At 62.7% G+C, this 57671-nt stretch carries 49 protein-coding genes and 1 pseudogene (2 of these 50 only partly in view); 18 read left to right on the forward strand and 32 right to left on the reverse strand.

Going from position 1 to position 57671, the window contains the following annotated elements; translation table 11 throughout:
• The 4 genes from KJQ96_RS02125 to KJQ96_RS02140 all read right to left on the reverse strand — a co-directional run.
• Positions 1–676 carry the beginning of a TRAP transporter large permease gene (locus KJQ96_RS02125; RefSeq protein ID WP_213285034.1) on the reverse strand. 731 nt of this gene lie to the left of the window's left edge, so the window shows 676 of its 1407 coding nt (coding positions 1–676); its start codon is at positions 674–676; the stop codon falls past the left edge of the window.
• Between the two features lie 4 nt (positions 677–680).
• A complete protein-coding gene (locus KJQ96_RS02130) occupies positions 681–1259 on the reverse strand; it encodes a TRAP transporter small permease (RefSeq protein WP_065748849.1) in 579 nt (192 codons plus the stop codon).
• A gap of 85 nt (positions 1260–1344) precedes the next feature.
• On the reverse strand, positions 1345–2322 hold the full coding sequence (locus KJQ96_RS02135) for a sialic acid TRAP transporter substrate-binding protein SiaP (RefSeq protein WP_309142350.1): 978 nt from the start codon (positions 2320–2322) through the stop codon (positions 1345–1347).
• Between the two features lie 80 nt (positions 2323–2402).
• On the reverse strand, positions 2403–3140 hold the full coding sequence (locus KJQ96_RS02140; protein WP_213285035.1) for a FadR/GntR family transcriptional regulator: 738 nt from the start codon (positions 3138–3140) through the stop codon (positions 2403–2405).
• A 120-nt stretch (positions 3141–3260) separates the two neighbouring features.
• Here KJQ96_RS02140 and KJQ96_RS02145 point away from each other — a divergent pair, with 120 nt between their 5' ends.
• The gene (locus KJQ96_RS02145; RefSeq protein ID WP_213285036.1) at positions 3261–4781 is read left to right on the forward strand and encodes a mannitol dehydrogenase family protein; all 1521 of its coding nucleotides are present in this window, start codon (positions 3261–3263) and stop codon (positions 4779–4781) included.
• A 66-nt stretch (positions 4782–4847) separates the two neighbouring features.
• Here the strand turns inward: KJQ96_RS02145 and KJQ96_RS02150 are convergent, their stop codons facing one another.
• Positions 4848–5678, reverse strand: coding sequence for an alpha/beta hydrolase (locus tag KJQ96_RS02150; RefSeq protein WP_213285037.1), 831 nt, complete (start codon positions 5676–5678; stop codon positions 4848–4850).
• Positions 5679–5841: 163 nt separating this feature from the next.
• On the opposite strand from KJQ96_RS02150, the gene kynU reads away from it, so the two are divergent.
• Positions 5842–7035: a kynureninase gene (gene kynU / locus KJQ96_RS02155; RefSeq protein WP_213285038.1), complete on the forward strand. Its 1194-nt coding sequence runs from the start codon at positions 5842–5844 to the stop codon at positions 7033–7035.
• Positions 7032–7871 carry a tryptophan 2,3-dioxygenase gene (gene kynA, locus KJQ96_RS02160; protein ID WP_213285039.1) on the forward strand — a complete coding sequence of 280 codons (840 nt, stop codon included), beginning with the start codon at positions 7032–7034 and terminating at the stop codon, positions 7869–7871. Before kynU ends, kynA begins: the two co-directional genes overlap by 4 nt.
• Before the next feature lie 22 nt (positions 7872–7893).
• Here the strand turns inward: kynA and KJQ96_RS02165 are convergent, their stop codons facing one another.
• The 4 genes and pseudogenes from KJQ96_RS02165 to KJQ96_RS02180 form a co-directional block, all read right to left on the reverse strand.
• Positions 7894–8352, reverse strand: a complete 459-nt coding sequence (locus KJQ96_RS02165; RefSeq protein ID WP_213285040.1) for a RidA family protein — start codon at positions 8350–8352, stop codon at positions 7894–7896.
• Positions 8353–8377: 25 nt separating this feature from the next.
• Positions 8378–10075, reverse strand: a complete 1698-nt coding sequence (locus tag KJQ96_RS02170) for a benzoate-CoA ligase family protein (RefSeq protein WP_213285041.1) — start codon at positions 10073–10075, stop codon at positions 8378–8380.
• A gap of 187 nt (positions 10076–10262) precedes the next feature.
• A pseudogene (locus KJQ96_RS02175) lies at positions 10263–11755 on the reverse strand (flavin-containing monooxygenase).
• Positions 11756–11788: 33 nt separating this feature from the next.
• Positions 11789–12238 carry a cupin domain-containing protein gene (locus KJQ96_RS02180; protein WP_213285042.1) on the reverse strand — a complete coding sequence of 150 codons (450 nt, stop codon included), beginning with the start codon at positions 12236–12238 and terminating at the stop codon, positions 11789–11791.
• Positions 12239–12492: 254 nt separating this feature from the next.
• On the opposite strand from KJQ96_RS02180, the gene KJQ96_RS02185 reads away from it, so the two are divergent.
• Positions 12493–13512, forward strand: a complete 1020-nt coding sequence (locus KJQ96_RS02185) for an AraC family transcriptional regulator (RefSeq protein ID WP_213285043.1) — start codon at positions 12493–12495, stop codon at positions 13510–13512.
• Between the two features lie 42 nt (positions 13513–13554).
• On the opposite strand, the gene KJQ96_RS02190 is transcribed toward KJQ96_RS02185, so the two are convergent.
• On the reverse strand, positions 13555–14049 hold the full coding sequence (locus tag KJQ96_RS02190; protein ID WP_213285044.1) for a MarR family winged helix-turn-helix transcriptional regulator: 495 nt from the start codon (positions 14047–14049) through the stop codon (positions 13555–13557).
• Positions 14050–14260: 211 nt separating this feature from the next.
• Here KJQ96_RS02190 and KJQ96_RS02195 point away from each other — a divergent pair, with 211 nt between their 5' ends.
• Both KJQ96_RS02195 and KJQ96_RS02200 read left to right on the forward strand, forming a co-directional pair.
• Positions 14261–15436 carry an ABC transporter substrate-binding protein gene (locus KJQ96_RS02195; RefSeq protein WP_213285045.1) on the forward strand — a complete coding sequence of 392 codons (1176 nt, stop codon included), beginning with the start codon at positions 14261–14263 and terminating at the stop codon, positions 15434–15436.
• Positions 15437–15457: 21 nt separating this feature from the next.
• Positions 15458–15913 (forward strand): cupin domain-containing protein, encoded by a 456-nt coding sequence (locus KJQ96_RS02200; protein WP_213285046.1) that lies wholly within the window; start codon positions 15458–15460, stop codon positions 15911–15913.
• Between the two features lies 1 nt (position 15914).
• Here KJQ96_RS02200 and KJQ96_RS02205 read toward each other — a convergent pair whose 3' ends face one another.
• From KJQ96_RS02205 to KJQ96_RS02225, 5 genes are all read right to left on the reverse strand, one after another.
• Positions 15915–17168 carry a flavin-dependent oxidoreductase gene (locus tag KJQ96_RS02205; protein ID WP_213285047.1) on the reverse strand — a complete coding sequence of 418 codons (1254 nt, stop codon included), beginning with the start codon at positions 17166–17168 and terminating at the stop codon, positions 15915–15917.
• Between the two features lie 187 nt (positions 17169–17355).
• Positions 17356–19704, reverse strand: a complete 2349-nt coding sequence (locus KJQ96_RS02210; protein WP_213285048.1) for a bifunctional salicylyl-CoA 5-hydroxylase/oxidoreductase — start codon at positions 19702–19704, stop codon at positions 17356–17358.
• A gap of 256 nt (positions 19705–19960) precedes the next feature.
• Positions 19961–20797: an enoyl-CoA hydratase family protein gene (locus KJQ96_RS02215; protein ID WP_213285049.1), complete on the reverse strand. Its 837-nt coding sequence runs from the start codon at positions 20795–20797 to the stop codon at positions 19961–19963.
• Between the two features lie 34 nt (positions 20798–20831).
• Entirely contained in the window at positions 20832–21593 is a 762-nt protein-coding gene (locus tag KJQ96_RS02220; protein WP_213285050.1) for an SDR family NAD(P)-dependent oxidoreductase, read from the reverse strand.
• A 352-nt stretch (positions 21594–21945) separates the two neighbouring features.
• Positions 21946–23130 carry a CaiB/BaiF CoA-transferase family protein gene (locus KJQ96_RS02225; RefSeq protein ID WP_213285051.1) on the reverse strand — a complete coding sequence of 395 codons (1185 nt, stop codon included), beginning with the start codon at positions 23128–23130 and terminating at the stop codon, positions 21946–21948.
• Between the two features lie 110 nt (positions 23131–23240).
• Between KJQ96_RS02225 and KJQ96_RS02230 the strand changes: the two genes are divergently transcribed.
• From KJQ96_RS02230 to KJQ96_RS02240, 3 genes are all read left to right on the forward strand, one after another.
• Positions 23241–24170, forward strand: coding sequence for a dihydrodipicolinate synthase family protein (locus KJQ96_RS02230; RefSeq protein WP_213285052.1), 930 nt, complete (start codon positions 23241–23243; stop codon positions 24168–24170).
• Positions 24171–24292: 122 nt separating this feature from the next.
• Positions 24293–25318, forward strand: a complete 1026-nt coding sequence (locus KJQ96_RS02235; protein WP_213285053.1) for a YihY/virulence factor BrkB family protein — start codon at positions 24293–24295, stop codon at positions 25316–25318.
• A 230-nt stretch (positions 25319–25548) separates the two neighbouring features.
• The gene (locus tag KJQ96_RS02240) at positions 25549–26256 is read left to right on the forward strand and encodes a DUF3750 domain-containing protein (RefSeq protein WP_213285128.1); all 708 of its coding nucleotides are present in this window, start codon (positions 25549–25551) and stop codon (positions 26254–26256) included.
• Positions 26257–26264: 8 nt separating this feature from the next.
• On the opposite strand, the gene KJQ96_RS02245 is transcribed toward KJQ96_RS02240, so the two are convergent.
• Positions 26265–27869 carry an alpha-amylase family glycosyl hydrolase gene (locus tag KJQ96_RS02245; protein WP_213285054.1) on the reverse strand — a complete coding sequence of 535 codons (1605 nt, stop codon included), beginning with the start codon at positions 27867–27869 and terminating at the stop codon, positions 26265–26267.
• Positions 27870–27964: 95 nt separating this feature from the next.
• On the reverse strand, positions 27965–29554 hold the full coding sequence (locus KJQ96_RS02250; protein WP_213285055.1) for an alpha-amylase family glycosyl hydrolase: 1590 nt from the start codon (positions 29552–29554) through the stop codon (positions 27965–27967).
• Positions 29555–29757: 203 nt separating this feature from the next.
• Between KJQ96_RS02250 and KJQ96_RS02255 the strand changes: the two genes are divergently transcribed.
• Entirely contained in the window at positions 29758–29949 is a 192-nt protein-coding gene (locus tag KJQ96_RS02255) for a hypothetical protein (RefSeq protein ID WP_213285056.1), read from the forward strand.
• Between the two features lie 24 nt (positions 29950–29973).
• Here KJQ96_RS02255 and KJQ96_RS02260 read toward each other — a convergent pair whose 3' ends face one another.
• Genes KJQ96_RS02260 through KJQ96_RS02270 form a run of 3 tightly spaced genes read right to left on the reverse strand, consistent with a single transcriptional unit; the run spans position 29974 to position 33131 of the window.
• Positions 29974–30654, reverse strand: a complete 681-nt coding sequence (locus KJQ96_RS02260) for an endonuclease/exonuclease/phosphatase family protein (RefSeq protein WP_213285057.1) — start codon at positions 30652–30654, stop codon at positions 29974–29976.
• The gene (locus tag KJQ96_RS02265) at positions 30654–32870 is read right to left on the reverse strand and encodes a VTT domain-containing protein (RefSeq protein WP_309142351.1); all 2217 of its coding nucleotides are present in this window, start codon (positions 32868–32870) and stop codon (positions 30654–30656) included. The genes KJQ96_RS02260 and KJQ96_RS02265 overlap by 1 nt, the downstream gene beginning before the upstream one ends.
• Before the next feature lie 45 nt (positions 32871–32915).
• The gene (locus KJQ96_RS02270) at positions 32916–33131 is read right to left on the reverse strand and encodes a hypothetical protein (protein WP_213285058.1); all 216 of its coding nucleotides are present in this window, start codon (positions 33129–33131) and stop codon (positions 32916–32918) included.
• A 717-nt stretch (positions 33132–33848) separates the two neighbouring features.
• Here KJQ96_RS02270 and KJQ96_RS02275 point away from each other — a divergent pair.
• From KJQ96_RS02275 to KJQ96_RS02285, 3 genes are all read left to right on the forward strand, one after another.
• Positions 33849–34724, forward strand: a complete 876-nt coding sequence (locus tag KJQ96_RS02275; protein WP_249733608.1) for a response regulator transcription factor — start codon at positions 33849–33851, stop codon at positions 34722–34724.
• 175 nt (positions 34725–34899) lie between these two features.
• Positions 34900–36096 (forward strand): acetyl-CoA C-acyltransferase, encoded by a 1197-nt coding sequence (locus KJQ96_RS02280; protein ID WP_213285059.1) that lies wholly within the window; start codon positions 34900–34902, stop codon positions 36094–36096.
• 76 nt (positions 36097–36172) lie between these two features.
• The gene (locus tag KJQ96_RS02285; RefSeq protein WP_309142352.1) at positions 36173–37471 is read left to right on the forward strand and encodes an Nramp family divalent metal transporter; all 1299 of its coding nucleotides are present in this window, start codon (positions 36173–36175) and stop codon (positions 37469–37471) included.
• A gap of 60 nt (positions 37472–37531) precedes the next feature.
• Here KJQ96_RS02285 and KJQ96_RS02290 read toward each other — a convergent pair whose 3' ends face one another.
• Positions 37532–38437, reverse strand: a complete 906-nt coding sequence (locus KJQ96_RS02290; RefSeq protein WP_213285060.1) for an RNA polymerase factor sigma-32 — start codon at positions 38435–38437, stop codon at positions 37532–37534.
• Between the two features lie 431 nt (positions 38438–38868).
• Between KJQ96_RS02290 and KJQ96_RS02295 the strand changes: the two genes are divergently transcribed.
• The gene (locus tag KJQ96_RS02295; RefSeq protein WP_213285061.1) at positions 38869–39162 is read left to right on the forward strand and encodes a hypothetical protein; all 294 of its coding nucleotides are present in this window, start codon (positions 38869–38871) and stop codon (positions 39160–39162) included.
• 17 nt (positions 39163–39179) lie between these two features.
• Here KJQ96_RS02295 and KJQ96_RS02300 read toward each other — a convergent pair whose 3' ends face one another.
• Both KJQ96_RS02300 and KJQ96_RS02305 read right to left on the reverse strand, forming a co-directional pair.
• The gene (locus KJQ96_RS02300) at positions 39180–40544 is read right to left on the reverse strand and encodes a HAMP domain-containing sensor histidine kinase (protein ID WP_249733609.1); all 1365 of its coding nucleotides are present in this window, start codon (positions 40542–40544) and stop codon (positions 39180–39182) included.
• 74 nt (positions 40545–40618) lie between these two features.
• Positions 40619–41296 carry a response regulator transcription factor gene (locus KJQ96_RS02305; protein WP_213285062.1) on the reverse strand — a complete coding sequence of 226 codons (678 nt, stop codon included), beginning with the start codon at positions 41294–41296 and terminating at the stop codon, positions 40619–40621.
• 428 nt (positions 41297–41724) lie between these two features.
• Between KJQ96_RS02305 and KJQ96_RS02310 the strand changes: the two genes are divergently transcribed.
• Positions 41725–41952, forward strand: coding sequence for a hypothetical protein (locus KJQ96_RS02310; RefSeq protein ID WP_213285063.1), 228 nt, complete (start codon positions 41725–41727; stop codon positions 41950–41952).
• Positions 41953–42227: 275 nt separating this feature from the next.
• Positions 42228–42656, forward strand: a complete 429-nt coding sequence (locus KJQ96_RS02315) for a hypothetical protein (RefSeq protein WP_213285064.1) — start codon at positions 42228–42230, stop codon at positions 42654–42656.
• 226 nt (positions 42657–42882) lie between these two features.
• Here the strand turns inward: KJQ96_RS02315 and KJQ96_RS02320 are convergent, their stop codons facing one another.
• Positions 42883–43566: a hypothetical protein gene (locus KJQ96_RS02320; RefSeq protein WP_213285065.1), complete on the reverse strand. Its 684-nt coding sequence runs from the start codon at positions 43564–43566 to the stop codon at positions 42883–42885.
• Between the two features lie 40 nt (positions 43567–43606).
• On the opposite strand from KJQ96_RS02320, the gene KJQ96_RS02325 reads away from it, so the two are divergent.
• Together KJQ96_RS02325 and KJQ96_RS02330 are read left to right on the forward strand one after the other, a co-directional pair.
• Entirely contained in the window at positions 43607–44785 is a 1179-nt protein-coding gene (locus tag KJQ96_RS02325; protein ID WP_213285066.1) for an efflux RND transporter periplasmic adaptor subunit, read from the forward strand.
• Complete coding sequence (locus KJQ96_RS02330; RefSeq protein WP_213285067.1) at positions 44782–47892, forward strand: efflux RND transporter permease subunit; 3111 nt, start codon at positions 44782–44784, stop codon at positions 47890–47892. The genes KJQ96_RS02325 and KJQ96_RS02330 overlap by 4 nt, the downstream gene beginning before the upstream one ends.
• A gap of 47 nt (positions 47893–47939) precedes the next feature.
• Here KJQ96_RS02330 and KJQ96_RS02335 read toward each other — a convergent pair whose 3' ends face one another.
• The 8 genes from KJQ96_RS02335 to KJQ96_RS02370 all read right to left on the reverse strand — a co-directional run.
• On the reverse strand, positions 47940–50240 hold the full coding sequence (locus KJQ96_RS02335) for an MHYT domain-containing protein (RefSeq protein ID WP_213285068.1): 2301 nt from the start codon (positions 50238–50240) through the stop codon (positions 47940–47942).
• 362 nt (positions 50241–50602) lie between these two features.
• A complete protein-coding gene (locus KJQ96_RS02340; RefSeq protein WP_213285069.1) occupies positions 50603–51802 on the reverse strand; it encodes an adenylate/guanylate cyclase domain-containing protein in 1200 nt (399 codons plus the stop codon).
• A 223-nt stretch (positions 51803–52025) separates the two neighbouring features.
• Positions 52026–52853, reverse strand: a complete 828-nt coding sequence (locus KJQ96_RS02345) for an enoyl-CoA hydratase-related protein (protein WP_213285070.1) — start codon at positions 52851–52853, stop codon at positions 52026–52028.
• A gap of 22 nt (positions 52854–52875) precedes the next feature.
• On the reverse strand, positions 52876–53880 hold the full coding sequence (locus KJQ96_RS02350; RefSeq protein WP_213285071.1) for a nitronate monooxygenase family protein: 1005 nt from the start codon (positions 53878–53880) through the stop codon (positions 52876–52878).
• Positions 53881–53928: 48 nt separating this feature from the next.
• On the reverse strand, positions 53929–55116 hold the full coding sequence (locus KJQ96_RS02355) for an acetyl-CoA C-acyltransferase (protein WP_213285072.1): 1188 nt from the start codon (positions 55114–55116) through the stop codon (positions 53929–53931).
• 53 nt (positions 55117–55169) lie between these two features.
• Complete coding sequence (locus tag KJQ96_RS02360; protein ID WP_213285073.1) at positions 55170–56300, reverse strand: acyl-CoA dehydrogenase family protein; 1131 nt, start codon at positions 56298–56300, stop codon at positions 55170–55172.
• Between the two features lie 21 nt (positions 56301–56321).
• On the reverse strand, positions 56322–57503 hold the full coding sequence (locus tag KJQ96_RS02365) for an acyl-CoA dehydrogenase family protein (RefSeq protein WP_213285074.1): 1182 nt from the start codon (positions 57501–57503) through the stop codon (positions 56322–56324).
• Between the two features lie 15 nt (positions 57504–57518).
• Positions 57519–57671, reverse strand: partial view of an SDR family oxidoreductase gene (locus tag KJQ96_RS02370; RefSeq protein WP_213285075.1) — the end only. 585 nt of this gene lie beyond the right edge of the window; the window shows 153 of its 738 coding nt (coding positions 586–738); its start codon lies beyond the right edge, outside the window — the gene reads right to left on this strand; the stop codon is at positions 57519–57521.

Consider the following 57671-nt stretch of genomic DNA (forward strand, 5'->3'; position numbering starts at 1 on the left):
GCCAAACAACCAGCGGGAACGCCAGCACGATCAAGATTTCGATCGCGGCCGAGCCGAGTTGCGGCCAGGAGAACGGCGTATCGCTGCCCCAGCCGTTCTTGTGGGCGAAGTAGGCCACGGTCGCCATCATGGCCAACGTCATGAACACGCCCGGAATCACGCCGCCCAGAAACAGCGCGCCGATCGAGACGTTCGCCATCATGCCGTAGATCACGAACGGCAGCGACGGCGGAATGATCGGGCCGAGCGTGGCGGACGCCGCGGTCACGCCGACGGCGAACTCGGTCGAGTAGCCGTGATCCTTCATCGCCTTGATCTCGATGGTGCCGAGCCCTGCGGCGTCCGCAATCGCGGTGCCGGACATCCCGGAAAAGATCACGGAGCCGACGATATTGACGTGGCCGAGGCCGCCGCGCATCCAGCCCACCAGCGCGACCGCGAATTTGTAGATCCGGCCGGTCACGCCCGCGATGTTCATGAGATTGCCGGCCAGGATGAAGAACGGCACGGCGAGCAGCGGGAAGCTTTCGACGCCGGCAATCATGCGCTGCGCCAGCGTGACATCCGGCGTGATGCCGGTGACGAGAATGTACACCAGCGACGACACTGCCATCGAAAGCGCGACCGGCAGGCCGACCAGCATCAGCAGCAGAAATCCCCCAAGCAGCAACAGCATGGCGTCAGCCTTCCGTCCCGTCGAATGCGCCGGGTCGCTCCAGGATGGAGTAACCGCGCCGCCAGTTCTCGACCGCGATCTGGATCGAGCGCGCGAACATCAGCACGAAGCCGAGCAGCACGGCGTAATAGACAAATCCTTTCTGAAATTTGATCGTGGTCATCCGCTCGTCGCCGATGATCTGGATGAACTGCCAGACCAACTTGATCGCATAGCCGAAGAACGCGATCCGTATCAGGTCGATGACCGTCGAGAGCGCGCGCGCCGGCAGATGGGGCAGATAGCGAAACAGCAGATCGACCTGGATGTGCCGCGACAGCCGCACGCACATCGCCGAGCCGATAAAGACCACGCCGATCAGGCAATAGGTCGCGATCTCCTCGGTCCAGGCGTAACTGTCGTTGAGAACGTAACGGGTGAAGAACTGCAGGAAGACGGACAGCGCCATGATCCAGAAGATCGCGAGCGCCAGCCAATCCTCGGCGGCGTATTGTCCGAGATCGGCGCCCTTGGGGACCTCGTCCTCAAACGTATGGGCGATCTCGTCCGCCGTGATCTGCTTGTGCACTTCAACCGTCGACATGCGCCCTCCCCGAGCTGGCGTATTCGAGGCTTCCGCCGTGCCTGCCGCCGAATATCGCGGCAAGCACGGACGAAGGCCTAGCCGTTTACTTCACCGCTTGGATGCGATCCCAGTCGGACTTACGGTAGTCGAAGGTCTCGAACTTCGTGGTCTTGATCACGGTGTCGCGGAACTCGTCCTTGTTGACCTCGGTGACCGTCAGCCCCTTCTGCTTGAAGAAGTCGACCAGCTTGGCCTCGTTGGCCTTGATCTCGGCCGTAGCCTTTGCTGCCGCTTCCTGGGCGACGTCAGTGAAGATCTTGCGGTCTTCTTCCGAGAGCTTCTTCCAGAGCGCGCCGGCGACGACGGTGTTGAGGTGATCGACAATGTGACCGGTCAGCACGATGTGCTTCTGCACCTCGTAGAACTTCTTGGCCTCGATCGTGGTGAGCGGATTTTCCTGGGCTTCCACGGTGCCGTTCTGCAGCGCGAGATAAACCTCGGCAAAGGCGATCGGCGCGGTGTTGGCGCCGCAGGCGCGCGGCATCGCGAGGTAGGCCGGCACGTCAGGCACGCGCATCTTAAGGCCCTTCATGTCGGCGCAGGCCTTGATCTGCTTGTTCGAAGAGGTGTGGCGCACGCCGTAATAGGTCACCGCCACGATGTGATGGCCACTCTTGTCCTCGTAGCCCTTGGCGAGCTCCTTGAAGACGTCGCTCTTGGTGTAGGCCAGGAGATGATCGGCATCGCGGAAGGTGTAGGGATAGTAGGTCACGCCGATCGGCGGAAAGCTCTTGGCCGCAAAGCTCGAGCCGGAAATGATGATGTCGACGGAGCCCAGCGAAAGCCCCTGGTTGATGTCGGTTTCCTTGCCGAGCTGCGAAGCCGGATAGACATCGATCTGGTAGCGCCCGTTGGTACGCTTGTTGATCTCGCCCGCAGCCCAGACGGACGCAGTGTGGAACGGCTCCGAGGTTTCGTAAACGTGGGCCCATTTCAGTTTGGTCTGCGCCATGCCCGATGTGGTCGCGGCTAGCAGCGCCGCAGCAGACGCCGCGAATGCAATCGTCAATTTTTTCAACACGTGAATTTCCTCCGTCGTTACAATTTGCTTTTGTTACCCAACCGGCCCGGCGTTTCGCCGAACCGTTCGAATTCTCGTCGTCAGCCGCTGCCTGCGCGGATGCGCGAGGCGGACGAAGCTTCCGCTCCGAAATTTTGCGCAAAGCGGGCCTGCGAACGAGCCAAGTGCTCGCGCATCGCCACGCGGGCGGCATCGGAATCGTGCGCGGCGATGGCATCGCGGATCGCGCGGTGCTCAGCCAGCGCCGCATTCCAGGATTCCGGATTTTCGAAATAATGCGCGAGCTTGGCGAAATACGGATTGAGCCGCTGGTCGAACAGCTCGCCGACCACGCGGACCAGCACGGCGTTGTCGAGGCATCCGGCCACCGCGATGTGAAACGCGCGGTCATGGATCATCGAGGCTTCGCCCGGATGCTGCACGGTGGCCATCGCCTCCAGCGAAGCATCGATGCGCGCGATATCTTCGGCTGTCGCCACCCGCGCCGCCTGTTCGGCGATGGCGCCTTCGAGGAATTCGCGGGCACGCAGGAGTTCGAACGGGCCTTCGATCTCGGCCGCCAATGGCAAAGGCGGTGCGAGCGCCGCCGGCTCACTGACATAAATCCCGGAGCCGACGCGAATCCGAACCCTGCCCTCGACTTCCAGAGCAATCAGCGCTTCGCGTACCGTCGGCCGCGACACCTTCAACTGTTCGGCAAGATCGCGTTCGGTCGGAAGCCGGCTGCCCACGCGGTATTCGCCGCTGTCGATCAACGCGCGAAGCTGATCGGCAACCTGGCGATAAAGGCGTCGCGCTTCCACGGCTTCGAGCGGCACGCTCGGCTCCCCTGACGATCCCCGAAGTGAATCGGATTTTTCTTGCTTGGTCGGGATAAGGCCAATAAATCGGGACATTGGCCTTACCAATTGACCAAAGATTGATAGATCGAGCCTTCCATGTCAAGCGACACGGCGAAAATCCCGTTTTTCAACCCGAAAGACGGCAATTTCCGTCTTTCGAACGCCAACCTTCCTCGGCTTCCCGGCCGCATCCGGCAACCGGCATATGACCGCTCGCTGATCTCACCAGGCATCGTTCACCTCGGAATTGGCGCGTTCCACCGGGCCCACCAGGCGGTGGTGATCGACGATCTCCTGGCAGGCGGCGCTATGGATTGGGGAATCATCGGAGCCAGCTTGCGCAGCCCGGCGACACGCGATGCCCTCGTCCCGCAGGACGGCCTTTACACGCTGGCCGTTCGCTCCGGCGCGGGCACCGATCACCGCATTATCGGCTCGGTTCTCGCTGTCGACGTCGCCGCCGAAAAACCCGGCCACTTGATTGCGCGCCTGGCCAACCCGGCCACGCGTATCGTCTCGCTGACGATCACCGAAAAGGGCTATTGCCATACGCCGCAGACCGGCGATCTGGACGAGCGTCATCCCGATATCGTTCACGATCTGCAGAATCCGGGCACGCCGCGTTCGGCCATCGGATACCTGGTGGCCGCGCTCGCGCGCAGGCGGATCGCAAGCACGGCTCCCTTCACCGTTCTTTCCTGTGACAATCTCTCCGCCAATGGCCAAACAGTCGAACGGATCGTGACGCAGTTCGCCGGCTTGCGATCGCGCAATCTCGCCAAATGGATTGAAGCCGAGGTGACCTTCCCTTCGACCATGGTGGACCGGATCGTGCCCGAAACCACGGACCTCGACCGGGCGGAGATTTCTTCAGCGCTCGGCATGATCGATGCATGGCCCATTATCACAGAACCGTTCACGCAATGGATCGTTGAAGACCGCTTTCCGGCCGGACGGCCTGACTTTGCGGCTGCGGGCGTGCAACTGGTTTCGGATGTAACGCCGTTCGAACATATGAAGCTGCGGCTGCTCAACGCCAGCCACTCGGCGCTCGCCTATCTCGGATATCTCGCAGGCTTTGAGACCATCGCTGCAACCATGACCGACCATCGCTTTGTGGCGTTTGCCCGACAGGTGATGCAAGACGCCGCGCCGACGCTGGCGATGCCTGAAGGCACTGACCTGGCAGCCTATAGCGCATCACTGCTGCAGCGCTTCTCCAATTCGGCCCTGCACCATCGCACCTGGCAGATTGCGATGGACGGATCGCAGAAGCTGCCGCAACGGCTGCTCGCGACCATGCAGGACCGGCTGCGGCTGGGGCTGCCGATCGATACCCACGCGCTCGCGGTGGCCGGCTGGATGCGTTACGTCACGGGAACCGACGAGCGAGGCCGCGCCATCGACGTGCGTGATCCCCTTGCGCGAGAGTTGGCTGATATCGCCGAGCGTGCCGGCCCGGTCGCAGAGCGGCTTGCTCCCGCGCTGCTGGCGGTCAGCTCCATCTTCGGCACGCTCGGTAACGATCCTCGCATGCGCAGCGCCGTCATCGAGGCGCTCGCAAAACTCTACGCACTGGGCGCGCGTCAGGCTGTACAGACATTTCAGGCGGCATGATGGTAGGTCAGAACCACCTGGTGAAGGCCACACCGCAACCGCCGTTCATCTCGGAAATTCGGCAGGCTACGGAGACAACAAGGTCCTGGTGAGTTGGTGATCGGGATCGGAGAGCCCGTCGATGACATCGAAATGATGCCGGCCGGGTTCTTCGATCACGCAGGTTTTCGCGCCGAGGCCGGTCCAGATGTTGGCGAGGAGCGCGTTCTGGCGGACGAATTCCGGGCGCTCGGCGCTACCTACCCAGCATGTTACGCGCGCATTCGGCATCGGCTCCAGCAATACAGGGCTTTCCACGAGCGCCTCGGCCTCATCGATCCGAAGGTCCGTGTTCATGGCGGCCTTCATCAGCGGACGAAGGTCATGAACGCCGGAAATGGAGACGGTGTGGTTGATGCGCGCCCGGACATCGTCCGGGAGCGGCGACGTCGCCGAGATCATGCGCGTCACCAGATGCCCGCCGGCGGAATGGCCCGCCAGAAAAAGCGGACCTTCGACCATCGCGGCGGCGCGCTCGACGGCCGCGGCAATCTCGCGCGTGATCTCGGTGATGCGCACAGTCGGGCATAGCGTGTAAGACGGCATCGCCACCGCATAGCCGCTTTCAACCGATCCACGGGCCAGGTGCGACCAGAAGCTCTTGTCGAGCGCCTTCCAGAATCCGCCGTGGACGAAGACGACCAGCCCCTTTGGCCGGCCTTCCGGTCCAAAGAGATCGAAGCGGTTTCGCGGGCGCCCGCCATAGCCGACGTCGAGCGTCGCGCGGCCGCTGCCTTGAAGTGCGTCGCGATACGCCTGCGCGGGCTGCACCCACGCCGCCGGCCAGCGTTCGCCACCCGGAATGTTCGGAGCATTCGCATAGGCGTCGTTCCAGTCGGAAATCTGATGAAAAATCACTTGGGTTCGGTTTCCATTCCATCTTGTGGGCCGGGCGGATGTTCGATCGGTGCCCGCAGGCAACCAGTCTATACCGGGAAGCGCATCTTCCGCCCATAAATTTCAAGCTTGAAATAATTGATATCAGCGCGAATAATTCAGGGGGCGCGGACCAGGGAATGACATGACCGATTTCACGCGAACGAAATCCCTGTTCGCCATCCCGGATGGCCTGATCTATCTCGACGGCAATTCGCTCGGTCCCCTGCCCGTTGCAGCCGCCGATCGCGTCGGCCGCATGATATCGGAGGAATGGGGCAAGCACCTCATCAAGGGCTGGAACGTCGCCGGGTGGATGACGCAGCCGCGGCGTATCGGCGACCGCATCGGTCAGTTGATCGGTGCTGCCGACGGAACGGTGGTGGTGGGCGATACGCTGTCCATCAAAGTCTACCAGGCGCTGGCCTCGGCCCTCGAGCTCAATCCGTCGCGGCGCGTGATCTTGTCGGATAGCGGCAACTTTCCTTCCGATCTCTACATCGCCAGCGGTCTGCTTGAATCGCTCAACCGTGGCTACGAGTTGAAGGTCGTGGACCCCGAAGACGTCGAAGCCGCCATCGACGAGACGATCGCGGTGCTGATGCTGACCGAGGTCGACTATCGCACCGGCCGGCTGCACGACATGAGCGCATTGACGCGCAGGGCGCATGCCGCCGGCGCCTTGACGATCTGGGATCTGGCGCATTCCGCGGGCGCGATTCCGGTCGACCTGGAAGGAGCCGAAGCCGATTTCGCCGTCGGCTGCACCTACAAATATCTCAATGCCGGTCCTGGCGCGCCAGCCTTCATCTATGTTGCGCCGAAGCACGCCGATACGGCGCGGCCCGCGCTTTCCGGTTGGATGGGTCATCATGCACCCTTTGCCTTTGACCTCGACTATCGGGCCGGGCCGGGCATTGAGCGAATGCGGGTGGGTACGCCTCCGATCATTGCGATGGCCGCGCTCGACGCCGCCCTCGACGTCTGGGACGACGTCAGCATGACCGACGTGCGTCGTGCATCGGTCGTGCTCGCCGACCTGTTCATCCGCGAAGTCGAACGACGCTGTCCCGAACTGACGCTGGCTTCGCCGCGGGACGGAAAGCGGCGCGGCAGCCAGGTTTCATTTCGTCATCCAGATGGCTACGCGATCATGCAGGCGCTGATCGCGCGCGACGTGATAGGCGACTTCCGCGCGCCGGACATGATGCGCTTCGGCTTTACGCCGCTCTACATCGGAGAAGCCGAGGTTCGCGCGGCAGTCGAAATCATCGCCGACGTCGTAACCAATCGCCGCTGGGATACCGCGGATTACCGCAAAAAGGGGCTCGTAACATGACCGGCAAGCCCGACGACTCCTCGCGTGAGGCAGCCCAGATGTCGTTCGACGGGCGCATGTCCTACAGCGATTATCTGCATCTGGAACGCGTTCTGGACGCGCAAGAGCCGCTCTCGGACGCGCATGACGAACTGCTGTTCATCATCCAGCACCAGACTTCCGAACTCTGGATGAAGCTGGCCATCCACGAGATCCGTTCCGCCATCAAGGCAATCCGCCACGACCAGTTGCATCCCGCATTCAAGATGCTGTCGCGCATCGCCCGGATCTTCGAGCAGCTCAATACCGCCTGGGACGTGTTGCGGACGATGACACCCAGCGAATACTCCGAGTTTCGCGATCAGCTCGGGCAATCCTCGGGTTTTCAGTCCTACCAGTACCGCGCGATTGAGTTTCTCGCCGGCAATCGCAATTTGGCGCTGCTTGGCCCGCATGCCCACCGCGCCGACATCATGGCAAAGCTCGAGGAAATTCTCGCTGAGCCGGGCCTCTATGACGAGGCGTTGCTGCTGCTGGCGCGCAATGGTTTCGATATCGGCGAAGACGCGCGCCGAACCGACTGGCGCAGCAAGCGCACCCCAAACGACGAGGTTTTGAAGGCCTGGAAGACCATCTATGCGTCGCCGGCGAAACACTGGATGCTTTACGAGCTTGCGGAAAAGCTGGTCGATTTCGAAGACTATTTCCGCCGCTGGCGCTTTAACCACGTCACGACGGTCGAGCGCATTATCGGCCTGAAGCGCGGAACCGGCGGCACGTCCGGCGTCTCCTACTTGCGCAAGATGCTCGAGGTCGAACTTTTTCCGGAACTCTGGAAGCTGAGAACAGAGCTTTAAGACGACACCCGATAAGCGGGTTTCAGCGCGGCACCACCGCCGTCGCTTCGATCTCGACGCGGGCTTCCTTCTCGACCAGGCGCACCACCTGCACCAGCGCCATTGCCGGATAATGCGCGCCGAAAATCTCGCGGTAGACGCGGCCGAGCTCTTTCAGGCTCGCGAGATATTCCTCGATGTCGACGACATACCAGGTCAGGCGCACCAGATGCTCAGGTCTGGCGCCGCCCTCGGCAAGAATCTCGGCGATGTTGGATAGCGTCTGACGCACCTGCGCGACGAAATCGGGCTCCAGGCGGCCCTGCGTATCCCAACCGATCACCCCGCCGGTCACGACGAGCCGGCCACCGGCCGCCATGCCGTTGGCATATCCTTTCGGCATCGGCCAGCCGCTCGGCTGCAGCACTTGCGGGCCCGGCGGTGAGGTGTCGGTCGTGGGATGAGGCACCACGCTCAGTGTGGGGCCTTTGGGGGCGGTCACCGGCTTTTCTCCATCAGGTTAGAAATTATTCCGCGGCAACGCTTGGCGACGCCGGGCCGGCCGCAGCCATCTGCCTCAGCGCAAAGCGCCTCAGCTTGCCGGTCTCGGTCTTCGGCAGTTGCGCGACATATTCGATTGCACGCGGATATTTATAGGGTGCAATCGTCTGCTTGACATGATCCTGCAAGGCCTGCGTCAGCGCAGCGTCGGCAGCAGCTCCGCCGGCCAGAACCACGTAAGCCTTGACGATCATGCCCCGCGCCTCGTCAGGCGCGCCGACCACGCCGCATTCGGCGACCGCAGGATGCGACAGCAGCGCCGCTTCGACCTCGGGGCCTGCGATGTTGTAGCCGGAGGAAACGATCATGTCGTCCGAGCGGGCGACGAAGGACAGCCGGCCATTCGCGTCGCGGACAAAGGTATCGCCCGTCAGGTTCCAGCCGTCGCGCACATAGTTCGACTGCCTCGCATCGGCGAGATAGCGGCAGCCGGTCGGTCCGCGCACCGCGAGCTTGCCGACGGTGCCAGGCGGCAATTCGTTCATATCGTCGTCGACGATTTTTGCCTCGTAGCCCGTCACGGGATGTCCCGTCGTCCCTGCCACCGCATCGCCGATCCGGTTGGTAATGAAAATGTGCAGCAATTCCGTGGAGCCAATGCCGTCGAGAATGGTCTTGCCGGTCTTGCGGGTCCAGCCTTCGAACACCGGCGCCGGCAATGTCTCGCCGGCGGAAACCGCCAGCCGCAGCGACGACAGGTCGGCGCCATTGTCCATCGCCGCCATCATCGCGCGATATGCGGTCGGCGAGGTAAAGCAGATCGTCGCCTTGTAGGTTTCGATGATCTTGACCATTTCGGGCGGCGACGCGTTTTCCAATAGCGTCGCCGTTGCGCCGAAGCGCAGGGGAAAGATTGCCAGCCCTCCGAGCCCGAAGGTAAAGGCCAGCGGCGGCGAGCCGACGAAAACGTCGTCCTCCGTAACGTTGAGCACTTCCCTGGCATAGCCGTCCGCAATGATCATGAGGTCGCGATGGAAATGCATCGTCGCCTTCGGCTCGCCCGTCGTGCCCGAGGTAAATCCCAGCAGGGCGACATCGTCGCGCCCTGTCTTCACCGCGTTGAACCGGACCGGCTTGTTCAGCGCCACCCGGTCGAGCTCGGCATCGTGGTTCGACGTTCCGTCGAAATTCACCACCTGCTTCAGGAAGCGGCTGGTCTTCGCGCACGCGACCAGTTCGTCGGCGATGCGGCTGTCGGTCAGAGCCAGCGCAATCTCCGCCTTGTCGACGATCTTGCTCAGCTCGCCGGCGCGCAGCATCGGCATCGTGTTGACGACGACGGCGCCTGCTTTTGTGGCCGCGAGCCACGCCGCGACCAACGCCGGGTTGTTGCCGGAGCGGATCAGGACGCGGTTGCCGGGCTTGACGCCGTAGTTCTCCACCAGCGCATGCGCGAGGCGGTTGGACCAGTCAGCCAATTCCTTGTAGGTGCGCTGGCGGCCGTTGCCGATCAGTGCGATCCGATCGCCCCAGCCTTCTTCGACGATCCGATCGGTCAGTTCGACTGCGGCGTTGAGATATTCGGGATACTGAAATTCCGGCCGATCGAGCAGCAGATCCGGCCATTGCTCTGACGGCGGCAGATTTCGCCGCGTAAAATCGTCGACGTGGCCCGACGGGCCGAGAGACCGACCAAGGGTCCGGCTGGGAGTGCTACCTGACATTTTCAATCTCCCCTCGCTTCCATCCATGAAAGGCTCGAGATCAATATCGAGGACGCCCGGCAACGCCGTCTCGACAAATCATTTTAGGCTTAAAACAATTGTTCGCAAGGGTGGAATCAAGGGTGGAATCGCGTATTCCCCACCTTCAGAGATTAACGGCCGCGCCCCGGCCTGGAACTCGTCTCCCTCAGGCGGCCCGGTAGTCCGGCGCCGCGGCGAGGAAGCGGCCGTAGGCGGCGGCATCGGGCGGGGTAAATTTCTCCACCAGCGGATTGCGCCGGCGTCCGGATACGCCGATGTCGGCCAGCAATTCGTCAAAATGCTTGAAATGATAGGGCGCGACGCACAGCCCGCCATAGATGCCGGCGGCCGGCCGCTCGACGCGCTTGAAATGCAGCATCATCTCGATGTTATCCCGCATCTCCTTGGGCGTCGGCTGACGGACGAGCTGGCCATCGGCATAGCGCACCAGCCAGTTCGCGGCGAGGTCTGCGCACAGCACCGTGCAGAAGCTGGAGTTGAAGCCAACGAATCCCATCTCTGGCAGGTCCGGGTTGGCAATCAGCCGATAGAACCGATACTGCCCGTCGGGATCGACCAGTCTGTCTCGGTAAGCCTGCGGCAGGAACGGCACACCCAGTTTGTAGCCGATCGCGAGCACGGCCACGTCGGCCTGGACGCGCTGCCCGCCGGTCATCACGATCGTATTGCTATCATAGCGCTCAAAACTGCCTCTGATGGCCTTAATGCGCTTGTCCGCGACCATCGGAAAGAATCCCGGCGTCGCGATCGGCACCGAGCAGTTGACGCCGTCTTCGATCCGCTCTTTCGGCACCATGTCGCATTTGCTGAGCTTGAGCTGAACTTTCAGAAGGCTCTCCAGCCCGCGCCAGTTGGCCCAGACGAGCGGTTTTGCCACCACATACGCGAACCGCGACATCGCGCCGATGCCCCAGCTCCGAAACATCTCCTCCTGCGCGCGGATGTAAAGAATGCGTTTGAAATTGACCAAGCCGCCGATGAAATAGGGAATCCGCCACACCGGCTCGCGGTACACCAGCGTCACTTCCGCCGCCCCGGAGTTGACCGCGTTGACGGCGATATCTGTCGCCGACTTCGAGCCGCCGAGCACGACGATCTTGCGGCCTTTGACGATAGCCGGGTCGTTGTATTGCGAGGAGTGCAGGATACGCCCGCCCTGCGCCTTGAAGGCGTCTTCGCCCGGCAGGCTGAGCATGTGCGGCTCATTGAACTGCCCGGTGCATACCGCGACGAAATCGAAGTCTTCGGGAGTGGTGCGGCCGTCCGGCCCACGCAGATCGAGCCGCCAGCCCGGCGCAGGATCGGGCCGACGATCCATTTGCACCACGGTCGTGTTGAAGCACAGATGGCACCGAGGAGATCGTTGTCCTTTGCGTACTCAGTCAGGTAGGCATGGACCTGCGGACCTTTCGGCCATTCCGGATAAGAATCCGGCATCGCCTTGTCGGTGTAGCGGTATAGATCCTTCGGGCTCTGCGTTTGCACCTCGGGATAGGACCGCGCTGGCTCCCAGACGCCGCCAAGATCGCCGCTGCGCTCGACGATCGTGATCTGATGTCCGCGCGCGGCGAAGGCTTTTGCGGCCGCAAGTCCGGATACGCCTGCGCCAATGACGCAGACTTTCTTTCGGCTGACCATGACGACGTCTCCAGCGAGGATGAGTTCAGCGAGCTATTCGTTGGCCTCGGGCGGCAAAAAGTTCACTTCATGCTGCGCCGAGATCCGGACCACTTCTTCGGGATCGGTCAGATTGTGAAGCTGGTTGAACAGCGCTTCGAGCTTCTGCATCGGCGACACCCAGAACAGCGCGCGGGCCGGCTTGTCTGCTTTGTTGAAGTAGCCATGCGGGATGCCACGCGGCATCCGAACCAGGTCGCCGGCCTTGGCCTGCACCCAGACGCCGTCGAGCTTGAGATCGAGAACGCCCTCCTGCACCAGGATGAATTCATCCTGCGTGGGATGAACGTGCACCGGCACGAATTGTCCGGGCTCGCTGTTGGTCTCGAAGGCGAAGGTTGAATCGGTCACGGCCTTGGGGAAGTAGACCTGACCGAGAATATTCCAGGTCTTGCCGCCGTAGCCGGTGCCCTTGGGGGTGATGCCTTTTTCGAGCGCTGCCATATCGCCCCTCCTCTCGCAGTTGATGTGGTTGCGACGTCTGAAGATAGTTCGCGCAGGCTGGATCGGGCCGAAGCGGTCGTCTAGCCGGAAAACGAATCCGGCCGGCTTCGCGCGAGATTTTTCAGATTGCTGCGGCGCAGAATGACGAACAGACCGCGTTGCCTTCCGACCAGGCACCCACGACTACCAAATCGCCTTTCCAACCACGGCTCCGAGAGATATTATAGGCTTCAAATAATGCGGAGGGCGGGGCCGTGGAGACGGGCACCAGCACTGTCAGCCATGACCCAACCGTCCGGCTGGCGGCATTCAACCGCGTTTCGACCGACAGCGTCGATGCTGCCGCCGACGCGGTGGGGCGGATATTCTGCCCGCATCGACTGACGCCCGAGCAAACGACATCATCTGAGTTCTTTGCGTTGCACAACAGCGCCGTCTTTGGCGGCTTATCGGTCAACTACGTCGCCTATGGCGGATCGGTGTCGATCGACCCCGGCTGCCTCGAACGCTTCTTCCTGTTGCAAATCCCCGTGCACAGTTCGGCGCGGATCCAAACCGCCTCGCGCGACATCACAACCGCCCCAGGCGCCAGCGCCTCACTTTTGTCGCCGACGATCCCGACGCGAATGACTTGGCAGAGCAATTGCGCGCAGATCATTCTGCTGGTCGACCGCCGCCTGATAGAGCATCGGGCCGCGGCGTTATCGGGGCGACCGGCAGGCGCGGTCGAATTCGAGCCCGCGGTCGACCTCTCCTCCGCAGCCGGCCGCGCGCTTCAGTCACAGATCCTGGAGTTCGTCGATCTTGCCGAATGCCTCGGACCGCAGCAGCGGCTGTCGCCGATAACAGCAGCCAATATGCGCGAGACGTTGTTGGGTGCTTTGCTCCACGGCCAGCATCACAGCGCCAGCGACGCGATCGAGCGGTTTGGCGGCCGGGCCGAAACGCTGCCGCAATCGTTGCGACGGGCGCGCGAGTTCTTATCCGCGCACGCGGACGAGCCGCTCGATCTCGCGCAGCTTGCTGCAGCCGCAGGCACGGGCATCCGTGCGCTACAGCTCGGCTTCCGGCGGCATTTCGGAACGTCGATCTCGGAGATGCTGCGCGACATCCGGCTGGCGCATCTCAATGTCAGATTGACCGCTGCCTCCCCTGACGAAAGCATCACCGATATCGCATTCGAGCTCGGCTTTACACACCTCAGCCGGATGGCAAGCGCCTATCGCGCCAAGTTCGGCGAAACGCCGTCGGCGACTATGCGCGGGATGAACTAGCGTCCGGCGAGTTGCTCAACGGATCCTCCGCGGCGTCGGATATCAGGGGGTCCGCGCCCTCGCGGCCTTCTGCGCCGAAGTTTTGGTCTTGGCCAAGAGGCGCATCAGCTCGCGGACATCCTTCGGCGTCAGGTCTCCGAAAATATCGGCGATCCATAGTTCGTGCTCTGCCGCCATCTTGCGGAATTCGGCACGGCCGGCCTTGGTTAGCCGGATCACCTGCACGCGGCGGTCGACCTCCGAGGTGCGGCGGTCGAGATGCCCGGATTCGACCAGGCGCTCGACGAGGCCAGTGACGTTGCCATTCGAAACCATCATCCGCTTCGAGACATCGGACAGCGTCATGCCCTCCGGCACCTTGTCGAGCTGGGCCATCAGGTCGAACCGCGGCAGCGTGACGTCGAAGCGCTCGCGCAAGCGGCTGCGTACCTCGCCTTCGATCAGGGTCGTGCAGGTCAGGAGGCGAAGCCACAGCCTGAGTTCGTCGCCATGATGCTCCGGGAGCTCGACGGCCTTGGTCTCTGAATCGAGAGTCATGATCCTATCTTGTCTGGGTTGGGCGTTCGGCGAGCCCGAACAGAGCGCTTCTCGGGATCATTGTCCAGATTTCTTTAAGTTTCAAGCAATTGGCGCATGGCTTGCATGGATGTGTTGTGCTTGCGGGTGCCGTCGCCGTCAGAATAAGCTGCGCCCCGAGCATTTGATGTAGCGCAGGTTTTGGCTGCCGAGCCGCCGAACGGAGGAACAAATGAAGCAGTCTTTCAAACTGACAGGGCTTGCCGTTTTGCTGGGGTTTGCCACCGCTCCGGCCGCAGCGCAGGAGAAGATCAAGATCGGCGTGATCACGACCTTGTCCGGCCCGGCGGCCGTACTCGGCCAGCAATCCCGCGACGGCTTCCAGCTCGCGGTCAAGGAGCTCGGCGGCAAAATGGCCGGCAAGGACGTCGAGGTGATCGTCGTCGACGATGAACTCAAGCCCGATGGCGCCGTGACCAAGGCCAAGGGCCTGCTCGAGCGCGAGACGGTGGATTTCGTCGTCGGGCCGATCTTCTCCAACATCCTGCAGGCCATTCACCGGCCAGTGACGGGGAACAAGACGTTCCTGATCAGCCCGAACGCGGGGCCGTCGAGCTATGCCGGCAAGGAGTGCAGTCCGTTCTTCTACGTGACCTCGTACCAGAACGACCAGGTTCACGAGATCCTCGGCAAGGTCGCCCAGGACCGCGGCTACAAGCGCGTGTACGTGCTGGTGCCGAACTATCAGGCCGGAAAGGATTCGGCGGCCGGATTCAAGCTCGACTACAAGGGCGAGATCGTCGAGGAGAGCTATACCCCGCTCGGCACGCTGGATTTCCAGGTCGAACTGACCAAGATCGCCTCCGCCAAGGTCGATGCGCTGTTCACCTTCATGCCGGGCGGCATGGGCGTCGGCCTCGTCAAACAGTACCGGCAGGCCGGCCTCGCCGACAAGATCCCGGTGCTGTCGGCGTTCACGGTCGACGAATCGACCCTGCCCGCGCAGCAGGATGCCGCCGTCGGCATGTTCGGCGGCGCCAACTGGGCGCCGAACATGGACAATCCCCACAGCAAAAAATTCGTCGCTGCGTACGAGGCTGCCTATAACAGCGTGCCCGGCACCTACGCCATGCAGGGCTATGATACGGCCATGCTGATCGACAGCGCGGTGAAGGCGGTGAAGGGCGATCTGAAGAACAAGGACGCTGTCTCGGCAGCGCTGAAGAGGGCCGAGTTCACTTCGCTGCGCGGCGACTTCAAGTTCAACGTGAACGGCTATCCGATCCAGAATTTTTATCTGACCAAGGTCGCCAAGCGTCCGGACGGCAAATTCCAGACCGAGATCGTCGAGAAGGTGTTTTCCAATTACGGCGATCGCTATGCCAAGGATTGCACGCCCGCGAAATAACAATCGAGAGGGAGCGATACCATGAAGACTGAAATCGCCGGCATTACCCGCGCCAACGAGGGAATCCAGGGAATTTCCTGGAGCATTCTCGGCCAGACCTATGTGCCGAAGAGCATCACCGAGCATTCCTTCTCCTGGCATGCGACGTTGCCGCCCGAGACTTTTGTGCCGCCGCACATCCATCCCGATCAGGACGAGTATCTCTACATCCTGGAAGGACAGCTCGACTTTTTCCTCGACGGCGCCGATACGCAGGCTACCCCCGGCGATCTGGTGCGGCTGCCGATGGGCAAGCCGCACGGCATCTTCAACAAGTCGGGACGGACCGCGAAGACGCTGTTCTGGGTCTCGCCGACGCAGCGGCTCTACGACCTATTCTGGGCGATCCACAACATGAAGGAGCAGACGCCGGACGCGGTGGTGGCGCTGGCGGCCGAGCACAACATCCACTTCCTGCCGCCGCCTCCGGGGGCGTGAGTTACGCCCGCACCGCTGCGAGCCCGACCTGCGGCGGGGCGAAGCCGGCCTTTGACGCATAGCCGCGCACGATCGCCTCGCGCTGGGCGTGGCTCAGCACCTTTTCGATATCGGTAAAGCCGTCCGGCGCCAGTTGCTCGACAGCGTCGATCACGCCTTCGGGACCACCGCGACGGTTCGCGCGCACGATCTCCGCGGTCATCGGCAGGCGCTTCTTCTCATAGGCGACCAGCGCCTGGCGCGGATGTTCGGCGCGCGCCAGTTCATCGGCCAGCGCCCGCGCGTCGAGGATCGCCTGCGAGGCGCCATTCGATCCGACCGGATACATCGGGTGCGCGGCGTCGCCGAGCAGCGTGACGCGTCCCCGAGTCCAGTACGGCAGAGGATCGCGGTCGCAGCACGGATATTCGTAAAATTCCGGCGTCGCCGAGATCAGGCTACGCACGTCGACATATGGCACCTTGAAGCGCTCGACATGCGGCATCAGCTCCTCGCGCTTGCCGGGCCGCGACCAGTCCTCGCGGCGCGGCGGCGGCGAATTGCCGTCGCCGATCTTCACCATGACAGCCCAATTGGTCAGCCGGCTCGATGGACTCGAGCCTTCCGCAATCGGATACACCACGACCTTGGCATTCAGCCCGCCGGCCACGATCATGGAGCGGCCGGTCAGGAATGCAGGCCAGTCGCGCGCGCCGCGCCACAGCATATGTCCGTTCCAGCACGGCGGTCCCTCGTCCGGAAATAGCATCTCGCGCACGCGCGAATGAATGCCGTCGGCGCCGATCAAAATATCGCCGCGCGCGGTTTTGACATGGGCGCCGGTGCGGTCGAAGAAGTGCGCGACCACGCCGCCCTCATGCTGCGTAAACGCGCCGAGACGGCAACCGGTGTGGATCGCCTGGTGGCCGAGCCGTTCCTCGACGGCGCGATGAATCACGCTTTGCAGGCGGCCGCGGTGGACCGAGAATTGCGGCACGTCGTGTCCGGCATCAAGGCCGCGCGGCTCACGCCAGACTTCCTGGCCGTGGCGGCTGAGATAGTACAGTTGATCGGTGCGAACAGCGGCGGCATCGAGCCGGTCCAACAAGCCGAGGGCGGTCAATTCTCTGATCGCATGCGGCAGCGTGTTGATGCCGACGCCGAGTTCGCGGATGGCGTCGGACTGCTCGAACACCTCGCAATCGATGCCGCGGGCGCGCAGCATCAGCGCGGTGGTAAGGCCTCCGATGCCGCCTCCGACGATGATCGCTTTCATGCGCGTAACTCCAACTCTCCATCTTCAACCTCGCCCCGCTTGCGGGGAGAGGTCGGATCGCCGTTGCGATCCGGGTGAGGGGTACCGGACTCACCGCGTTCACTGCTTGCGGTGAGAGCCCCTCACCCCGACCCTCTCCCCGCGAAGGCGGGGAGAGGGAGGGATCGAGCCAAGCCTGCCATTCGGCCTATTCGGCTGCAAGCGGCTTTGTCGCCTCGGCCTTCAGCTCGGCGCGGGTTTTCGGTTTAGCCTTGATCTTGAGGTCCTCGAAATCCTGCCGGTCGCGTACGCTGTTGCGGAAAATTTGTTCCTTGCCGGGCAGATATTGCGGCGGACAGGCAATGTCGGCGCCATACCAGGCCGCAGCCCGCATCGTGAAGAACGGATCGACCAGATGCGGCCGGGCGAGCGCGACGAGATCGGCGCGACCGGCGGCCAAAATCGTGTTGACCTGGTCTGCGGTGGTGATGTTTCCGACGCACATGGTCGCGACGCGAGCCTCGTTCCGGACCTGATCGGAGAACGGCGTCTGGAACATGCGGCCATAGACCGGCTGCGCATCGCGCACGGTCTGGCCCGTGGAGACATCGACGAGATCGACGCCGGCTTCGGCGAACGCGCGCGCGATTGCGACCGCGTCGTCGCCGGTGACGCCGCCCGCCGCCCAGTCGGTCGCCGAGATGCGCACCGACATCGGCTTGTGCGCCGGCCACGCCGCGCGCATCGCCTCGAAGACCTCAAGGGGATAGCGCAGCCGGTTGGCGAGCGGGCCGCCATATTCGTCGGTCCGTTGGTTGGTCAGCGGCGAGATGAAGCTCGCCAGCAGATAGCCATGGGCGCAATGCAGTTCCAGCATGTCGAAGCCGCAAGCCACCCCGCGCAACGTGGCCGCCACGAACTCCTCCTTGACGCGGTCCATCGCGGCGCGATCCATTTCGCGCGGCACCTGGCTGTCGGGGAAGTAAGGCAATGGTGACGCCGAGATCGTATCCCAGCCGCCCTCTTCCAGCGGCCGGTCCATGCCCTCCCACATCAATTTGGTTGCGCCCTTGCGGCCGGCGTGTCCGAGCTGCAGGCAGATCTTCGCGGCCGAATTGGCGTGGACGAAATCGACGATGCGCGTCCAGGCGGCCTGCTGCTCGTCGTTCCACAGACCGGTGCAGCCGGGCGTGATGCGGGCGTCGCGGCCGACGCAGGTCATCTCGGTGAAGATCAGTCCCGCGCCGCCGATGGCGCGCGAGCCGTAATGCACCAGATGGAAATCGCCGGGCACGCCGTCTTTCGCCGAATACATGCACATCGGCGACACCACCGCGCGGTTCGCGACTTCCATCTCGCGCAGCCTGAGCGGCTGGAACATCGGCGCCGTCGGCTTGTCGAGATCGACATCGAATCCTTTGGCGCGAACCTGCTTCGCAAACGCCTTGTCGACTTCGCGGACGAACTCCGGCGCGCGCAGCGTGAGGTTATCGTAGGTGATCGCCTTGGCGCGGGTCATGACGCCGAACGCGAACTGCACGGGATCGAAATCCCAGAAGCGGTCGACGTGCTCGAACCAGACCAGCGACACGTCGGCGGCGTGCTGGGTCTTCTCGACCTCCTCGCGCCGCCCCTGCTCGTAGGTCTGCAACGCGGCGTCGACGGTCGGCGCCTGCGCCATGGCGTCGGCGAGCGCAATCGCATCTTCCATCGCGAGCTTGGTGCCGGAGCCGATCGAGAAATGCGCGGTCGCTTTGGCGTCGCCGAGCAGCACCATGTTGTCCTTGATCCAGCGCTGGCTGCGGATCATCGGAAAATTGCGCCACGTCGAGCGGTTGATCAGCAGCGGATGGCCATCGAGGAACCAGCCGAAGATTTCGGCCATGCGACCAGCGGATTCACGTTCGCTGAGGCCTTCGAGGCCGGCGCGGTGGAAGGTTTCGGCGTCGGTCTCGAAGAGACACGTCGAGCGCCCCGCCTCGTATTGATAGGCATGCGCGATGAACGGTCCCCACTCTGTCTCCTGGAAGATGAAGGTGAACGCGTCAAGCGGCCGGGTCGACCCCATCCAGGCGAATTTGTTGGAGCGCAGGTCGATCTGCGGCTGGAAATGCTCGATGTGCTTGTCGCGGAAGCGGCTGTTGATGCCGTCGGCGAGCACGATGAGATCGGTGTTGGCGAAACGGGCTTCGTCGTCGATATCGGTTTCGAACAGCAATGTGACCCCGAGTTCGCGGGCGCGCTCCTGCAGGATCAACAGCAGCGTGCGGCGCGAGCAGCCGCAAAAGCCGTTGCCGCCGACGCGATGGACGGTGCCGCGGAAATGCACGGCGATGTCGTCCCAATAGGCGAATTCCTCGGTGATGCGGCGGTAGCTCGGCGGATCGTATTTTTCGAAATTGTCCAGCGTGGCATCGGAGAACACGACGCCGAAGCCGAACGTGTCGTCGGCGCGGTTGCGCTCATAGACGGTGATCTCGGCCTGCGGCCGCTGTTTCTTCAAGAGGATCGCGGCATAGAGACCGGCCGGTCCGCCGCCGATTATCGCGATCTTCATCTACCGCCTCCGAAACAGGCCGTCGGGCTAGTTCCGAATTACTTTAAGCCTAAAATAATTTTTGGGCAAGGGCTGTTCGCGCCCCGGATGCTGCGCAGCGCCATAAGCGCGTTCACGCGCGTCTTTGACGCGCTATGGCGGTGCGCTGCTGTTCCGGGGCCCACTCGGCGTGGTCCCGGCCCTGCGGAGCAGCGTACCGGACGATGCTTCGCATCGCCGGGAGGACGCTGCACCGCGTCCGGAACACGCCCAGCCCTCAATTCCCCTGAAACACCGGGGTTCGCTTGTTCGAGAACGCCTCGAACGCCCTTGCGAAATCTTCCGTGGTCATGCAGAGCGCTTGCGCCACCGCCTCGGCTTCGATCGCTTCCTCCACCGACATTGCCCATTCCATCGCCAGCATACGCTTGGTCATGGTGTTGGCGAAGGTGGGTCCTTCCGAAATCTGCTTGGCCAATAATTGCGCCTGCGGCAGCACCTGTTCCGGGGTGACGATCCTGGAGAAGAAGCCCCATTTCTCACCCTCCTCCGCGGTCATGAAGCGGCCGGTGTAGAGCAGTTCCGACGCCCGCGACTGCCCGATGACGCGCGGCAGGATCGCGCAGGCCCCCATGTCGCAGCCGGCGAGCCCGACCTTGTTGAACAGGAACGCAACCTTGGCGCCCGTCGCGGCCAGGCGCAGATCCGACGCCATGGCGATGATCGCGCCCGCGCCGGCGCAGATGCCGTCGACGGCGGCCACGATCGGCTGCGGACACGCGCGCATCGCTTTCACCAGATCGCCGGTCATGCGGGTGAAGGCGGTCAGCCCCTTGGTGTCCATCTGGATCAAGGGACCGATGATCTCGAACACGTCGCCGCCGGACGAGAAATTGCCGCCGGCACCGGTGACGACGACGGTCTTGACCTCATCGTCCATTGCACAGGCGCGGAAAAAATCCGTGAGCTCGCGATAGCTTTCGAAGGTCAGTGGATTCTTTCGCTCAGGACGATTGAGCGTCACCGTGGCGACGCGATCCACGACCGCCAGCACAAAATGCTTCGGCGAATAGTCGGCCAGCGGCAGCGTGACGGGATTGGCAGGCTTGCTCATGGGATCTCCCTGAATTGCATTGTCGTTGACCCAGTCAGACCTCGCCACCGGCAACCGCGATGGCCTGCCCGGTGATGGCACCTGCGCCCTCGCCGCAGAGCCAGAGCACGGTATCAGCTACTTCCGACGGCGCCACGAGACGTCCCTGCGGATTGTGCTTTGACAACTCCGCGATCGCCTGCTCGCGGCTGCGACCGGTCTTCTTGATGATGTTGTCGATCGAGACTTCCAAGAGATCGGTCTCGGTGAAGCCGGGGCACACGGCATTCACGGTAACGCCGCTCTTGGCCGTCTCCAGCGCCAGCGAACGAACGAGGCCGATCACCGCATGTTTCGCCGCGCTGTAGGCCGAGACATAAGCGTAGCCCTTGAGGCCGGCAGTCGACGCGACGGCGACGATCCGGCCGCGGCGGCGCTCCAGCATTCCGGGCAGCACGGCTTGCGCGGCGTGGACCACGCCCATGAAATTGACGTCCATCATCCGCTGGAACAGCGCCGCATCGGAGCGACCGAACGGCGCGGACTCCGCCGCGCCGGCATTAGCGACGAGGATGTCAATCGGCTGCCGCGCGATGGCTTCCGTTACTGCCGATTTGACTGAAGCCTGGTCGGCGACATCAGCGACGGCTGCAAACTGCGCTGCGCCGGACGCAACCGCTTCATCCAATGTCGCGCGGTTGCGCCCGAGCACTGTTACCGTTGCACCCGTTTTCGACAGTGCCGCCGATATCGCAAGGCCGATGCCCCGCCCGCCGCCGGTAACGAGCGCATGGCAGGAACGCGACAATTGGGGCATCGGTCAAGCCTCCAGGATTAGAGTTCAGCATATATTTTAACTTCAAGCTTTTGCAAGGAAGCCGCGGACGATGGGTATGGTGGTCCCAAATCAAAGCGTCGTCCATGCCTCCGTGCGCAATCGCGCACTCGGCGCAGCGACCCATAGCCACCGCTGCTGATCGTTGAGGGAAAGTCGTCGACCATCCCCGCAAGGCAACATCCGCCGCGGCGTATGGGTCCCTGCGTTCGCAGGGACGACGGATAGTCGCGATAGGCTGGGCAAAGCGACAGCGTGCCCACCATCGAGAAGCGCGCTCGACGATAGATGGTGGGCACGTCGCTACGCTCCTTGCCCACCCTACGCGTTAGCATCAAATAATCCCGTCTCTTCGCAGCGCTGCAATCGCGTCTGCGTCGTAACCGATATCGGCCAGCACGCGATCGGTGTGCTCGCCGAGCGTCGGCGGGCGCGTGACGATTTCGCCTGGTGTCTCCGACAGCCGCACCGCGGCGCGCGCCACTGGCGCGGGGTTCGGCAAGCCGGGGTAGTCGACATCCTGCATGAAGCCGGTGGCGCGGATGTGCGGATGCTCCAGCGCCTGTTGCGGGCTCAAGACCGGTCCGGCCGGGATCATCGCCTGGCCAAGCGTATCGACGGCTTGCTGCGTGGTGCGCTCGGCGCACCAGCGCGCCATCCGTTTGCTGATGATTGGTCCGTGGTCGCCGCGCTTGATGTCGTCGGCAAAGCGCGGATCGCTCAGCCAATGGTCCTCGCCCATCAATCTGGCCCAGCGGATGAACAGAGGATGGCCGGTGACCTGGCACAGCACCCAGCCGTCCCTGGTGCGGTAGATATCGGCGGGCGCCGCGGTCTGGCCGAGATTGCCCGTGGGCGCGCGGTTGGCTGATATCACCGCCTGCTCGATCAGCGTTGCGTTGGTGAAGGACAGCGCGGTTGCGAGCAGCGCGCCCTCGACGATCTGCCCGCGCCCGGACTTCGCCCGCTCGATCAGCGCGGCGAGCGTACCGAAGGCGCAATGCAGCGCGGTGCCGAAATCGACCCAGTTCACTGCGGCGCGGTACGGCGGATCGCCCTTGCCCGTCATGTAGACCGCGCCCGACATCACCTGGCCAACGCCGTCGAAGCCGACGCGGTCCGACCACGGCCCAGGGCCGCCGAAAGCGGTCGCGGTCGTCAGGATGATGTCCGGCTTGATCGCCTTCAGCGTTTCATAGTCGAGCTTCATCGCGCGCAGCGTCTGCGGCGGCAGGTTGGCGACGACGACGTCTGATGTCGCAACCAGTCGGCGCATCACCTCCTGGCCTTGCGGCTTCATGGGATCGAGCGTGATGCATTTCTTGTTGCGGTTGACCTGCAGGAACAACGCGCCCTCGCCGCCTTCGCCGACCGGCGCCACGAAACGGTCCTCGCTGCCGTCGCGCTTTTCCACCCGGATGACTTCTGCACCGAACTCCGCCAGCAATGTCGCGCAATACGGTCCTGCGATATAACGCCCGAAATCGAGGACACGAATGCCCTCCAGAACTCCCCCCATCGGTGTTTTTCCTTGTCTGGCTGCCCGATCGTGACGAGCCTTCTATCATGTTGATGAATGAATGGGACGGCCATACAATCACTGATCCCTTTCGAACGGAACATCCCTAAATGACCCCGACTGCACAACGGCCCTATCGCGGTGTTTTCCCTGTCGCTCCGACCATCTTCGACGATCAGGGGGAGCTCGATCTCGAAGGGCAGCGGCGCTGCATCGATTTCATGATCGACGCCGGCTCGAACGGCCTGTGCATTCTGGCCAATTTCTCCGAGCAGTTCGTCCTCACCGATGCCGAGCGCGAAAGAGTGATGGTTGCGGTGCTGGAGCACGTCGCCGGCCGGGTGCCGGTGATCGTGACGACGACGCATTTCGGTTCGCGCATCTGCGCCGAGCGCAGCCGCCAGGCCCAGGACGCGGGCGCGGCGATGGTTATGATCATGCCGCCGTACCACGGCGCCACATTCCGCGTGCCGGAAAAGGCCATCTTCGAATTCTATCGCACCGTCTCCGACGCCGTCGACATTCCCATCATGATCCAGGATGCGCCCGTTGCCGGGACGCCGCTTTCGGTCGACCTGCTGGCGCGCATGGCGCGGGAAATTCCGAATATCCGCTATTTCAAGATCGAGGTGCCGATGGCGGCCGCGAAGCTTCGCGATCTGATCGCGGCCGGCGGCGACCACATCGAAGGTCCCTGGGACGGCGAGGAAGCCATCACGCTGATGGCCGATCTCGACGCCGGGGCGACCGGCGCCATGACGGGGGGCGGCTACCCTGATGGCATCCGGCAGATCATCGATCCCTATCTCGCAGGCCGCCGCGAGGAAGCGATGGCAGCCTATGCGCGCTGGCTGCCCCTGATCAATTACGAGAACCGCCAGTGCGGCTTGCAGGCCGCCAAGATCCTGATGAAGGAAGGCGGCGTGATCGGCTCGGACGCGGTTCGTCATCCCCTGCAAAGGGTTCACCCGGCGGCGCGCGCCGGTCTCATCGAAATCGCCCGCCAACTCGATCCCGTGGTGTTGCGCTGGGGACGGTAATAGATAGCCGCCATCAACCAGCACCGCTCTCCGGCACGGCGTAACGGCCTGCGCATCGCGACTTGACGGAGGAACGTCGCCGCTCTCTGCGCATTAAGGCGAAGAGACGCGCGAGGTTCGCCATGAGCAACGCGAGTTACCTGAATGAATCGAAGTCCGAAGCCGACCGGGGCGAGCGGGACGCTTCAGCGCCTACCGGCGATCAGGGCCGCGGTCGCCGCGCAGTGTCCCCATGGCAAATTCCCTGGAGAGGATGGAAGGACATCCTGATCAGGACCTATCAGCAGGTCAGCGAAGACCGGCTGCTCGCGGTCGCCGCGGGCGTCGTGTTCTATGGCCTGCTCGCCCTCTTCCCGGCAATCACCGCCCTCGTCTCATCCTACGCGCTGTTCGCCGATGCAAGTACGATCAACGACCACATGACGATGCTTGCGGGCATCCTGCCGGAGGGCGCTCTCGGCATCGTCAGAGATCAGGTCGGCCGGGTGCTGGCCCAGGGCGAGGTCAGACTGGGACTGGCGTTTCTGTTCTCCTTCTTCCTTGCCGTGTGGAGCGCCAATGGCGGCATCAAGGCGATCATCGATGCGCTCAATGTGGTCTATGACGAGGACGAGAAGCGCGGGTTCTTCAAGCTCAACGCGGTTTCCCTCGCACTCACCTTTGGCGGGTTGGTTGCGGTGCTTCTCGCGATCGGCTCCGTGGTCGCACTCCCGATCGTTCTGTCCACCATCGGACTCGGCTCCGTGACCGATGCGCTGTTTCGATTCGGACGCTGGCCCGTCCTGGTCCTGATGATGCTGTTTGGCCTTGCGGTGCTCTATCGGTTCGGACCAAGCCGCCGCTCGGCGCAATGGCGCTGGCTGAGCGTCGGCAGCGTGCTTGCAACGCTGACATGGCTTGCGGGATCGGCTTTGCTGTCGTTCTATCTTGCCAATTACGCAAATTACGACGCGACCTACGGCTCGCTCGGGGCGGCGATCGGCTTGATGATATGGATGTGGATGTCGACGATCGTGGTGTTGTTTGGCGCTGAGCTCAATGCAGAGATCGAACATCAGACCGCAGCCGATAGCACGGAGGGCGGAAACAGGCCGCTGGGTCAGCGGGGGGCCACGATGGCCGACACGATCGGAGAGGCGAAATCATAGGCGCGGAAGCGTAATGTTCCTGTTTTTCTCGAGCAGGCTGGGATGTCTCGGCTCGCTGTTAATTTCGGCAGCCGTGACCATCAGCCTGCTTTTTGCGCTCGGCTTTCTGCGTTTTTGATCGCGGAAATGCGCAGCGCTGAACTGGAAATCAGAGTTGAAGCCATTACATCAAGTGCCCCCTCACATTGATTCCCGCCGTGAAGAAATACCTCGTCGTTTTCCTTCTGCTCATGCTCGTTCCCATGGCTGTTTCCGCCGTGCAATACCTGCTCGGCGACAGGCGCGTGAACTGGCAAACGGCGGACCGTTCAAGCGCCGGGCTTCTTGCCAAGGCTTCCGAACACACCGATGCCGTGATCAGGGTGTTCGCGGCACGAACCGTACGCTGGCGCGGGATATTCGCGGTTCACACCTGGATTGTCGTGAAGGAGCGCGGGGCCAGCCGTTACAGCCGCTACGATTATACGGCCTGGGGTGAACCGATCCGGATCGACGGATTCCAGGCCGACGGGCGCTGGTTTGGCGAGATTCCCGAAACGGTCGTCAGCGTCGATGGTCCGAAAGCGGAAGCGCTGATTCCCAAAATCCGCTCGGTCATCGAGACGTACAAGTTTCGAGCCAATGGAGATTACAGCGCCTGGCCGGGTCCGAACTCCAACACATTCATCCAGGCGATAATGGATGCCGTTCCGGAACTTGAAGCGGTGCTGCCGCCGACGGCGATCGGCAAGGATTATCCTTACCATGGCAGTTGGGTTGGCTTCACGCCGTCGCGGACCGGCGTGTTTGCTTCGCTCGGAGGTTATCTTGGACTGACGATCGGATGGATCGAAGGCATCGAACTCAATTTTTTCGGAGGCGTTCTCGGCTTTGACATCCGCCGCCCCGCACTGAAACTGCCGGGTGTCGGCCGACTCGGGCTGCCGCTTGGCCCGTGATCACGGCTTCACCGGTTCACTTTGACAATCACGCCTTCATTTGGCCTGAGATGCGTCGGGCTCTCGACCTTGCCCGCCTCGCGGTCCAGATAGGTCGATATCAGCCTGGTGCCGCTGCCCTGCCATTCCCACAACCTCGGCTCCCTGCAGAGATTGAGAGCGATCAGGATTTCGGTTTCTTCGAGGGTTCGTGCGAACCAGAAGATGTCGTTGTGCGCCCGACGCGGGCGATATTCACCGTGCGACAGGCATCGCTCCCTGCGCCGCAGGGCGATGAGTTCACGGTAGAGATTCAACAATGACCGCGTGTCGCGCCGTTGCGCCTCGATGTTGCGCGAACGATCTTCGCTGAGCGGCAGCCAGGGCTCGCCGGTAGTGAACCCGCCGCGCTCGGTGTCGTCCCAGCGCAGCGGCGCACGCTCCGGATCGCGGTTGAGATCGAATCCCTTCACCAGCTTTTCGAATGGGTCCTGGATTCTTTCGGGTGGAATCTTCACCTGCTCGGATCCGATCTCATCGCCGGCAAACAGGAAGGGCGTGCCACGGATCGTCATCAGCAGCATCGCCAGAATTCTGGACTGAGCCTGGCCGAGCTTGCTCGCCACCCGATGTTTGTCATGGCCGCCGATCACGAAGTCGGGCCAAGCGCCATCCGGAATCGCATTGAAATAGACATCGATCGTTGCCTGCAGCGCGATCGCATTCCATTCCGTATCCAGAAGGGCGAAGTTAAGCGGCAGATGCAGCCGCGGCTTGTCGTTGCCGTAGAAATGCCCGATGCGATCGGTCTTGCCCTGCACCTCGCCGCAGAGCAGCCTCTCGTCATATTCGTCCAGAACGCTCCTGATTTGCTCGATGCAGCGCATGGTTTCGGGCCGGTCATCGGTGAAGACAGGCGTATACTTCTGCGGCGGGGGCGTGTTGCCGTCGGCCTCGGGATCGGCAGGATTGTCACGCAGAAGCTCGTCCTTGATCAGCACGGCGCTGGCATCAACGCGAAACCCGTCGACGCCACGGTCGAGCCAGAAGCGCATGGTGTCGGCCATGGCCCGGCGGACCTGTTCGTTTCGCCAGTTCAGATCGGGCTGGCTGGCCAGAAACGAGTGGTAGTAGAACTGCCGGCGCGCCTCGCACCATTCCCAGGCGCTGCCGCCGAACCGGCTCAGCCAGTTGTTCGGCGGGCCGCCGTTCGCGCTCGCTTCCGCCCATATGTACCAGTCGGCTTTGGGATTGTTTCGGGACGCGCGGCTTTCCTGAAACCAGACATGCTGATCGGAGGTGTGGTTGGGGACGAAATCGAGAACGAGTTTGATGCCGGCCTCGTGGAGCGCACGTAACACACGTTCGAAATCTTCCATCGTGCCGAAGCGGGGATCGACCGCACAGAAATCGGCGATGTCGTAGCCGAAATCCTGCATCGGACTTTTGTAGATGGGTGCAAGCCAGACGGCGCCAACGCCCAGCCATTGCAGATAATCGATCCGTTGCAGCAGGCCGGGAAGATCGCCCTGACCGTCGCCATTGCTGTCCTGAAACGAGATCGCCGCAATTTCGTAGATCACGGCGGTGCGCCACCACGCGGCATGGCGCGGGCCTGCATGCTTGCTCGACATTTCCCTCGTAAGCACCCCGTGCAGCCAAGCTCCGTTCAAGCGCTAAACGCGGGGGGTCAGTGGTTGTTCCTATGAGTTCCGGCCTTACGTAGTCATCAGAGCTCGATGATAAGACCCTCGTCTCCACGCAGCGCAAGGCTATCGGTTATCGCTTCACCGTCCCGGTCTGCGCCGGTCGACACCAGAACTTTTCCGCTGGCGCCTTGCTCGAAGGCGAGAGCCTGCGGCTGGTCTGTGAGATTCAGCGCGATGAGCAGCTTGGAGTCATCGAACTCCCGGTAATAGACCAACAAATCCCCATCGACAGCGTACGACCGATACGAGCCAAGTGACAGCGCGGGCCTTTCCTTGCGAACGCGCAACAGGCGGCGGTAGAGATTTAAGATCGAAAGGGCATCCTCGCGCAGGTTCACGACGTTGTTAGATCGCCAATCGTGCGCGAGCGGCAGCCACGGATCGACCCTGCTGAAGCCGGCATTCCGGCTCGCGTCCCACTGCATCGGCGTCCGGCAGCCGTCCCGGCCGACGCCGATTCCCGGCACGTTGCGCTCGAAGGGATCGCGCACGCGATGTCGGGGAATATCGACCTGAGGCATTCCCAATTCATCGCCATTATAGATTGTAGGCGTTCCCCGCAACGTCAGCAGAAGCATGGCGGCGACGGCGGCCTGCCGTTGCCCCACTCTGCCGGCAATGCGCGGCCGGTCATGGTTGCCGAGCACCCAGTTCGGCCACCCGCCTTTCGGCAGAGCGCCTTCATACTCCGCGATCAGCGCCTGGAGATGCTTTGCGTCCCAGCGCGCACTGAGCAACGCGAAATTGAACGGCAGGTGTACCCCGCCGAGATCCCTGCCGTAATAGGCGACCAGGCGCTCGATCGGCAGGTATATCTCTCCGATCAGCAGGCGATCGGGAAACTCGTCGATCGTTCGGCGCAATGTCCCGATGACATCGTGCACCTCCGGCAGATCAGTGGTGTAGAGCGGGATCAGCGCTTCGTTCGGCGGCCTGCCCGCGTGATAGTTCGGGTTAAGCGGATTGTCGCGAAACTGCCTGTCCTTGATCAAATGCCAGATGACGTCGACGCGGAAGCCATCGACACCCTTACGCATCCAGAAGCGAAGCACGTCACGCATCGCCGCCACGACTTCCGGATGTCGCCAGTTCAGGTCGGGCTGGGAATTCAGGAACGCATGATAGTAATACTGGCCGGTCGCGGCGTCGAACTCCCAGGCGCTGCCGCCGAATTCGGATAGCCAATTGTTGGGCGGACCTCCGCCGGGGGCCGGATCGCGCCAGATGTACCAATCGCGTTTCGGATTGTTCCGCGACCCACGGCTCTCGACAAACCACGCATGCTGGTCGGAAGAATGGTTGGGGACGAAGTCGAGGATCACCTTGATCCCGCGCGCATGCGCGTCGGCAATCAGCCGCTCGAAATCCGCCATGCTGCCGAAGATCGGATCGACGTCGACGTAATCGGAGATGTCGTAGCCGAAATCTTTCATCGGCGAACGGAAGATCGGCGAAACCCAGATCGCGTCGACGCCAAGATCAACCAGATCGGGCAGCCTCTGGGTGATGCCGTTGAGGTCGCCGATGCCGTCGTCATTGGTATCCTGAAAGGACCTCGGATAGATCTGATAGATGACGGCGGATTCCCACCACGGCCTCGAACCATTCATGGCTGTCAATCGTTCCGATGCGGGGACCACGAAGTCGGGTCGCGATGGATGATGCCGAGCGACGGCGAAATCTTCATGACTGCCGGCCACCGGCGCGTTCGCGACAACAATTCGTCGGGCAAGCTGCGGTTCCGAACCGCGTGACCGATGCAAGCGCGCTGGAACCTTGGCGACACTCAGACGTAGAGCCGGCGGAGGATCACATGACGGCAGAAAAGACCTTTGCACCCCTCTTGGGCGAGGCGGCCATCGCCATTTGGGGCGACATGCCCCGGGACATTCAGGAGGCGCTGTTCGAAACCGCGATGCGCAACCGCTCCGAGTTGCGTCACGATCTGGCCGTGCTGCTGCATGAGCGCCACCCCAGAACGCAGCACCCGGCCAAACCCGACTGAGCAAACCCACCTGACGTCATACCTCTATTCCGGAAACGCAACATCCGCGATGACGGGAAGATGGTCTGAATAGGAGCGCGCCTTGCGATCGGTCCAGGCCGAACGGATCACGAGATCGGGCGAGGCGTAGATTCGGTCGAGCCGCATCATCGGCAAGCGCGCTGGAAACGTCCGCAACCGCGTTCGGACCGGGCAAATCCGCGCCAGCACGCCCCGCACCGATTTTACCCAGAACCAGTCATTGAAATCGCCGACCACGAGCGTCCGCGTCGGCTGCACCAGCTCGGCTAGGGCATGCGCCTGGGCGTGCCTTTCATGGATGCTGAGGCCGAGATGCGTGGCAATGACCCTCACCTCGCCATGATCAGACAAAACGCGTGCGGCAATGGCCCTGCGGGGCTCCCGCTCCTGATACGAGACGTCGGAAATTTTCGGGGGCTCGGCGAACGGCCAGCGGCTCAGCAGCACCTGTCCGTAGTCGCCGTCCTCGGTGACGATCGATCGCGCATCGACGCTGTGGTCGCCGACGGCTTTCGCCAGAAGGGCAAAGGGATCGTCGGTTCTCCCGCGCGAGTCGACCTCCTGCAGGGCCACGATATCAGGCGACCAGTGGCGGATGACGGAACAGACGCCATCCAAGTCAAACCCGGGATTGAGGTGGAAGATGCCGTGAACGTTCCACGTCATGATGCGAATCGTAGCCATCACGTTCTACGCCCCGCCAGCCAGGTCACCAGGAACTGCACGCCAAGGCACAGTGCGATCCAGGCGAGGATCGCCAGCGCCAGCAGCAGCACATTGATCCAGGAGGCGTTTCGGGCCAGATCTGCGATCTGCGCGCCGAGCGCGGCCATGACAGCGATTCCGGGCGCCATGCCGAGCACGGTGCCGAGCACGAAATCGCGCAGGCTCAATTTACTGGCGCCCGCCACCAAGTTCACGATCGAGAACGGGGCGATCGGCACCATCCGGATCATGGCGACCGCCATGACCCCCTTGCCGATGATGCCGCTCTGAATCCGGGCGGCCCGGCGCCCGAGCAGCCGCTGCAAGCGCGCCTGGCCCAGCACCCGGCCGATCGAGAACAGCGTGAGTGCGCTGAGCAGCACGCCGGCGCTCGCGCTCAAGAAACCCATCCACGGCCCGAGAGCGGCCGATGTTGCGGCGATCAGTACGAGCACCGGGAAAACCACCAGCCCGCCGACGACGAAGGCGGCAATCGCAAATAGCGGCGCGAATTGCGACCGCGCGGGTTGTGAGATGATCGAGGAAACGAAGCCGACATCGGCGAAATCGCGCAGCGATGTGTACTGCCAGGCCAGCGCCAAGCCGGCGAGCGCCGCAGCGAGGCCGGATACGGCCAAAATGGTTCTTGCCGTCCACATGCGATTGGCGGCGCGGTCGAGGTGAAGCGGTTCCCTGGGATCGGCGACGGGCTGCACCATCACCGCCACGCCGCCGACCGATGCGGCCGGATCGATCGGCTGCAACGATTTCGGGCCGTCGTCCTCCGCCAGGCGGTCGACGAATCCGAACAGGTCGGCTTCGTGGCGTTCGATTTCGCGTTCATCGACGCCGCAGAAATGCCCGATCAGACTACGGCGAAGCCAGGCGAGATATTCACAATGTGCGTCGGAGGTCGCCTCGAAGGCCAGGTCGCATTCGGTGTCCGCCCCCATCGAGCGATTGTTGAGGTTGGCCGATCCCACGCGCAGGATGCGGTCGTCGACGATCATCACCTTGCTATGCACCATGACCGCGGCCGCCCGTTCGGCATCGCGCGTCGATGGATAGACAAAGCGGACCCGGTCCATGACGCCTGCCGACACGAACCGGGCGATAAATCCGCCGCGCCCGCTCTGCATGGCCTGCGATTCGAACCAGGACGAATGCATCTTCGGCATGACGATCAGGACACTGAGCTGCGGCACGTCCAGCAACCGCTGCGCCAGGAGGCGCGCGATGTCGGTGGCGCTGGTGAACTGGTTTTCGATATAGATGAAGCGGTCGGCCGCATTGATGGACGCTTCGAACAGCCGCGCGACTTCGTTCACGCCGCCACTGCGTGCGGTGGCTATCTCGGTCCGGGCGATGCCCACCGTCATTCCCCGGCACTGCACCGGGACCGAGGCCGGCCAGCGCTCGCCCTTGGTCGCTACGGGTCTTTCAACCGTGCAGCCGGCGGTGCGCCACCTGTTCTCCGCCAATTCCGTCAGACTGGCCGCAGCTTCGCCATCCACCATGCACTGCACGTCGTGAAACGGCGGATAGGGTTTGCCGTCGGGATCGGTACGAAGCGGATGATGCGTCTCATGCGTGCTGGTGTCCCAGCGCCGGATCGTCAGATCGAGGCCGCCGACGAAGCCAAGCGCGCCGTCAATGACGACGATCTTCTGATGCTGCGCCGAGCCTAAGGGAAGGCTGGAATCGAAACAAAAGCGCAGCCGGTCCGACGCGTGCGCGGTGAACTTGGCGGCCGAATTCCATTCCCGCTCCGCGGCGTAGAGGGCCGGGAAATTCCAGATCAGGATGTTGATCCGCAGATCGGGCTTCGCCTTTAGCAGCGCTTTCAGAAACGCACCAAGCTCTTGCGGATAGCCGTCGTCAGCGTACCCGGAGGGCCCGACAAACCGGGTCTGGCTGTGGATGTCCCAGCCGATGATGTACACCTGCCGGGTTGCGAGCAATAGCGCTTCCCGCAAAGCGGCGAAATATGCGGCGGCATCATTGAGGATTGCTAACCGCCCTGCCTTGCACCTTCTCCAGACGGTTTCGCCAGGAATGAGGATGGATGAGCTTTGCAGCAGACGGCACCTCGGCAACAGATGAGAAAACCCGTTCGGGATCACGAACGAATGTTCGCCCGATGCCAATCCAACGATCTGCAGCCGCGACAGTTCCAGCCAAGCGGAACTTGCCACCTTCCATCCGCGTTCGGCGCGTCGTTGAATCACCGGACACGCGCGTTAGCGCCGGTTGCTACCGGGGGGCGTATCGTTCCGGCCCGAGCGGGAGACACTTTCTTCCTCAACCACCGGTTCGACGTAGGTGCTGTGCAGCGAGATCGGCGACTTGAAACCGTCGAACATGATGCGGACGGTGCTGCGATAGCGGCCGGAGCCGATGATCACCCCTTCCCGGCCGGCGAATTTTGGGCATCGCGCCGCTCCGAGTGCGCTCATCCTGACGCGTGTCCGTTCAGGCAACGGTGGCCGGTGATCGGGTGGCTGTTTAGGCAATCGCATCCTTAGGCCAAGCGCCTTCGCCGGTTCATCGATGCGCCGGAGAGGCAATACGTTCGGTCTCGAATGCATGGCGAGAAATCTACCGGCGCACCATGCGGTCGACGAACGGTGGCGTCCCGGACGTCATCACGGCCGTCAGCCAACGAGGCCGGCTTGGTCAGAATGACGCCACACGTTGGCCAACAACATGCACGCATGCGATCAGTCGCGGTATCTTGCGATATTCAACCATCGACGCAGGCTGTGCTTTAGAGATTCGAAAAATGTAGATGAGGCCGGGACGACGGCCCTCCGTCGCCGGGTCGAGCCTAGGCGACTTTGGTAGGAAGGCCTTGCGGCTGCGCCCCGCCGCAGACAAGCGCGAGGCCGACAACGATACCATCGTACCTGCCTCGTCAGGGCAGGCGTACGTATCGAAAGATATGTTAGCCAGGTTGCGAGGTACGGCTTTTTGCAGTTGAGGGATAGAAAACACGCTTTAATGACCAGTTTTTGACGACATCCGGTCACATTCGGTCTGCTTGGCATCCCTCGTTAACGGGGATAAAGTTTCTTTTGAACAATTAAGATACAGAGTGAACTAATTCACAGTGACTATGAGCGGTTCTGAAGGACTCTATCGATATAATCGGTATTAAAATCCGGGGGCGCGTTATGTTAGTCCCACGCAAGAAGACAGTATTTATTGTAGACGCAAAGGCCTTTCGACGAGCTCGAACGGAGAGCTTCTTAAGTTCCTGGGCCAGCAACGAACAGGTCGAGCTGATTTCGCTCGATCCCGATGAGGCGCACAGAAGGCTTATCGAGCGGAGCGAATGCGAGATGCTGATTTACAGCGTCGGCACCTCCTCTCCCCACGAGGTCTTCACCGAGATACAGGTGTTGCATACCCTTCGCCGGGAGGCGGCACTCGCCATCATCTCCGACGATGAACATCCCGCCACCGTTCTCGCCGCGATCCGTTGCGGAGCCCGGGGCTACTTCAGCAATTCCATGGCGCCTGAGCTTGCGTTGCACGCCCTTTCATTCGTCCTTCATGGCGGCACCTACTTTCCGGCGGCCGCCATCCTGGCCAGCCAGACCTTCAGCCCGCCGGCGCCTCTCGAATACAGACAACCGGGCCTCTCCCAGGAGCAAGAGCTTCCGGAGCCTGAACAACAGACGCAGGCGCCCCCTGTCGGGCCGGAGGAAGGTCCTTACGACCAGCAAGGGTCCCCGTTCGACGGTAAGGCGGTAAGCGTGCAGCGCGACCATGGCCTAAACGGCGCGCGCCACGCGCCCGAGTTTACCGAGCGGCAGTACGCGGTGCTCGCTTGCCTCTGCCAAGGCGATCCCAACAAGGTGATCGGACGCAAGCTCGGCATGACCGAAACGACGGTGAAAGTCCATGTCCGCGAAATCATGCGCAAGCTGGGCGTGAGCAACCGGACCCAAGTCGCGATCGCCGGGGCGCGCGTCTCCTTCGACAGTCCCGTCGAACTGATTACTCCGGATTCATCCATGACGATCAGGTCATCCATATCTCACTAGCGATTGATTTTCGGCATTGCGCCGGTTGCCATTTCATCGCTCCTGCCGGAACTCGCGGCATTTCTCGATCTGTCGGCCAGCGCGCATCCTCGCTACGGAAAGCGGCGGCATCCTATTGCAATGCCGTGGTATATGATTATCGTCATATAATAGCGATCGAACAGGAGAATCCGCAATGGCTGCAAGCCGCGATCCCGTCGTCATCCTTTCCGCCGCCCGCACGCCGCTTGGCCGGTTCATGGGTGAGTTGTCCCCTTTCAGCGCGCACAGGCTCGGCGCTCACGTGATCGGCGCGGCGCTGGAACGGGCGAAACTGGCGCCGGAGCGGATTGAGGAGGTGTTCATGGGCAACGTGCTGCCGGCCGGACAGGGCCAGGCGCCGGCACGCCAGGCAGCGCGCGGCGCCGGACTGCCTGACGCCACCGGCGCCACCACGGTCAACAAGGTGTGCGGTTCCGGCATGAAGGCGACGATGCTGGCGCACGACATCATCAATGCCGGTTCAGCCTCGATCGTGCTATCCGGCGGCATGGAAAGCATGTCGAACGCGCCCTATCTGCTGGCCAAGGCGCGCGGCGGCTATCGCGCAGGGCATGACCGGATCATCGATCACATGATGATGGATGGGCTGGAAGACGCCTACGAGACCGGCCGCTCTATGGGCGATTTCGGCGAGGCCACCGCGGAGGCCTATCAGTTCACCCGCAAGGACCAGGACGCCTACGCGATGGAGACCTTGACCCGCGCCCGCAAGGCGGTCGAGGGCGGCGCGTTCAGGGCCGAGATCGCGCCGATCACATTGGCTGAGAAGGCGGGTCCGCGTGTCATCGCCAATGACGAGCATCCGCTCAAGGTGGATCCCGCCAAGATTCCCGGATTAAAGCCCGCGTTCCGCGCGGGCGGCACCATCACGCCGGCCGCCTCTTCCGCGAATGCCGACGGCGCCGCCGCGCTGATTCTGGCCAAGCGCTCGCTCGCTGATCGCGACGGGCTGCCGGTGCTCGCCGAGATCAAGGGCCACGCCACCCACAGCCAGGAGCCGCAATGGTTCACCACCGCGCCGATCCCGGCGATCCGTAAGCTGCTCGACAAGGTCGGCTGGGCTGCCGCTGACGTCGACCTGTTCGAGATCAACGAAGCGTTCGCGGTGGTGGCGATGGCGGCGCAGAAGGATCTCGGCATTGCCGCCGAAAAGCTCAACGTCAATGGCGGCGCCTGCGCGCTCGGCCACCCGATCGGCGCCACCGGCGCGCGATTGATCGTGACGCTGCTGCATGCCCTGGAAGCGCGGAGTTTAAGACGCGGTGTCGCTGCGCTCTGTATCGGCGGCGGAGAAGCGACCGCGATCGCCGTCGAGCGGCCCGTGCGCTGATCGCAGCCGCGCTTAGGAACTAACCATCGCAGCCACTATTGAACACATGGGTGGCTGCGAAGGGATATTGACGGCTGTGCCTGAGACCGCGGCGAAGGCTCCTCACCAACCTCGGAAAGATGGCAAGCGCCGCGGCTTCATGCGGGCGATCGGCCTCGGCGTCGTCACGGGAGCCGCCGACGACGATTGCTCCGCCATTGGCACTTACGCAAGCGCGGGCGCTCAGTTTGGCCCCGCGCTGCTTTGGACCGCCCCCGTCACCTTCCCGATGATGTTCGCTGTCGTGTATCTGTCCTCCAAACTTGGGCAGGTGACGGGACGGGGTCTCTTCCACGTCATCAAGGAGCACTATCCCGGCTGGATCCTGTGGCCCGCCTTGATCGCCGTTCTGATCGGCAACACCATCGAGGCCGCCGCAGACCTCGGCGGCATGGCCGCTGCGCTGAACCTGTTGATACCGCTGCCCATCCCATGGATCGTAATTGCAGTAGCCGCGACCATTCTCGCCGTCCAGATCTGGGGCTCCTACCATCTCATTCGCAATATCTTCCGGTGGCTGGCCCTGGTGTTGTTTGCATATGTCGGATCGGCCATCCTCGCCAAGCCTGATCTCCAGGACGTGCTGCGCGGCACCTTGGTTCCCACGATCGAATTTTCACGCGAGTTCCTGTCCATTCTGGTTGCGATTATCGGCACCACGCTTTCCGCTTACCTCTACACCTGGCAATCCAACGTCGAGGTCGAAGAAGAAATCGCACAAGGGCGCAAGAAGCTGGAGCAGCGGGAGGGCGCAACATCCGACGAGTTGCGTCGATCCCGCATCGATATCGTGGTCGGAATGCTGTTCTCCAACCTGATCATGTACTTCATCATTCTCTCGACGGGAGCAACGCTTCACAAAGCGGGAGAAAAAAATATCGAGACGGCCGCTCAGGCGGCCGAAGCGTTGCGTCCCTTGGCAGGAGACGCAGCGGGGCTGCTTTTCACCGTCGGAATCATTGCTGTCGGCTTTCTTGCAGTCCCCATCATGACGACCGGCGCCGCTTATGATCTCTGCCAGGTGTTGGGGTGGAAGAGCAGCCTTCACGCCAAGCCGAAAGAGGCAGGGAAATTCTATGCACTGATCGTTTCGTTTACGGTGATCGCGGTCGTCATGAATTTCCTCGGCTTCAATCCAATGAAGGCACTTGTCTATTCCGGCATCGTGCAAGGCTTTTCGACGCCGCCACTGCTGCTGTTGATCATGCTGATGACGACTAGCCGAGCGGTGATGGGCGATAAAACCAACAGCACCTGGATGAATCTGCTGGGTTGGGCGACAGTGGCGGCGATCCTTTCGGCAAGTGCAGGCCTGGTCGTTTCCTGGTTCTTGTGAACGAACTCGTGCTCAGCAGCAGGGGATAGTACATGCAGCGTGTGATGCCCATGTGCCCCCTCAAGCTGCCAGGGCGGCATGTCTCAAGCGCCTTGTCGCCGCACGCCTGACCTTTTCGAAGGCTAAAGCTTCGATCTGTCGCACGCGCTCGCCGGAAATCGACAGTTCGCGCCCGAGCTCTTCCAGGCTCGGCGGATCCTCGCGAAGCCGCCGGGCCTCGAACACGCGGCGCTCCCGCGCCGTCAGCACATCAAGGGCCGAATGGAGCGCCCTCGCCCGTTGCCCGCCTTCATCCTGCTCGGCGATCATCGCCTCCGCGTTCGGCGAAGGGTCGACCAGCCTCGCTTCCCATTCCGTAGGCCCGTCATCATCGACGGATGCATTCAGGGAAAGGTCGCCCGTCAAACGGCTGCTCATCTCGATCACATCGCGAACGGGGACCGCGAGTTCCCGCGCGACGGCCTCGGCCACCTCCGGCGTAAGGCCCGTCCTGTCGCCGCCGAACTTGCGCATGGCGCGCCTGAGGCCAAAGAACAGCTTCCGCTGAGCGGCCGTCGTCCCGATCTTGACCAGCGAGCGCGACCGCAGAATGTAATCGTGGATCGCGGCCTTGATCCACCACAATGCGTAGGTGGAGAACCTGGCGCCACGGCCCGGCTCGAAATGCGAGGCCGCGATGACAAGGCCCAGATTGGCTTCCCCGATCAGATCGGCAAGCGGCAGGTCGTATCGCTGGTAGCGGCGCGCCACCTTGGCCGCGAGCCGGAGATGGCTGGTGACGAGCGCATCGGTAGCGCTTCGGTCTCGGTGCTGCTGCCAGCGCCGGGCAAGCTGCTGCTCGCGCGTCGGTTCAAGCAGAGCGTATCGCTTGATGAGCGTGGCATATTCATCGACGATATCTCGCGATCTGTCTCCAGTCAGCGGCTCGCGCCTGTCTGACAGTATGGTCATGCTGTGGGCGTTCATGGGTGGCTCCAATCCATCGGGTCCGGCAGAGCGACCCTAGGAGAAGACGCCGCGATGCAGCCATTAAATTGGAATTGAGGAATCTAAATTCGCTTTTAGCGTTCATGCCGCCTTGGTGTCGATTTCAGAATCGCACGATCTTGGTTCAGGCGGGAAGCGCGGGACGTCGAGCGGTGAACTTCTGATCGCTCATGCGAATATGACTGCTTCCCTGCAAACGCTTTGCACGACAGCGCAAGATCAGTCGAGATTTGTAAAAGGCAATTTAGTGGGACGCGGTCGCGCCCGCCCTACATCTCCGTCATGCATCCGCTGCCTGGATGCAGCCTCAAGCGAGCAGTCCGCATTCGAAAAGAACACGCGCCCGTTGCGGCATGTGACTGCGCATGCGCGTCCAGCGAACTGCCGCGTAGATGATATGGAGAAAGACAATGACCTCGATCAAGACCATCGCTGTCGCAGGATTGCTGTCCATGATGGCGGCAGCGCCTGCATTCGCGCAAGAAGCCATTCAGGAGCCGGGCAGTTTTGCATTTTTCTATCCGAATCTGGACGTGCTGAATGGCGGTGCGCCGACGCCGGCTTACCGGATGGAAGGGCTGCCGCCCTCGGTGATGCAGGCCTACAACGAAAGGGAAAGCGGTATGGCCGGCCCCAGGGTCTGGCAGCATCGGCGTGTCCACCACGTATCCCCCGCCGAGCATGATGACCGCCGGCATGGGTGACGTTGGCGGATAGCGATCTATGTCCGGCCACCTTCCTCATCGGGGCAAACGATCTCCACCCGGCCTCCCGGGCCGGCGTGGATGATCAGGCGAAAGCCGTGCAGCTTCACGATTGCCGAGACCAGGTTGAGCCCGAGGCCGATGCCCGGCGTGTTGCGAATCTTGTCCGAGCGATAGAACCGGCGCAACACGGCGTCATGTTCGTGCGCGCTGATCCCCGGACCCGTGTCTGTCACACGCAAGATAGTCTCGCCCTCACCGCGCAGCAGCGCGAGCTCGACCCTGCCGCTCCGGGGCGTGAACTTGATGGCATTGTCGACGAGATTGGCCACCGCCTCCAGCAGCAGGTCGCGATCGCCGCGCACGGAAAACTTGTCGGCTATGTTCACGCTCAGCGCGATCTGCTTGTCTTCGGCGATCGGCTCGTACATGTCGCAGACCTCGCGCAGCATGTCGCCGAGCGCAACGTCGCCAAACGCGGACGAGCGGCGGCTGTTCTCGATCTCCGCAAGCCGCAACAGTGCCGTGACGATCGACAGCGACTGGTCGATGCCGGCGATGGCCTTGTCGACAACTTCCTGGAGTTGCTCCAGGGTCGTCGCGTTGGTACGGCCGCGCTCGAGCGTCAGACGAGCGCGCGTCAGCGGCGTTCGCAGATCGTGGGCGATGTCGTTGCCGACGCCGGCCAGCGCGTTGATCATGGTCTCCAGCTCATCGAGCATGCGGTTGACGATGGCGGCGAGCCGCGAGAACGGTTCATCGACGTTCTTGTGCGGCAGCCGCTCGCGTAGATCTCCGGCGATGATGCGCTGGACGCGCAGGTTGACCTCCTCGACCCGCCTGTGGGCGCGCGCGCTCAACCAGGCGCCGGCCAGCAACCAGAGACAGAACGCAGGCAACAGGCCAATCGCCAGCGCCGCTCCGACGACCCTGAAGACTTCCGCCGTTTCGTCGACGTTTCGCCCGACCACCAATATGTCGCCGTTCTCGAGGCGCCGCGCGACGGTTCTGACGGATGTCGCACCGGCTTCCTTGTCATCAAGGCGCACCAGCGGCATGCTCCGCGCCGGTGCCCCGATGTCGAGCCCGTCCGGCAGGGCTGCGACATTGCCGGCCAGCCGATTCCCCTTCGCGTCGAACACACCGGAGAACTGGACGCCGCGGGAATCCTGCCCGAGATGATCATTGAGCGCACCGATCAGACGCTCGCGCGGCAATCCGGCAAAGAAGCCGATCTGCGTCGTGATCATGCGATCGGATCGCGCGATCAGATAGTTGTCGATTCTGAAGTAGATGAAACCGAACAAAACCGTGACGAAGATCGCGAACAGGCCCGCCAGCACCGTGGTCCAGTGGAACGTCTTCGAGCGTATGAACTGCAACTGAAGCTTCCCAATCCTGCCGTCCGGTTGCCTTGCCCGACGGCGCGAGCGCCCGGTACGATCGCCAAAATCAGTCAGGGCACGGCACGAAGAATGAACCCTGCGCCGCGGACATTTTGAATCATCGGGGCGTCGCCCGGACCGTCGACCTTGTGCCGCACGCGACCCATATGAACGTCGACCAGGTTGGTGGCGGGGACGAACTTGTAGTTCCAGACCTCTTCGAGCAGCATCGCGCGCGTCAAGAGCTGGTCGCTCCGCCGCATCATGTATTCGAGCAGCCGAAACTCGCGCGGCAAGAGATCGATCCTGCGCTCGCCGCGTTTTGCCGTCCGCTCGATCAGGTCAAGCTCGAGTTGGCCCACCCGCAGGTTGGTTTCCCGCGTTTCCGGCGGGCGGCGCAGCAACGCCTCTATTCGCGCGACGAGTTCGACGATCGCAAACGGCTTGGTGAGGTAGTCGTCGCCTCCCATCCGCAATCCGCGCACGCGGTCATCGACCGCGCCAAGTGCGCTCAGCACCAGCACCGGCGTGCGCACCTGATCTTTCCGCAAGGACTCGATGACGGTGAGGCCATCCATTCCCGGCAGCAGGCGGTCGACGATCATGGCGTCCGGCCGCAGGTCGCGCGCCTTGGCAAGGCCATCCAGGCCGTCGGCCGACCATGCTACCTCGAAGCCACGATCGGCCAGTTCGGCCGTGATTTCCCCTGCCGTCTCGCCGTCATCTTCTATGAGGAGAACCTTCGCCATCCGATCGATCCGATTGCTATCAAGATACCCTCGCGACGCCAGGTGGCAATGATACGCTGAGCAACCGATAATGCCATGGCGACGCGCACAAGTCTCACGGTTCAGGGGAGCCAGACAGCGCCGCGATCCCTACCAGATCCTGCAGGTGCTATCCGCCAGGCGGCCATCCGCCGCCTCGGGACGAGCACAGCAGGGCCCGCCCGAAACAGTTAGCCGTCGGCGGCCCGTTGCGCCAATAAATAGCAATTTAATGAATCGTCGGGCCTGCATTGCCCGATCAGCCGGCGCTATGTCGGACAGATCGGGACCCGCATCACCTTCACGCCGAGTTGAGAGCGCGTGAAGCGATATTCGCTTTGGACGACGGCGGGCCAGCCGCACGTCACAGGAAGAAGCCGGCCTGGCTTCCTCACCTATGGAGAACACCCATGCGCAACCTGAAACTTCTGTCGGCTGTGTTGCTCACCACAGCCACCATCGCCACTCCGGTACTGGCCGCCAACGCGCGGCATGTCGTAACCGATACCCATGGCCGCGTGATGTCGACGATGCATCGCGACGAAGGCGATACCTGCATCCGGGCTCCGCGCGTCGGCGCTTATGCCACGGCACCGTGGACCAATGCGGCGCCTTGCGAACCCAACACGGGTTACTGATCCGCTTGCATTACGACCCAACAATGAACTTGCCGGGCTGGCGGGATATCCCGCCGGTCCGTTTTCTTTTGCCCGCGCGCCAACGTGTTCTCCTTTGAGACGCATAGCTGCGGCTGCTCCAGTTCGTGAATGCCAAGGCGGCGAAGACTAACGCCGAATTTAATGGATGCCTTGTGCATCGCAGCTACCTGTCACTCATCCGACGTTTTGTTCGCGCGGCCCGTTGAAGCTCGGGCGCCACGGCGCCGAGCAATCTGACTGAAAGGAGTGTCACGATGAAACGAATGTTCACGATACTGGCAACGGCTCTTCTCGCTTCGAGTCTGGTGGTGGGCGCGGCCGAAGCCCGCGGTGGCGGCGGTGGCGGCCACGGCGGCGGCTTCGGTGGCGGCGGTGGCCATATGGGCGGTGGTTTCGGTGGCGGTGGCCACATGGGCGGCTTTGGCGGCGGAGGCCACATCGGAGGCTTTGGCGGCGGCGCCCATATCGGCGGCATAGGCGTCGGCGAACATCTGGGAGGCCTCGGCGGTAACCACATCGGCGTCGGCCACATCGGTGCACACGGCTTCGGACTCCACCAGCACGCCGTGCATCGCTTCGACAGGTACGGGCCGGGATACGGCTACGGGTACTACGGTTATCCCGATTGCTATGACTGGTATTACCTGCACCCCTACAGCCCCTTGCCCCTGAGCTGTAGCTGAACCCGCCGCGCAGGACCCTGCGCGCTGGCTGTCGGTTCGGAGGACGTTTTCCTGCTTTCTTTAAACGTCCTCCGGACCGATCCCCCAATAGCCGAAAGATATCGCGTGGACATCGCGCCACGCGTTGTCGCGCCGGTCGAACGGTACTGGAGAGCAACATGAAACGCTTCCTGATGATCACGGCAGCCTCTGCCTCGCTGTGCGGCCCGGCCTTTGCGCAGCAGGCTCAAGTGATGCCGACGCCTTTGCTGGCGGCGACCTCGCCGCTGGGCATGGTGCCAAGCGCGCCGGTCGGCGGCACCGGCATCCCGCTCGGCGCAACGGAAATCGCCTCACCCGGCGTAAGTCCGGCGCCGGCCGACCAGACCGGCACAATCGGCAGCACCGTGTGCTCGACGATCGGCACGGCACCGTCGACGATGTTCGGATCGGCTTCGACCTTCGATGGCGGCGGCGTGGCGGTCGGGACCATCACACCGCAGAGTACGATGTCCGCGATGCCGATGGCAGGAGCGCCAAATTCGTCTGGAATGTCGTCATCGGGCATTCCGCCGACATCAGCCCTGATCGACACCTCGGGTACATCGAGCATGTGCGGCGCAGGCTCGGGTAGCCTAGCAGCATCATCGACGCCGACGTCTCCGGTGGCGCCGGGCGGCGTGGCGCGAACCGGAATTCCCATGGGTTCGACGGAGATCGTCAATCTCGGCGTCACCTCCGCTGCGGCAGTGCCGACCATCGGCGTCGCGCCCACGACTAGCACCATCGCGTCGACGATCCCGACGGTGCCCGCCGTCACGCTGCCGGCACCGAACACGACGGCTGTCGCCGCGTCCACCGACGCCATCACAGGGATACCGAACATCACAGGGGTGCCGAACACGATACCAGGCCTATCAACCGCCGCCACGATGTTCCGTTGAGCGGAAACCCACGCGCGAGAAGCAGCCATGAAAAAGAAAGTCGCAATATCCGCAGTCCTGTTCTGCGCCGTCGCTGCCGGCGGCCTTCTCTACTTCACGCACGCCAACGTGTTCAAAGCCGCTGTCGCGGCCGCGCCGCCCCCTCCGGTTCCGGTCGTAGCCGGCGTGGTCGCGCAGCATGACGTACCGATCTACCAGAACGGCGTCGGCACCGTGATCGCGTACAACACCGATGTCATGCGGGCCCAGATCCAGGGCCAGCTCATCAGCATCAATTTCACCGAAGGGCAGACCGTCCATGCCGGCGACCTGCTCGCGCAAATCGATCCGCGTCCCTACCAGGCCCAGATCGACCAGTTCGAGGGCAATCTGGAGCGCGATCAGGCCCAGCTCACCAATGCCCGCGCCAATCTCACCCGTTACAACCAACTCGGCGACAAGGGCTGGGCCACGCCGCAACTGATCGAAACCCAGAAGGCGCAGGTCGGCCAGTTGGAGGCAGCGATCAAGACCGACCAGGCGCTGATCGAGGCCGCCAAGGTGCAACTCAGCTACACGCGGCTGACTTCGCCGATCGACGGCGTGGTCGGCATTCGCCAGATCGACGTCGGCAACATCATCAGCCCGACGACGGCCAACGGCCTCGTCGTCGTGACCCAGCTCGATCCCATCTCGCTGATCTTCACGCTGCCGGAAGGCGTGCTGCCGCAGATCCTCAAGCAACAGCAAGCGACCAAGACGCCGCTTCCGGTCCTCGCCTATAATCAGGATGACACCCTGCAGCTAGGCCGGGGCGAGCTCGCGCTGGTCAACAACGAGATCCTGCAGACGACCGGCTCGATCCAGCTCAAGGCAACCTTTCCCAACAAGTCTCGCGAGCTGTGGCCGGGTGAACTGGTGAATGCGCGGCTGCTCGTCACGACCCGACATAACGGGCTGACCGTCCCCGCTTCGGTCGTACAGCAGGGTCCGAACGGCGCCTATGCCTATGTCATCAAGCCCGACAGCACCGTAGCGATGCGCCCCGTCAAGCTCGCACAGATCACCGACGGCGAGGCGCTGATCGATTCCGGCCTGAAAGCCGGCGAGCAGGTCGTCGTCGACGGACAATACCGGCTGCAGCCGGGCACACATGTCACGCCGCTGCACGGCGAAGCAGCCGAGGAAGCAGCGGCACAGCAAGCACAACAGGCGACGATCCCATGAACATATCCGCGCCCTTCATCCACCGGCCAATCGCAACGGCGCTCCTGATGGTCGGCCTTCTGGTCGGCGGCCTTATCGCCTACCCGTTGCTGCCGGTCGCGGCGTTGCCGAACGTGAATTATCCGACGCTTCAGGTGACGGCGCAGTTGCCGGGCGCGGACCCGCAGACCATGGCGGCGTCGGTAGCGACACCGCTCGAACTCCAGTTCGGGCAGATTCCGGGTCTCCTCCAGATGACGTCGGCGAGCGCACTCGGATTCACCCAGATCACGCTGCAGTTCGATCTGAACCGCCAGATCGACGGAACGGTCAGCGACACGCTGTCGGCGATCAACGCCGCGAGTCCCTTCTTGCCGCCCGGCATTCCCTATCCGCCCACCATCCGCAAGGTCAATCCGGCGGACACGCCGATCCTGGTGCTCGGTCTCACATCGGACAGCCTGCCGCTGACCACAGTGGATGCGTACGCGGAAAACATTCTGCTGCAGAAGATATCGCAGATACCGGGCGTCGGCCTCGTCGGCATCGGCGGCCAGCAAAAGCCCGCCGTGCGCGTGCAGCTCGATCCGCAGGCGCTTGCCGCACGCGGCATCAATCTCGAGGACGTCCGCACCGCGCTCGGCCAAGCCAATGTCGATTTGCCGAAAGGCACGCTCAACAGCCCGCGCCAGACCTATACGCTGAACACCAACGATCAGCTCCTGAAGGCGGAGGACTACGCCAATCTCGTGATCGCCTATCGAAACGGCTCGCCGGTTCGCATCCGCGACGTCGGCCGCGCTGTCAGCGCGCCGGAAAACGACCTGATCGCCGGCTGGTACAACAACCGGCGCGCCGTCATCCTGGCGATCCAGCGCCAGCCCGGCGCCAACGTCATCGACACCGTCGAGCGGATCAAGGTCGAGATGCCGGTGCTACAGGCCTCGATCCCGCCCGCGATCAAGGTCAACGTCATCTCCGACCGCACCGATACGGTCCGCGCATCCATCCACGACGTTCAGTTCACGCTGATGCTGACGGTTGCGCTGGTGGTGATGGTGATCTTTATCTTCCTGAGAAACTTCTGGGCGACGGTCATCCCTGCGGTCACCGTTCCACTGTCGCTGATCGGCACGCTCGCTGTCCTCTACGAGCTCGGCTACAGCCTCGACAACCTGTCGCTGATGGCGTTGTCGATCGCCGTCGGCTTCGTGGTCGACGACGCCGTGGTCGTGATCGAGAACATCGTGCGGCACATGGAAGGCGGCGCCACGCCATTCGAGGCGGCGCTGAAGGGCGCCGGCGAGATCGGCTTCACCATCATGTCGATCACGCTGTCGCTGATCGCCGTGTTCATTCCGCTGTTCCTGATGGGCGGATATGTCGGGCTGCTGTTCCGCGAATTTGCCGTCACCGTCAGCGTAGCCCTGGTGCTGTCGCTCCTGATCTCGCTGACCCTGACGCCGATGATGTGCGCGCGGCTGCTCAAGCCGGAAAACAGGACGCACGGACGGTTGTTCCGCATCCTCGAAGGTGGCTTCAATTCACTGCTCGGAGTCTACGAGGCCGGTCTCAAGATCGTGCTTCGTCACCGTTTCATCACCCTGTGGACGATGTTTGCGACCATCGGGCTGACCGGCTATCTCTACGTCGTCATCCCCAAAGGCTTCTTTCCGCAGCAGGACACCGGATTGATCATCGGTCTGTCCGAAGCCGCACAGGATATTTCCTATTCTGCGATGACTGAGCGCCAGCAGGCGCTGCTGAATGCCATCACGCGGGATCCGGCCGTCGCATCCGTCGGCTCGGCGATCGGCGCCGGCGGCGGCAACACCACGGTCAACAATGGCCGCATCTATATTGCGCTCAAGCCCTACAAGCAGCGCGATAGCATGGAAACGGTGCTCGCCCGCCTGCGCACCAACCTGGCCAAGATCCAGGGCATCACGCTCTATATGCAGGCCGCGCAGGATATCACGATCGGCGGACGCGTCTCGAAAACCCAATATCAGTACACGCTGGGGGATGCCGATCCCGGCGAGCTGAATCACTGGGCCGCGCTGTTCCTCGACAGGATCAAGAAGGTCCCCGGCATCACCGACGTCGCGACCGACCAGCTCAATTCCGGTCCCTTGCTCGACATCTCCATCAAACGCGAGGTGGCTTCGAGCTACGGCATCCTGCCGTTCACCATCGACAACACGCTCGATGACGCCTTTGGCCAGCGCATCGTCTCAACGATGTATACGACCCTGAACCAGTACCACGTCATCATGGAGGTCAATCCGAAATTCCAGTACTCGCCCGAGGCGTTAACCGGAATCTACGTCAAATCCTCAACCGGCCAGGAAGTGCCGCTATCGACGCTGGTCGACAGCGTGGTCAAGGTCGCTCCGCTCGTGGTCAATCACCAGGGACAGTTTCCGTCGGTGACGATCTCCTTCAACCTGCTCCCCGGCACGGCGATCGGCCAAGCGACCAGCGCCATCCAGAGTATCGAGAAGCAGCTCGGCAAACCGCTTTCGCTGCAGACCAGCTTCCAGGGCAACGCACAGGCGTTCGGCGATTCGTTGTCGACGACGCCAATCCTGATCGTGGCGGCGCTGTTCGTGATCTATCTCATCCTCGGCATCTTGTATGAGAGCCTGATCCATCCCATCACCATCATCTCGACACTGCCGTCCGCGGGGCTCGGAGCACTGTTGTTGTTGATGGCGGTTCACCTCGATCTCAGCGTGATCGCGATTGTCGGCATCATCCTGCTGATCGGCATCGTCAAGAAGAACGGCATCATGCTGGTCGATTTCGCCCTGCATGTCGGCCAACAGGAGCGATTGTCGGCGGAAGACGCCATCTATCGCGCCTGCGTCATGCGTTTCCGGCCGATCCTCATGACCACGATGGCAGCCATGCTTGCTGGCGTTCCCATGATGCTCGGGACAGGCGCAGGCTCCGAGATCCGTCAGCCGCTGGGCTACGCCATCGTCGGAGGACTGGCCGTGTCGCAGCTTCTCACGCTGTATACGACGCCGGTGGTCTACATCTATCTCGACCGGCTGCAGACCTGGCTGTTCGGCAAGAAGAAGCCGGCGATTGACGAGGGCTCCAACGTGATGCCGGCGGAGTGACGAGAGTTCCGGCGGCTCACTGAGACGCGATGATATCCATTCGAGTGTCAGGCTCTCTTCGGGTGTAAGGTCACAACCGAGCGCGAAGCTGCCTGCGCGCTCATCACCTCCTCAATGGCGGCCAGCAGCGCCGCCTGGTCGAACGGCTTGGAGATGCGAGGCAAGTGAGGCTGCGTCGAGCCGAGCAGTTCGGCATACCCTGTGCAGAGCACCACGGGCGTGCCGGGACGCTCGGCGGCCACTGCCTCGGCAAGCAGCAACCCGTTCATCCCCGGCATGGCGTAATCGGTCACCACGATGTCAATCTTCGGCATTCGGCGCAGAAGCTGAACTGCCTCCTCGCCGGAGCGCGCCTCGATCACGGCGTGGCCGAGATCGTCGAGCATCGCAGCGACACTGTCGAGGACGAGAAGATCATCGTCGACGACCAGCACGGAAAGGGCGCGGCTGCCGCGGGGCGCGGAACGCGACGGCTCCGCCGCATGGGGCACCGGCAGCTTTTCGTCCTGAGAGGCGGGCAGCCAGATCTCGGCCGTGGTCCCTTCGCCGATGCGGCTCTTCAGCCGCAACACGCCTCCGGACTGTTCGGCCAACCCTTTCACCATCGAGAGGCCGAGACCGGTCCCCTTGCCGACGCCCTTGGTCGTAAAGAACGGCTCCTGCGCATGCCTGAGCGTCTCCTCGTCCATGCCGCATCCGGTGTCGCTCACCGAGAGCGCGACGTATCGTCCCTCGTCAAGGCCATCGATGGCATGCTCTTCGCGTGCAGCGATGCTGATGACCCCGCCACTGGCCGCGATCGCATCGCGCGCATTGACGGCGAGGTTGAGGATCGCGAGCTCGAGTTGGTTGGCATCGACCTTCACCTTCGAAAGCTCGATCGGAAAACGGGTCTCGACCCGGATGGCTGGATCAAACTTCAGGAGAGCCGCCATTCCGCGCACCAGCTCCGGGACATCCACAACGACGGGCTTGAGGTCCTGCTTGCGCGCGAACGCCAGCATGCGCTGGGTCAGCGAGGCGCCGCGCAGCGCACCTTGAATCGCGTTGTCGAGCAGGCGGTGAATCCGAGGATCTTCCGGCTGGAGGCGCTTCTTCGCCAGTTCGAGGCTGCCCAGGATCACGGCAAGTATGTTGTTGAAGTCGTGGGCGACGCCGCCGGTAAGCTGTCCGACAGTCTCCATCTTCTGCGATATCACGAGCGCATCGCGCGTGCGCTCCAGCGCTTCCTGGGCTCGGCGCCGTTCCGTCACGTCGCGCACGATCTTGGCGAAGCCGATTGCCTCGCCACGCTCGTTTTGCACCACGCGTATCGTCGCCTCGGCCCAGAAGCGGCTGCCGTCCTTGCGAACGCGCCAGCCCTCGCCTGCCGACTTGCCTTCCCGCTCTGCGTCGCGAAGCACGGCATCGGGAACTCCGGACTCGCAGTCTTCTTCGGTGTGAAGGATGGCGTAGTGGTTACCTATGATCTCGTCGCCATAGCCGATTAGCCGGCGTGCGCCGAGATTCCAGTTCGCCACGCGCCCTTCGGGGTCGAGCATGAAGATGGCGTGATCGGCCACCCCCTCCACCAGCAGGCGGAATTTCTCCTCGCTCCGCCTGAGTGCCTCGGCTTCGCGATCGGCACGTTCTGCCGAGGCGCGGTCGTACACGGCCGCGGCGAGCCCGATGACGAGGACGACGATCGTGGTGCCGGCGACCAGGAACGCGAGCGGCGCCTGCCCAACCGCGCCGTGGGCCGCGCGGCCAAGAATGACATCCGTGGCAACGAAGGAGGAGCCCCGCATGGCCGCGTAGTGCATCCCGGAGATCGCCACCCCCATGACGGCGCCCGCCGATATGCGCTCGAGCACGCTCGTCATGTGAAAGGCGAGGCGCAGCGCAATGATGGACGCGCCGATCGCAATGGCGATGGAAAGCACAACCCAGACGGGATCGTAGTGGATCGCAGCCGACATCCGCATGGCGCTCATGCCGGTGTAATGCATGCCGGAGATCGCGAGCCCCATTCCAATGCCGGAAACGACGAGCGCGTTCGAACGCTGACTTACGACCACGAACGCGGCTGCAGCGACCAAAATGGGAAGGGCAAGCGAGAGCAGCGTCAGGAGCGGATCGTAGGAAATTTCGACGCCGGGCAGGCTGAACGCCAGCATGGCCACGAAATGCATGGACCAGATGCCGCCACCCATGGCGACGGCCGCAGCCCCAAGCCAGCCCAGGCTGGCGGAGCCGGAGGCAGCCCGCATGCGAGTCGCGAGATCCAGCGCCGTATAGGAAGAAAGCGCGGCGATCAGGACTGACAGCGCGACAAGAACGGGGTCATGGGTGCCTGGATGGTGATGCATTCCGTTGATGTCGCAAGGGAAGCATCTCAATAGCACCGTTCTTGCGGCCGTGCATTGTTCCCGCGCCAAATCGCAATTGAGGGTGCCGGGCTCGGCGGAGCGCCTGGCCGGGGGCCGGAGGGATCGAACCTCCGAATGGCGGAATCGAGATCCGCCAAATTATCCAATGATTTCAAGGCGCCTTTGGAAAAAGCTCAAGACGGCCCGTAGCCTTTCAATAGCTTGGCTGCCGCTTCCAAATAGCAGCAGCCTCCAGAGGATCGGTCCCGGCAATATCGGGGAGCGACTGCGCTCAATGGCCTGCGCACGAATCAATGTTGGCGGCCCGTTGGGCGGCCCGGCACGCGGCGATTGATCGTCGTTCAGCCGTGATATGCAAACAGCTCGATTGGGCCGTTGAAGCCGCGCACCGGATATTCCCCGACGCGTTCGAGATCGAAATCGTTTTCGACGAAATCAGCGAACGCGCGGGACAGCAGCACCGTTTTTCCCAACTGTTTGGTGAGGGCTTCGAGACGCGAAGCCATGTTGACCGCAGGACCGATGACCGTGAAGTCGAGCCGGCTGCGCGAGCCGATATTGCCGTACATGACGTCTCCGACGTGGACGCCGATGCCGTAATTCAGCGGCTCACGACCGGTTTCGCTATTTTTTTCGTTGAGAGCAAGCATGGCCTGACGGGCTTCAGCCACGGCATGCAGCAGATTTGCGCAGGCCGACGGCTGGCTGAGCGGAAAAATGGCAAGCAGGCCGTCGCCGATGAATTTCAGTATTTCCCCGCCATGTCGCGCAATCGGCTCCGACATCGCATCGAAATAGCCGTTCAGAAGATCAATGACGTCATCGCGCGGCCAGTTGTCGGAGATCCTTGTGAAATCACGCAGATCGCAGATCATGATGGCGGCGCGTACCGTCGTCCCGCTGCCCCGCCTGGTGGCGCCGGCTAGAATGAGCTCGCTGGCATGCGACCCGACATAGGTTTCGAGCAGCGTTCGCGCCAACCGGTTCTTGACACGGATTTCGCTGACCAGCGCCAGAACCGGCAACAGTTCCAACAGGCTGGCGATATGCGCATCGTCGAAACCTCCTGGCCGGTCGGTTGCAAAGGTCACGATATGCCGCTTACCGAGCGTATGGTATAGCGGCCACGCCACATAGTCAGTCAGGCCTTTCGCCCGCATCTCGTCAAAGACGGCATGCTTGCGGCCCAGTGACGGATCCTGTTCGAGATTCTCGCGCACTTCGGTGGCGCCGTCATGGACTTCGTTGGCGGGACTACCGATGTACTCGGATCGCTCCCTGACGTCGTAGTCGACCCTCGCAATCTCCGCCTCGCGCATCCCGTCGGCCCACATGATCCGTGCGCCAAGCCATTGCGGATGGTGGATCAGGATATGAAGCGACGCCCGCTTGACGGGAATGCCTGCTCGCTGGAGCCGGATACACAGCTCAGCGAAAATATTGTCAATGAAGCGCTCATCGCGCGTGTCGTTTGTCAGCCAGTGCAGGACGTCCCGGTCAGAACGCGCGGCAACGGGATCGATTTTTGGCGGCGCGTTCATATCTTGCTCCTGAGCGGTGACCTGGATCGACGGTACAGGGTATGTCGTGTCCCCGCTCGACGTCGTCAACGGAGCCCGCCGCAATCTGCTTGTGCGCATTGATAGCGTTGGTGAATTTCCCGCGTTTGGGATGCCGCAGTTGGCTCGCGGCGACCGGGTGTGTCCTTCGCGTCGACCAGGAAAAGCCGGTCAGCAACACTGACGTCCAGCGATTGAACGCGCGCTAGTGCCCGACGAAAACGGGCTTGCGCTTGTCAATGAAGGCGCGCACCGCCTCCTTGTGATCCGTCGTTCGCGCGGAGCGGACCATGTATTCCGCTTCCTGGTCCATCGAATCCAGAAGATCGGCGGTCAGGGCATGGTCAAGGTTGTCCTTCATGCCGGCGTAAGCTTGCGAGGGACCCTCGGCCAGCGACGTTGCAAGCGCAAATGCAACGTCGCGAAGCTCGGCGTCGGCTACCACCCGATTGACGAGCCCCAGGGTTTCGCAGCGGCGTGCGTCGATCCGCTCCGACAGAAACATCAACTCGCGTGCCCGGGACGTCCCCACCAGCCGCGTCAGCAGCCAGGCGATGCCGTAGTCTCCGGTCAAGGCGATGCGGGCATATCCCGTGGTCATCACAGCCGATTCAGCGGCGATTCGAATGTCGCAGGCGAGCGCGAGCGCAAGCCCTGCGCCTGCCGCAGGCCCGGGAAGCGCTGCAATAGTCGGCTTTCGCAATCCAGCCAACGCACCCGTAAGTGTGCGCTGCTTGATGCGCAAATCGGCGACCCGCTCATCGATCGGCGCTTCGGCCTTGGCAGCATTGCTTCCCATACCCTTGACGTCGCCGCCGGCGCAAAAAGCAGCGCCAGCCCCCGTGATGAGCAACGCGCCGACGCTGGAATCGTCGCCGCACTGCCTGATCATGCGCCGCAGCGCGGGGGTCAGTTGATCGGACAAGGCGTTGCGGGCCCCGGGCCGGTTCAGCGTGATGAGCGCCACGCGATCCCGGATTTCACACAGCAACTCACCTGTGCCGGTATCGACCTCGATCCGATCTTCGGCCATTCGCGCTGCTCCCGTCGTGCCTTTACGCGACCTTCAGGGCTGCCTCGCTGTCAGCGTCCAGGAATCCCGTCAGCCGGCCCCTGATCAGTCGCTCGGCATCCGCCATGATGCGGTCGATCAGTTCCTTCACGGTCGGAATGTCGTGAATGAGGCCTGCGACCATGCCGCAGCTCCAGGCACCCGCGTCCATGTCGCCCTCGATCATCACCTTCGGATAGACTCCAGCGACCTGCTCGTGGATGTCGCCAATCTTCAGGCTCGCGCCCTTCTCGCGCTCGACCTCCAGCAACTGGTCGACGCCCTTGTTCTTCAAGACGCGCTCGGTATTGCGCAGCGCGCGCATGACCAGCACGGTGTCGAGTTCAGTCGCCTTGACCAAGGCCTGCTTTACATTGTCGTGGACCGGCGCTTCCTTCGTGGCGATGAAGCGGGTGCCCATGTTCATGCCGGCGGCCCCCATCGACAGCGCCGCGACAAGGCTCCGCGCGTCGGCCATGCCGCCCGACGCCACAAACGGAATTTTCAGCTCGTCCGCCGCACGGGGCAGCAGGATCATGTTCGGGATATCGTCCTCGCCGGGATGGCCGCCGCATTCGAAGCCATCAACGCTGACGGCGTCGCAGCCGATCTTCTCGGCCTTGAGCGAGTGCCGCACCGAGGTGCATTTGTGGATCACCTTGATGCCAGCGGCTTTCAGCGCGGGCATGTACTGCTCGGGGCTGCGGCCGGCGGTCTCCACCGCCTTGACGCCGCCTTCCTTGATAGCAGCGATATATTCCGGATATGGCGGCGCGGTGAAGCTCGGCAGGAAAGTAAGGTTCACACCAAAGGGCTTATCTGTCATGTCGCGGCAGCGCGCGATCTCCTTGGCCAATAGTTCAGGCGTCCGTTGCGTCAGGCCGGTGATGATTCCAAGCCCCCCGGCATTCGACACCGCGGCTGCGAGTTCGGCAAATCCCACATAGTGCATTCCGCCCTGGATGATCGGATGTTCGATGCCGAACATCTGGGTAATTGCTGTCTTCACACGTGCCTCCGATTTGTTGATGGATGTCTGGTCCTGCCGATTGTTTGTCTAATGAACGATCTCGAGCAGCCCTGCTGCGCCCATGCCGCCGCCTACGCACATGGTAACAACCGCGTATTTGGCCTTGCGCCGGCGGCCCTCGATCAAAGCGTGGCCAGTCAGCCGCGCGCCGGTCATTCCATAGGGATGGCCGACCGCGATCGAGCCGCCGTTGACATTGAGCTTTTCCGGATCGATTCCGAGCTTGTCGCGGCAATAGATGACCTGCACCGCAAATGCCTCGTTCAATTCCCACAAATCGATATCATCGATCTTGAGTCCGTGGCGCTTGAGAAGCCGGGGCACGGCGTAGACCGGGCCCACTCCCATCTCGTCCGGCTCACAACCAGCCGAGACGAAGCCCCGGAAGATACCGAGCGGCTTCAGCCCCTTTTGCGCCGCGAGCTTGTCGCTCATGATGACAGCGGCACTGGCGCCATCCGAAAGCTGGCTCGCGTTGCCCCCGGTGACAGTGAAACCCGGCCCCTTGGCCGGCTTGACACCCGCGAGACCCTCGGCAGTGGTATCGGGACGCGGTCCCTCGTCCGCCGATAGTGTCACCTGCTGATAGGATACAGCGCCGCTCGCCTTGTCCGTGACCGCCATCGTGGTCTTGATCGGCGCGAGTTCGTCGCTGAAGCGGCCGCCCTGTTGGGCGGCGGCTGTCCGGCGCTGGCTCTCGAGGCTGTATTCGTCCTGGCGTTCGCGCGAGATGTCGTAGCGCTTCGCCACGATCTCGGCGGTATCCAGCATCGCGATGTAGGCGTCTCCCTTCATCGCCAGCAGTTCCGAATCGACCGCATGAAAGTTGTTGAACTGGGCGTTCTGGACCAGGCTGATGGATTCACCGCCGCCGCCGATGGCAACCTCCACGCCATCGAAGATGACCGAACGCGCCGCCAGGGCAATTGCTTGCAGGCCCGACGCGCATTGGCGGTCGATGGTGGTTCCAGCCACGCTGACCGGAAGTCCGGCACGCAACAGCGCCTTGCGCGCAATGTTCATACCCGTGGCGCCCTGCTGCATGGCGCAACCCATCACGACATCTTCGACCTCGCCGCCCTCGATCTTCGCACGCGACAGTGCGGCGGAAATGGCATGACCCAGCAGGGTCGCGCCTTCCGTATGATTGAGGGCGCCCTTGTAAGCCTTGCCAATCGGCGTGCGAGCGGTCGAGACGATTACGGCTTCGGTCATTGCTTACCTCTGGTCAGGGTGCGGCAATCGATTTGCTGCGTTGGGAGGGAGATTCAGCTCTGCTGCGCGTACCGCATCAGATGATAGGCAGGATCGCCGAACTGGACGTTGATGGAGCTTATTCGCTTGAAATAGTGGCCGATGTTCAACTCGTCGCTCATGCCCATGCCGCCGTGCAGTTGCACGGCCTGCTCCGCGACAAAGCGCGCGGCGTAGCCGACCTTCGTCTTGGCGCCGGACGCCAATTTCGATCCGTTCGGCTCCTTCGACGCCAGGGTTAGATTCAAATGCTGAGTGAGCGAAATCGATTCTTCAAGCGCGATGAACATGTCGACCATGCGGTGCTGCAGCACCTGAAACGTTCCCAGCGCAACCCCGAACTGCTTACGCGTCTTGCTGTATTCGAGCGTCGCCGAGTTCAGCTCCGTCATGGCACCGACGGCTTCCGCGCAAAGGGCCGCGATGGCGCGATCGCGAGCCGCCTCCAGGGCCGCGACGCCCTCGCCTTCGCTGCCCAGCATCTGGCTGGCAGGCACCTCGACTTTCATCAGCGTGAGTTCAGCGGCGCGCCGGCCGTCGATCGTCTTGAAGCTCTGCAGGTGAAGATTTGCCGCATGGCGATCTACGACAAACAGACTGACGCCGTCGCGATCGCGTTGCTGGCCCGAGGTGCGCGCCGAAACGATCAGCTTGTCGGCCCAGGGCGCACCGACCACCGCGGCTTTGGTTCCGCTCAGAACAAATTTGTCCCCGTGGCGGCGTGCAGTGGTGGTGACGTTGTGGAAATCATAACGTGATCGTCCCTCCGCCCAGGCCAGCGCCCATATCGCGTCGCCCTCCATGATCTTCGGCAGGAACTCCTGGCGCTGTTCGGGCGAGCCGACGTCCTCGATCAGGCCACCGGCGAGGACAACCGTCTCAAAATACGGCTCGACGACGAGGTTGCGGCCGAACTCCTGCATCACGATCATCGTGGCAAGCGAGCCGCCACCAAGGCCGCCGGAGCTTTCCTCGAACGGGGCGGCGCAGAGCCCCAGTTCGGCAAAGGATTTCCAGTGCCTGCGGCTCCAGCCTTCATCGGTCGCAACGATCTTGCGGCGCTCGTCGAAATCGTACTGCTCGCGCAGGAAGCGTTGGATGCTGGAACGAAGCAATTCCTGTTCTTCCGTCAACTGAATATCCATCCGATGCCTCGTGCGATGTTGTCAGAGACCCAAAACAGCTTTCGCGATGATGTTGCGCTGGATCTCGTTCGATCCCCCGTAAATGCTGAGTTTGCGGGAGTTCAGGTACTTTTCAGTCGCGGTGTGTCCATAGTCCGGCCCGGGCATGAAGCGGTTGGCGCTTACCGGGTGCTCACGGATGGCCAAACCGTAATTGCCGATCGCCTGATGCGTCAGATCGGTAATGCGCTGGAATATTTCGGTGCCCCTGATCTTGAACAGCGACGCGGCAGGTCCCGGATCGATGCCGCGCGACATCTGAGCCACGATACGCAGTTCGGTTGCCTCCAGCGCCAGCACATCGAGCTCGACGCGCGCGATCTCCCTGATGAATTCCCCGAACGCTGGATCGTCCTCACCAACTTCGGTTCTCACGATCTGCTTCAGACGCCCGAGATACCGAGTGGACCGGCCGATCCCGGCCATGCTGGTGCGCTCGTTGCCCAACAGGAATTTGGCGTAGGTCCAGCCCTTGTTTTCCTCGCCGATCAGATTCTCCGCAGGCACTCGCACGTCCTCGAGGAACACATCGTTGACCTCGTGCGATCCGTCGATCGTAATGATCGGCCGCACGGTGACGCCCGGCGATTTCATATCGATCAGCAGGAAGGAGATGCCGGCCTGAGGTTTTGCTGAGGGATCGGTGCGCACCAGGCAGAAGATCCAGTCGGCATGCTGGGCCAGCGTCGTCCAGGTCTTGTGGCCGTTGACGATGTAGTGGTCGCCGTCGCGTACCGCCTTGGTGCGGACCGATGCGAGGTCGGAGCCGGAGCCCGGCTCCGAATAGCCCTGGCACCACCAATCGTCACCGGAGAGGATTCGCGGCAGAAACTTCTTCTTCTGCGCATCGTTGCCGAAGGTGTAGATGACCGGGCCGACCATGGTGACGCTGAACGCGAGCGGCGGCAGCGTTCCCGCGCGCGAGGTCTCCTGTTCAAAGATGAAGCGCTGCGTGACCGACCAGCCGGGGCCGCCATATTCCTTCGGCCAGAGCGGCGCGATCCAACCCTTCTTGTGGAGGATGCGGTGCCAGAGCAGCGACTGCTCCTTGGTCAAATCGGTCTCGGGGTTTGGAACGCGCATTTCCGGCGGATAGTTCTCCGCGATAAAAGCACGCACCTCGTCACGAAACGCAACGTCCTCGCTGGAAAGTTCGAGCTCCATCGTGCGAGGCTCCCGCTACCACTTCTCGCCGAAGGGACGGATCTCCAGCTCGAAAGTCCAGGCGCTGCGCGGCTGCTGATAGAGCAGCCAATAGGATTCCGCGACCGATGATGGCGGCATCAAAGCATCGGGGTTATCCAGCGCGTTTGGACCGAGTGCCTCGATCCG

It is taken from the genome of Bradyrhizobium sp. sGM-13 (assembly GCF_018398875.1).
Classification (GTDB): domain Bacteria; phylum Pseudomonadota; class Alphaproteobacteria; order Rhizobiales; family Xanthobacteraceae; genus Bradyrhizobium.

Coding starts and splice junctions, on each gene's coding strand:
- KJQ96_RS02130 (WP_065748849.1), bottom strand. CDS start 1,259: ATGTCGACGGTTGAAGTGCACAAGCAGATCACGGCGGACGAGATCGCC.
- KJQ96_RS02145 (WP_213285036.1), top strand. CDS start 3,261: ATGTCAAGCGACACGGCGAAAATCCCGTTTTTCAACCCGAAAGACGGC.
- kynU (WP_213285038.1), top strand. CDS start 5,842: ATGACCGATTTCACGCGAACGAAATCCCTGTTCGCCATCCCGGATGGC.
- kynA (WP_213285039.1), top strand. CDS start 7,032: ATGACCGGCAAGCCCGACGACTCCTCGCGTGAGGCAGCCCAGATGTCG.
- KJQ96_RS02170 (WP_213285041.1), bottom strand. CDS start 10,075: ATGTCAGGTAGCACTCCCAGCCGGACCCTTGGTCGGTCTCTCGGCCCG.
- KJQ96_RS02180 (WP_213285042.1), bottom strand. CDS start 12,238: ATGGCAGCGCTCGAAAAAGGCATCACCCCCAAGGGCACCGGCTACGGC.
- KJQ96_RS02190 (WP_213285044.1), bottom strand. CDS start 14,049: ATGACTCTCGATTCAGAGACCAAGGCCGTCGAGCTCCCGGAGCATCAT.
- KJQ96_RS02195 (WP_213285045.1), top strand. CDS start 14,261: ATGAAGCAGTCTTTCAAACTGACAGGGCTTGCCGTTTTGCTGGGGTTT.
- KJQ96_RS02200 (WP_213285046.1), top strand. CDS start 15,458: ATGAAGACTGAAATCGCCGGCATTACCCGCGCCAACGAGGGAATCCAG.
- KJQ96_RS02205 (WP_213285047.1), bottom strand. CDS start 17,168: ATGAAAGCGATCATCGTCGGAGGCGGCATCGGAGGCCTTACCACCGCG.
- KJQ96_RS02210 (WP_213285048.1), bottom strand. CDS start 19,704: ATGAAGATCGCGATAATCGGCGGCGGACCGGCCGGTCTCTATGCCGCG.
- KJQ96_RS02215 (WP_213285049.1), bottom strand. CDS start 20,797: ATGAGCAAGCCTGCCAATCCCGTCACGCTGCCGCTGGCCGACTATTCG.
- KJQ96_RS02220 (WP_213285050.1), bottom strand. CDS start 21,593: ATGCCCCAATTGTCGCGTTCCTGCCATGCGCTCGTTACCGGCGGCGGG.
- KJQ96_RS02225 (WP_213285051.1), bottom strand. CDS start 23,130: ATGGGGGGAGTTCTGGAGGGCATTCGTGTCCTCGATTTCGGGCGTTAT.
- KJQ96_RS02230 (WP_213285052.1), top strand. CDS start 23,241: ATGACCCCGACTGCACAACGGCCCTATCGCGGTGTTTTCCCTGTCGCT.
- KJQ96_RS02235 (WP_213285053.1), top strand. CDS start 24,293: ATGAGCAACGCGAGTTACCTGAATGAATCGAAGTCCGAAGCCGACCGG.
- KJQ96_RS02240 (WP_213285128.1), top strand. CDS start 25,549: ATGCTCGTTCCCATGGCTGTTTCCGCCGTGCAATACCTGCTCGGCGAC.
- KJQ96_RS02245 (WP_213285054.1), bottom strand. CDS start 27,869: ATGTCGAGCAAGCATGCAGGCCCGCGCCATGCCGCGTGGTGGCGCACC.
- KJQ96_RS02250 (WP_213285055.1), bottom strand. CDS start 29,554: ATGAATGGTTCGAGGCCGTGGTGGGAATCCGCCGTCATCTATCAGATC.
- KJQ96_RS02255 (WP_213285056.1), top strand. CDS start 29,758: ATGACGGCAGAAAAGACCTTTGCACCCCTCTTGGGCGAGGCGGCCATC.
- KJQ96_RS02260 (WP_213285057.1), bottom strand. CDS start 30,654: ATGGCTACGATTCGCATCATGACGTGGAACGTTCACGGCATCTTCCAC.
- KJQ96_RS02270 (WP_213285058.1), bottom strand. CDS start 33,131: ATGAGCGCACTCGGAGCGGCGCGATGCCCAAAATTCGCCGGCCGGGAA.
- KJQ96_RS02275 (WP_249733608.1), top strand. CDS start 33,849: ATGTTAGTCCCACGCAAGAAGACAGTATTTATTGTAGACGCAAAGGCC.
- KJQ96_RS02280 (WP_213285059.1), top strand. CDS start 34,900: ATGGCTGCAAGCCGCGATCCCGTCGTCATCCTTTCCGCCGCCCGCACG.
- KJQ96_RS02290 (WP_213285060.1), bottom strand. CDS start 38,437: ATGAACGCCCACAGCATGACCATACTGTCAGACAGGCGCGAGCCGCTG.
- KJQ96_RS02295 (WP_213285061.1), top strand. CDS start 38,869: ATGACCTCGATCAAGACCATCGCTGTCGCAGGATTGCTGTCCATGATG.
- KJQ96_RS02305 (WP_213285062.1), bottom strand. CDS start 41,296: ATGGCGAAGGTTCTCCTCATAGAAGATGACGGCGAGACGGCAGGGGAA.
- KJQ96_RS02310 (WP_213285063.1), top strand. CDS start 41,725: ATGCGCAACCTGAAACTTCTGTCGGCTGTGTTGCTCACCACAGCCACC.
- KJQ96_RS02315 (WP_213285064.1), top strand. CDS start 42,228: ATGAAACGAATGTTCACGATACTGGCAACGGCTCTTCTCGCTTCGAGT.
- KJQ96_RS02325 (WP_213285066.1), top strand. CDS start 43,607: ATGAAAAAGAAAGTCGCAATATCCGCAGTCCTGTTCTGCGCCGTCGCT.
- KJQ96_RS02330 (WP_213285067.1), top strand. CDS start 44,782: ATGAACATATCCGCGCCCTTCATCCACCGGCCAATCGCAACGGCGCTC.
- KJQ96_RS02335 (WP_213285068.1), bottom strand. CDS start 50,240: ATGCATCACCATCCAGGCACCCATGACCCCGTTCTTGTCGCGCTGTCA.
- KJQ96_RS02340 (WP_213285069.1), bottom strand. CDS start 51,802: ATGAACGCGCCGCCAAAAATCGATCCCGTTGCCGCGCGTTCTGACCGG.
- KJQ96_RS02345 (WP_213285070.1), bottom strand. CDS start 52,853: ATGGCCGAAGATCGGATCGAGGTCGATACCGGCACAGGTGAGTTGCTG.
- KJQ96_RS02355 (WP_213285072.1), bottom strand. CDS start 55,116: ATGACCGAAGCCGTAATCGTCTCGACCGCTCGCACGCCGATTGGCAAG.
- KJQ96_RS02360 (WP_213285073.1), bottom strand. CDS start 56,300: ATGGATATTCAGTTGACGGAAGAACAGGAATTGCTTCGTTCCAGCATC.
- KJQ96_RS02365 (WP_213285074.1), bottom strand. CDS start 57,503: ATGGAGCTCGAACTTTCCAGCGAGGACGTTGCGTTTCGTGACGAGGTG.